The sequence below is a fragment of the Hydrotalea sandarakina genome, from assembly GCF_003254115.1.
Classification (GTDB): Bacteria; Bacteroidota; Bacteroidia; order Chitinophagales; family Chitinophagaceae; genus Hydrotalea; species Hydrotalea sandarakina.
Map to the genome: position 1 here is coordinate 57,672 of NZ_QKZV01000001.1, position 57,671 is coordinate 115,342.

General features: G+C 34.8%; 57 protein-coding genes and 1 tRNA gene (1 of these 58 only partly in view). 29 read left to right on the forward strand and 29 right to left on the reverse strand.

The features are described 5' to 3' along the window. Positions 1-3 precede the first annotated feature (3 nt). From hpt to LX80_RS00285, 4 genes are read right to left on the reverse strand one after another with little or no spacing between them, the layout of a single operon-like run. Positions 4-543, reverse strand: coding sequence for a hypoxanthine phosphoribosyltransferase (hpt, locus tag LX80_RS00270; protein ID WP_111293053.1), 540 nt, complete (start codon positions 541-543; stop codon positions 4-6). A 14-nt stretch (positions 544-557) separates the two neighbouring features. Then, the gene (locus LX80_RS00275) at positions 558-1,661 is read right to left on the reverse strand and encodes a glucosaminidase domain-containing protein (protein WP_111293054.1); all 1,104 of its coding nucleotides are present in this window, start codon (positions 1,659-1,661) and stop codon (positions 558-560) included. Between the two features lie 2 nt (positions 1,662-1,663). Next, positions 1,664-2,302, reverse strand: coding sequence for an O-methyltransferase (locus LX80_RS00280; protein ID WP_111293055.1), 639 nt, complete (start codon positions 2,300-2,302; stop codon positions 1,664-1,666). Beyond that, a complete protein-coding gene (locus LX80_RS00285) occupies positions 2,286-3,761 on the reverse strand; it encodes a sodium:solute symporter (protein WP_111293056.1) in 1,476 nt (491 codons plus the stop codon). The genes LX80_RS00280 and LX80_RS00285 overlap by 17 nt, the downstream gene beginning before the upstream one ends. 103 nt (positions 3,762-3,864) lie before the next feature. Here LX80_RS00285 and LX80_RS00290 point away from each other — a divergent pair, with 103 nt between their 5' ends. Then, positions 3,865-4,416: an LOG family protein gene (locus LX80_RS00290; RefSeq protein WP_111293057.1), complete on the forward strand. Its 552-nt coding sequence runs from the start codon at positions 3,865-3,867 to the stop codon at positions 4,414-4,416. On the opposite strand, the gene LX80_RS00295 is transcribed toward LX80_RS00290, so the two are convergent. Together LX80_RS00295 and LX80_RS00300 are read right to left on the reverse strand one after the other, a co-directional pair. Then, on the reverse strand, positions 4,385-5,050 hold the full coding sequence (locus LX80_RS00295) for a hypothetical protein (RefSeq protein ID WP_146250346.1): 666 nt from the start codon (positions 5,048-5,050) through the stop codon (positions 4,385-4,387). The genes LX80_RS00290 and LX80_RS00295 overlap by 32 nt on opposite strands. Before the next feature lie 61 nt (positions 5,051-5,111). Beyond that, complete coding sequence (locus tag LX80_RS00300) at positions 5,112-6,509, reverse strand: FAD-binding oxidoreductase (RefSeq protein WP_111293059.1); 1,398 nt, start codon at positions 6,507-6,509, stop codon at positions 5,112-5,114. 303 nt (positions 6,510-6,812) lie between these two features. Here LX80_RS00300 and pckA point away from each other — a divergent pair, with 303 nt between their 5' ends. Next, complete coding sequence (gene pckA / locus LX80_RS00305) at positions 6,813-8,441, forward strand: phosphoenolpyruvate carboxykinase (ATP) (protein ID WP_245897886.1); 1,629 nt, start codon at positions 6,813-6,815, stop codon at positions 8,439-8,441. Positions 8,442-8,537: 96 nt separating this feature from the next. Here pckA and LX80_RS00310 read toward each other — a convergent pair whose 3' ends face one another. The 4 genes from LX80_RS00310 to LX80_RS00325 form a co-directional block, all read right to left on the reverse strand. Then, complete coding sequence (locus LX80_RS00310) at positions 8,538-9,173, reverse strand: deoxynucleoside kinase (RefSeq protein WP_111293061.1); 636 nt, start codon at positions 9,171-9,173, stop codon at positions 8,538-8,540. 80 nt (positions 9,174-9,253) lie between these two features. Next, a complete protein-coding gene (gene trpS / locus LX80_RS00315; protein WP_111293062.1) occupies positions 9,254-10,249 on the reverse strand; it encodes a tryptophan--tRNA ligase in 996 nt (331 codons plus the stop codon). A 75-nt stretch (positions 10,250-10,324) separates the two neighbouring features. Further along, complete coding sequence (locus LX80_RS00320; protein WP_111293063.1) at positions 10,325-11,617, reverse strand: MgtC/SapB family protein; 1,293 nt, start codon at positions 11,615-11,617, stop codon at positions 10,325-10,327. Positions 11,618-11,761: 144 nt separating this feature from the next. Next, positions 11,762-13,375 carry an amidase gene (locus LX80_RS00325; RefSeq protein ID WP_111293506.1) on the reverse strand — a complete coding sequence of 538 codons (1,614 nt, stop codon included), beginning with the start codon at positions 13,373-13,375 and terminating at the stop codon, positions 11,762-11,764. Positions 13,376-13,501: 126 nt separating this feature from the next. Here LX80_RS00325 and recG point away from each other — a divergent pair, with 126 nt between their 5' ends. From recG to LX80_RS00340, 3 genes are all read left to right on the forward strand, one after another. Next, entirely contained in the window at positions 13,502-15,613 is a 2,112-nt protein-coding gene (gene recG / locus LX80_RS00330; RefSeq protein WP_111293064.1) for an ATP-dependent DNA helicase RecG, read from the forward strand. A 107-nt stretch (positions 15,614-15,720) separates the two neighbouring features. Next, positions 15,721-19,413, forward strand: a complete 3,693-nt coding sequence (locus tag LX80_RS00335) for a DUF7948 domain-containing protein (RefSeq protein ID WP_245897887.1) — start codon at positions 15,721-15,723, stop codon at positions 19,411-19,413. A gap of 4 nt (positions 19,414-19,417) precedes the next feature. Next, positions 19,418-20,461 carry a PorP/SprF family type IX secretion system membrane protein gene (locus tag LX80_RS00340; protein WP_262509748.1) on the forward strand — a complete coding sequence of 348 codons (1,044 nt, stop codon included), beginning with the start codon at positions 19,418-19,420 and terminating at the stop codon, positions 20,459-20,461. Here the strand turns inward: LX80_RS00340 and LX80_RS00345 are convergent, their stop codons facing one another. The 4 genes from LX80_RS00345 to LX80_RS00360 all read right to left on the reverse strand — a co-directional run bounded on the left by LX80_RS00345 (position 20,462) and on the right by LX80_RS00360 (position 25,764). Then, positions 20,462-20,959 (reverse strand): methylated-DNA--[protein]-cysteine S-methyltransferase, encoded by a 498-nt coding sequence (locus tag LX80_RS00345; protein ID WP_111293066.1) that lies wholly within the window; start codon positions 20,957-20,959, stop codon positions 20,462-20,464. It lies immediately after the preceding gene. A gap of 143 nt (positions 20,960-21,102) precedes the next feature. Beyond that, a complete protein-coding gene (locus tag LX80_RS00350; RefSeq protein ID WP_111293067.1) occupies positions 21,103-21,975 on the reverse strand; it encodes a transglutaminase family protein in 873 nt (290 codons plus the stop codon). A 246-nt stretch (positions 21,976-22,221) separates the two neighbouring features. Further along, complete coding sequence (topA, locus tag LX80_RS00355; protein ID WP_111293068.1) at positions 22,222-24,780, reverse strand: type I DNA topoisomerase; 2,559 nt, start codon at positions 24,778-24,780, stop codon at positions 22,222-22,224. A gap of 105 nt (positions 24,781-24,885) precedes the next feature. Continuing rightward, positions 24,886-25,764: an alpha/beta hydrolase gene (locus LX80_RS00360; protein WP_111293069.1), complete on the reverse strand. Its 879-nt coding sequence runs from the start codon at positions 25,762-25,764 to the stop codon at positions 24,886-24,888. A 14-nt stretch (positions 25,765-25,778) separates the two neighbouring features. On the opposite strand from LX80_RS00360, the gene LX80_RS00365 reads away from it, so the two are divergent. From LX80_RS00365 to LX80_RS00380, 4 genes are all read left to right on the forward strand, one after another. Further along, positions 25,779-26,573 (forward strand): Rossmann-like and DUF2520 domain-containing protein, encoded by a 795-nt coding sequence (locus tag LX80_RS00365; RefSeq protein WP_111293070.1) that lies wholly within the window; start codon positions 25,779-25,781, stop codon positions 26,571-26,573. A gap of 334 nt (positions 26,574-26,907) precedes the next feature. Then, the gene (locus tag LX80_RS00370; RefSeq protein WP_245897889.1) at positions 26,908-27,777 is read left to right on the forward strand and encodes a geranylgeranylglycerol-phosphate geranylgeranyltransferase; all 870 of its coding nucleotides are present in this window, start codon (positions 26,908-26,910) and stop codon (positions 27,775-27,777) included. Positions 27,778-27,811: 34 nt separating this feature from the next. After that, positions 27,812-28,399 carry a Maf family nucleotide pyrophosphatase gene (locus tag LX80_RS00375; protein ID WP_111293071.1) on the forward strand — a complete coding sequence of 196 codons (588 nt, stop codon included), beginning with the start codon at positions 27,812-27,814 and terminating at the stop codon, positions 28,397-28,399. Between the two features lie 38 nt (positions 28,400-28,437). Further along, on the forward strand, positions 28,438-29,736 hold the full coding sequence (locus tag LX80_RS00380) for a DUF2851 family protein (protein ID WP_245897891.1): 1,299 nt from the start codon (positions 28,438-28,440) through the stop codon (positions 29,734-29,736). A 3-nt stretch (positions 29,737-29,739) separates the two neighbouring features. Here LX80_RS00380 and LX80_RS00385 read toward each other — a convergent pair whose 3' ends face one another. After that, complete coding sequence (locus tag LX80_RS00385; RefSeq protein WP_111293072.1) at positions 29,740-30,150, reverse strand: OsmC family protein; 411 nt, start codon at positions 30,148-30,150, stop codon at positions 29,740-29,742. Between the two features lie 41 nt (positions 30,151-30,191). Between LX80_RS00385 and LX80_RS00390 the strand changes: the two genes are divergently transcribed. The 3 genes from LX80_RS00390 (at position 30,192) to LX80_RS00400 (ending at position 33,111) form a co-directional block, all read left to right on the forward strand. Further along, entirely contained in the window at positions 30,192-31,010 is an 819-nt protein-coding gene (locus tag LX80_RS00390; RefSeq protein ID WP_111293073.1) for a hypothetical protein, read from the forward strand. A 143-nt stretch (positions 31,011-31,153) separates the two neighbouring features. Next, a complete protein-coding gene (lipA, locus tag LX80_RS00395; RefSeq protein ID WP_111293074.1) occupies positions 31,154-32,080 on the forward strand; it encodes a lipoyl synthase in 927 nt (308 codons plus the stop codon). A 152-nt stretch (positions 32,081-32,232) separates the two neighbouring features. After that, positions 32,233-33,111: a DUF6089 family protein gene (locus LX80_RS00400; RefSeq protein ID WP_111293075.1), complete on the forward strand. Its 879-nt coding sequence runs from the start codon at positions 32,233-32,235 to the stop codon at positions 33,109-33,111. Between the two features lie 318 nt (positions 33,112-33,429). On the opposite strand, the gene LX80_RS00405 is transcribed toward LX80_RS00400, so the two are convergent. Next, positions 33,430-33,846, reverse strand: a complete 417-nt coding sequence (locus LX80_RS00405) for a nucleoside-diphosphate kinase (RefSeq protein ID WP_111293076.1) — start codon at positions 33,844-33,846, stop codon at positions 33,430-33,432. A 138-nt stretch (positions 33,847-33,984) separates the two neighbouring features. Here LX80_RS00405 and LX80_RS00410 point away from each other — a divergent pair, with 138 nt between their 5' ends. Both LX80_RS00410 and LX80_RS00415 read left to right on the forward strand, forming a co-directional pair. Then, positions 33,985-34,992 carry a DHH family phosphoesterase gene (locus tag LX80_RS00410; protein ID WP_111293077.1) on the forward strand — a complete coding sequence of 336 codons (1,008 nt, stop codon included), beginning with the start codon at positions 33,985-33,987 and terminating at the stop codon, positions 34,990-34,992. A gap of 46 nt (positions 34,993-35,038) precedes the next feature. After that, complete coding sequence (locus LX80_RS00415) at positions 35,039-35,965, forward strand: FKBP-type peptidyl-prolyl cis-trans isomerase (RefSeq protein WP_111293078.1); 927 nt, start codon at positions 35,039-35,041, stop codon at positions 35,963-35,965. Between the two features lie 96 nt (positions 35,966-36,061). Here the strand turns inward: LX80_RS00415 and folP are convergent, their stop codons facing one another. Then, positions 36,062-36,895: a dihydropteroate synthase gene (gene folP, locus LX80_RS00420; RefSeq protein ID WP_111293079.1), complete on the reverse strand. Its 834-nt coding sequence runs from the start codon at positions 36,893-36,895 to the stop codon at positions 36,062-36,064. A 134-nt stretch (positions 36,896-37,029) separates the two neighbouring features. On the opposite strand from folP, the gene LX80_RS00425 reads away from it, so the two are divergent. The 4 genes from LX80_RS00425 (at position 37,030) to LX80_RS00440 (ending at position 40,379) form a co-directional block, all read left to right on the forward strand. Further along, positions 37,030-37,566, forward strand: a complete 537-nt coding sequence (locus LX80_RS00425) for a DUF1599 domain-containing protein (protein WP_111293080.1) — start codon at positions 37,030-37,032, stop codon at positions 37,564-37,566. Between the two features lie 69 nt (positions 37,567-37,635). After that, on the forward strand, positions 37,636-38,736 hold the full coding sequence (locus LX80_RS00430) for a BT_3928 family protein (RefSeq protein WP_111293081.1): 1,101 nt from the start codon (positions 37,636-37,638) through the stop codon (positions 38,734-38,736). A 9-nt stretch (positions 38,737-38,745) separates the two neighbouring features. Next, positions 38,746-39,777 (forward strand): ABC transporter permease, encoded by a 1,032-nt coding sequence (locus LX80_RS00435; RefSeq protein ID WP_111293082.1) that lies wholly within the window; start codon positions 38,746-38,748, stop codon positions 39,775-39,777. A 179-nt stretch (positions 39,778-39,956) separates the two neighbouring features. Beyond that, positions 39,957-40,379 carry a CBS domain-containing protein gene (locus tag LX80_RS00440; protein WP_111293083.1) on the forward strand — a complete coding sequence of 141 codons (423 nt, stop codon included), beginning with the start codon at positions 39,957-39,959 and terminating at the stop codon, positions 40,377-40,379. A gap of 9 nt (positions 40,380-40,388) precedes the next feature. Here LX80_RS00440 and LX80_RS00445 read toward each other — a convergent pair whose 3' ends face one another. Both LX80_RS00445 and recF read right to left on the reverse strand, forming a co-directional pair. After that, positions 40,389-40,670, reverse strand: a complete 282-nt coding sequence (locus tag LX80_RS00445) for a DUF721 domain-containing protein (RefSeq protein WP_111293084.1) — start codon at positions 40,668-40,670, stop codon at positions 40,389-40,391. Positions 40,671-40,688: 18 nt separating this feature from the next. Continuing rightward, positions 40,689-41,771, reverse strand: coding sequence for a DNA replication/repair protein RecF (recF, locus tag LX80_RS00450; RefSeq protein ID WP_111293085.1), 1,083 nt, complete (start codon positions 41,769-41,771; stop codon positions 40,689-40,691). Between the two features lie 63 nt (positions 41,772-41,834). Between recF and pyrR the strand changes: the two genes are divergently transcribed. The 4 genes from pyrR to LX80_RS00470 are packed head-to-tail and all read left to right on the forward strand — an operon-like array spanning position 41,835 to position 44,270. Continuing rightward, entirely contained in the window at positions 41,835-42,362 is a 528-nt protein-coding gene (gene pyrR, locus LX80_RS00455; protein ID WP_111293086.1) for a bifunctional pyr operon transcriptional regulator/uracil phosphoribosyltransferase PyrR, read from the forward strand. A 28-nt stretch (positions 42,363-42,390) separates the two neighbouring features. Continuing rightward, positions 42,391-43,317, forward strand: a complete 927-nt coding sequence (locus tag LX80_RS00460; RefSeq protein WP_111293087.1) for an aspartate carbamoyltransferase catalytic subunit — start codon at positions 42,391-42,393, stop codon at positions 43,315-43,317. Between the two features lie 45 nt (positions 43,318-43,362). Next, positions 43,363-43,842, forward strand: a complete 480-nt coding sequence (coaD, locus tag LX80_RS00465) for a pantetheine-phosphate adenylyltransferase (RefSeq protein ID WP_111293088.1) — start codon at positions 43,363-43,365, stop codon at positions 43,840-43,842. Next, entirely contained in the window at positions 43,839-44,270 is a 432-nt protein-coding gene (locus LX80_RS00470) for a hotdog fold thioesterase (protein WP_111293089.1), read from the forward strand. Before coaD ends, LX80_RS00470 begins: the two co-directional genes overlap by 4 nt. Here the strand turns inward: LX80_RS00470 and LX80_RS00475 are convergent. Then, the gene (locus LX80_RS00475) at positions 44,267-44,686 is read right to left on the reverse strand and encodes an NUDIX hydrolase (protein WP_111293090.1); all 420 of its coding nucleotides are present in this window, start codon (positions 44,684-44,686) and stop codon (positions 44,267-44,269) included. The genes LX80_RS00470 and LX80_RS00475 overlap by 4 nt on opposite strands. 118 nt (positions 44,687-44,804) lie before the next feature. Here LX80_RS00475 and pyrE point away from each other — a divergent pair, with 118 nt between their 5' ends. Continuing rightward, positions 44,805-45,440, forward strand: a complete 636-nt coding sequence (gene pyrE, locus LX80_RS00480) for an orotate phosphoribosyltransferase (RefSeq protein WP_111293091.1) — start codon at positions 44,805-44,807, stop codon at positions 45,438-45,440. Between the two features lie 31 nt (positions 45,441-45,471). Continuing rightward, positions 45,472-45,885, forward strand: coding sequence for a copper chaperone (locus LX80_RS00485; protein ID WP_146250347.1), 414 nt, complete (start codon positions 45,472-45,474; stop codon positions 45,883-45,885). A gap of 35 nt (positions 45,886-45,920) precedes the next feature. On the opposite strand, the gene LX80_RS00490 is transcribed toward LX80_RS00485, so the two are convergent. Continuing rightward, the gene (locus LX80_RS00490; RefSeq protein ID WP_111293093.1) at positions 45,921-46,370 is read right to left on the reverse strand and encodes an LEA type 2 family protein; all 450 of its coding nucleotides are present in this window, start codon (positions 46,368-46,370) and stop codon (positions 45,921-45,923) included. A gap of 252 nt (positions 46,371-46,622) precedes the next feature. Between LX80_RS00490 and LX80_RS00495 the strand changes: the two genes are divergently transcribed. Both LX80_RS00495 and LX80_RS00500 read left to right on the forward strand, forming a co-directional pair. Continuing rightward, complete coding sequence (locus tag LX80_RS00495) at positions 46,623-47,252, forward strand: WbqC family protein (RefSeq protein WP_111293094.1); 630 nt, start codon at positions 46,623-46,625, stop codon at positions 47,250-47,252. A 115-nt stretch (positions 47,253-47,367) separates the two neighbouring features. After that, complete coding sequence (locus tag LX80_RS00500) at positions 47,368-48,444, forward strand: mechanosensitive ion channel family protein (RefSeq protein ID WP_111293095.1); 1,077 nt, start codon at positions 47,368-47,370, stop codon at positions 48,442-48,444. Positions 48,445-48,450: 6 nt separating this feature from the next. Here the strand turns inward: LX80_RS00500 and plsX are convergent, their stop codons facing one another. From plsX to LX80_RS00515, 3 genes are all read right to left on the reverse strand, one after another. Next, on the reverse strand, positions 48,451-49,422 hold the full coding sequence (gene plsX, locus LX80_RS00505) for a phosphate acyltransferase PlsX (protein WP_111293096.1): 972 nt from the start codon (positions 49,420-49,422) through the stop codon (positions 48,451-48,453). A gap of 228 nt (positions 49,423-49,650) precedes the next feature. Further along, positions 49,651-49,845 (reverse strand): 50S ribosomal protein L32, encoded by a 195-nt coding sequence (rpmF, locus tag LX80_RS00510; RefSeq protein ID WP_111293097.1) that lies wholly within the window; start codon positions 49,843-49,845, stop codon positions 49,651-49,653. 28 nt (positions 49,846-49,873) lie between these two features. After that, a complete protein-coding gene (locus LX80_RS00515; protein WP_111293098.1) occupies positions 49,874-50,416 on the reverse strand; it encodes a YceD family protein in 543 nt (180 codons plus the stop codon). 90 nt (positions 50,417-50,506) lie between these two features. On the opposite strand from LX80_RS00515, the gene LX80_RS00520 reads away from it, so the two are divergent. Then, the gene (locus LX80_RS00520) at positions 50,507-51,595 is read left to right on the forward strand and encodes a DUF3810 domain-containing protein (protein ID WP_111293099.1); all 1,089 of its coding nucleotides are present in this window, start codon (positions 50,507-50,509) and stop codon (positions 51,593-51,595) included. Continuing rightward, positions 51,582-52,055 (forward strand): TspO/MBR family protein, encoded by a 474-nt coding sequence (locus tag LX80_RS00525; RefSeq protein ID WP_111293100.1) that lies wholly within the window; start codon positions 51,582-51,584, stop codon positions 52,053-52,055. The genes LX80_RS00520 and LX80_RS00525 overlap by 14 nt, the downstream gene beginning before the upstream one ends. Here LX80_RS00525 and dcd read toward each other — a convergent pair. Further along, entirely contained in the window at positions 52,052-52,588 is a 537-nt protein-coding gene (gene dcd, locus LX80_RS00530) for a dCTP deaminase (RefSeq protein WP_111293101.1), read from the reverse strand. The two genes, LX80_RS00525 and dcd, sit on opposite strands and share 4 nt — an antisense overlap. A gap of 128 nt (positions 52,589-52,716) precedes the next feature. On the opposite strand from dcd, the gene LX80_RS00535 reads away from it, so the two are divergent. Further along, positions 52,717-53,346 carry a 4'-phosphopantetheinyl transferase family protein gene (locus LX80_RS00535; protein WP_111293510.1) on the forward strand — a complete coding sequence of 210 codons (630 nt, stop codon included), beginning with the start codon at positions 52,717-52,719 and terminating at the stop codon, positions 53,344-53,346. Here the strand turns inward: LX80_RS00535 and LX80_RS00540 are convergent. The 4 genes from LX80_RS00540 to argS form a co-directional block, all read right to left on the reverse strand. Continuing rightward, on the reverse strand, positions 53,338-54,435 hold the full coding sequence (locus LX80_RS00540) for a hypothetical protein (protein ID WP_111293102.1): 1,098 nt from the start codon (positions 54,433-54,435) through the stop codon (positions 53,338-53,340). The genes LX80_RS00535 and LX80_RS00540 overlap by 9 nt on opposite strands. A gap of 12 nt (positions 54,436-54,447) precedes the next feature. Further along, positions 54,448-55,704, reverse strand: coding sequence for a DUF2130 domain-containing protein (locus LX80_RS00545; protein WP_111293103.1), 1,257 nt, complete (start codon positions 55,702-55,704; stop codon positions 54,448-54,450). Between the two features lie 109 nt (positions 55,705-55,813). After that, a tRNA-Leu gene (locus tag LX80_RS00550) sits at positions 55,814-55,897 on the reverse strand. Positions 55,898-55,969: 72 nt separating this feature from the next. After that, positions 55,970-57,671 carry the 3' portion of an arginine--tRNA ligase gene (gene argS, locus LX80_RS00555; RefSeq protein WP_111293104.1) on the reverse strand. The gene runs 86 nt beyond the window's last position, so only the last 1,702 of its 1,788 coding nucleotides appear in the window; its start codon lies off the right edge, out of view — the gene reads right to left on this strand; its stop codon occupies positions 55,970-55,972.

The window sequence follows — 57,671 nt, forward strand, 5'->3', positions numbered from 1 at the left end:
TAATTATTCGGCTAATTGATAAATAGCTGATAGATTTCTTCCAAATCCATCATAATCTAAACCATAACCAACTACAAATTTATTCGGGATGGTAAAACAGCAGTAATCAATCGGCACTTCATATGTGGTTGCTTCAGGTTTGTGCAATAAAACAGCTATTGCTACCGAGGCAGGTTGTTGATTGTGTATTTGAGGCAAAAAGCTGTGCAACGTTTTACCGGTATCAATAATGTCTTCAATTACAATTACGTGTCTATTGGTTAGTGAAACATCTAAACCAATGGAAGTAATTACATTACCGGTTGATTTAGTGCCTTTGTATGAAGCCAATTTAATAAAACAAATTTCAGCATCAATGGGTAATGCCTTGAACACATCGGAAGCAAACATAAATGCCCCGTTTAAAATGCAAAGAAATAAGGGCTTTTTATTTTGGTAGTCAGCCGCTAGTTGGTTGGCTAATTCTTGAACTTTGGTTTGAATAGTAGATGCATCCAAAAAAGGAACAAAATGTTTATCAAGTACCTGAATTGTTTGGCTCATGTGCTGCAAATATTTTAACGCGATGTTGTTGTATAATTTTCCGCAGCAATAGTAGTGTATTTTGGGGTAGTTGGAGCCGGGAAGCGCAAATAAATTTTTTCGCCGGGTAATGGTTGCATTGTTTTTTCCAACTTGTTATATTGTAATATGTTTTCTAAACGAACCCCTTCTACTTGACAAATTGTATATAAATCTTCATTGTTTTTTACGGTATGAAAATCTTTGCTGCCTTTTTTCAACTTCTTTTCCAAAAATATAAGCTGGCTTTTTTGAAGAATATCCTCATTTTCCAAATCATTGTATTCTAATAAACGGCTAAGGTTAATTTGGTATTGGTTGGCTATGGAAAGCAGCGCAGTACCTTTTGTTGCGTAAATTACTTTTAAATGATTGATGGTAAAAATACCTTCCGGATAGGATGCTTTTTCTGAAACAGTTGTTTCAATTGCAGGTTGCTTTTGCCATTCATTTACTTTAACTATAGATTGATTATTGTCGCTTTCGAAGGCATTCTCAATGTTTTCGTTGTTGGGTAAGGGTTTGTTCAAAGTGTTGTTTTCTTTTTCAACTGCAGAAGCTTGAACAATATTTTGTTGTTGTTTTTCTTTATTCAAGGCAATTACTGTATAATCATTCAGGTGATACCTTTGAATTAGTTCAATTAGCCTTTGCGCATAATCTTTTTCTGTTGCATACCCGGCTTTTTTTAATCCATAAGCCCAGCCTTCATAATCAGTAGGGTCAAGTTGGAATAAACTTTGATAATAGGGTCTGTTTTTTAAGAAGTTAGAGTGATCTTGGAAAGATGCCGCAGCATTTGGGTAACTTCTAAAGCATTCATGTTTTAGGTCATCATCATGAAATACCCTATCGCCTGTCCAATCGTTTTTACATTTTATACCAAAATGGTTGTTTGATTTTTTGCACAAATCACTTTGTCCGCAGGAAGATTCTAAAATGCCTTGCGCCAAGGTAATAGATGCCGGAACACCGGTTCGAATCATTTCCTGTATAGCAATGTCTTTATACTCGTTAATGTAAGCAATTGTTTTGTCTGTTTGGGCCATAGCAGTTTGCAATCCCATGAAAAAAAAGAATAAGAAACCAAACAATTTCATTGTTATAATTTTTGAATCAACAATAATCCATCACGAACAGTTAGTAATACTTGTTGTGTTTTTGCATCATTGGCTACCCACTCATTAAATGCATGAATAGCTTTTGCATTTTTACCTTTTAACGGTTGTTCTACTACCTGTGCATGAAACAGCACATTATCAGCAATAATTACACCATTTTTTTTAACCTTGGGTAAAACCAACTCATAATATTGTGTATAGCTGGTTTTATCGGCATCTATAAATACTAAATCCCATTCGTAAGGTAAACTTGGAATAATGTCTAAAGCATTTCCGATGTGCAAATGTATCTGTTTTGCCCATTTGCTGTTGCTAAAATTTTGTTGAGCTGTTTTAGCATCTGCTTCCCTTAATTCTATAGTGTGTAGTTGTCCGTCATTTTTTAAGCCACTGGCCAAACAGAGTGCACTATAACCGGTAAAAGTTCCAATTTCTAAAACGTAGGTAGGTTGAATGATGTTACTTAAAAAACTTAAAAACTGACCCTGCACTTTGCTACTCATCATATGCGCATGGGGATGTAACCGGTTGGTAGCATCAAAAACGGGTTGAAGCCAGTCAGGTTGCGCTGAAGTGAATTTTTCAGCATATTGTTCAATAGCGTTATTGACTATTTCCATTTTTGATGATGTTGGTTTTATTAAAATTTGCAATTAACCATAAACCAAAGTAAGTTAAAATACCATTCAACAGCAATAGCTCAATGCCAATTTGAAAACCATTGGTAATTGCAGGAATCCATTTTTCTATAAAGAAACTTAGAATGGGCGCAACAATACAAACAAAAGTAATGGCATAGGTTTCCGGAACAGTCTTCTTACTAAAAATTCCAAATGAAAATAAACCTAATAATGGGCCATAAGTGTAACCGGCTAAATCGAGTATGATGTTAATGATGGATTTACTATTGATGATTTTAAAAACAAAAATGCAGATTAAAAAAATGATGGCTAAGGCAAGGTGTACCCGTTGCCTTATTCTTTTTTGTTGTTGTTCAGTTAGGTTTTTCCTTCTTATGCCCAAAATATCTATACAAAATGATGACGTTAGTGCAGTTAAGGCCCCATCAGCACTTGGGAATAGTGCAGAAATGAGTCCAATAATAAATATCATGCTAACAGCTTTAGGTAAATAATTAAGGGCAATGGAAGGGAATAAATCATCGCCGGAAAATTTTAATTGGCTTTGTGCTGCAAATAGGTATAATAAGCCCCCTAATAACAAGAATAAAAAGTTTACAATTACAATGATAAAACTGAAAGTAACCATGTTGGTTTGCGCACCTTTTAAGGTTTTTACACTAATGTTTTTTTGCATCATTTCCTGATCTAAGCCCGTCATAGCAATGGTAATAAAAGCACCACCAATCATTTGTTTTAAAAAGAAGCCCTTGCTGTTTACATCTGTATTAAAAAAATGGGTGTAGTTATTTTTATTTAATGCGGCAATCGTTCCACTGAAAGAAAGTTGTAAATGGTGCATAATATAAATAATGCAAACAACCAGCCCAATTAACATGAAACTGGTTTGTAAAGTATCGGTAAAAACAATTGTTTTTACACCACCTTCAAAAGTGTACAACAAAATCATTAAAAGTATTATTGTGCTGGTTAACCAAAAGGGAACCCCTAAAGCATCTAAAATAAAAATTTGTAATACGTTAATTACCAAATATAAACGGGCTGTAGCGCCAACTGTTCGGGAAATGATGAAAAATAAAGCACCTGTTTTATAGGCTATGAATCCAAAACGGTTTTGCAAGTAATTGTAAATAGATGTTAAGTTAAGTTTGTAATAAAGTGGCATTAAAACAAACGCAACTACGAAATAACCCAACAAATAGCCAATTACAACCTGCATGTAGTAAAAGCCGTTACTGCTAACTGTTCCGGGTACGCTAACAAAAGTTACACCGCTTAATGAGGTACCAATCATGCCAAATGCTACCAACATCCAATTACTGTTGCGATTGCCAATAAAAAACGAGTCATTGGTGCTATTTTTACCTGTGTACCAAGCTACAATTAACAGTATTGCAAAGTAGGCTAACACAAAGCTTAATAATATGAAAGGCGACATAAGCGGTTCAATTACGGTATTGAGTACGGTTTAAAATTAAATAACAGGTTTTTGCCAATAAAAGCAGAAAGCCCTTTAATATTGTGCTTAAATTTTTTTAAAGATGCAATATAAAAATATAGCGGTGTTTTGCGGAAGTAAAAATGGGAATAATTCCATTTTTGCGGAACATGCCCAACAATTAGGACATTTATTAGCAGAACATAATTTGGGATTGGTTTATGGGGGTGGAAATGTAGGATTAATGGGTATAATTGCCAACGCCGTGTTAGAAAAGGGTGGGAAAGTTACCGGTGTTATTCCTAAAATTTTGGTAGAGCAAGAACGTCAGCACATGCAACTAACGGAATTAAAGGTGGTAGAAGATATGCACACCCGCAAAAAAATGATGTATGAATTATGCGATGCGGCTATTGTTTTACCCGGCGGAAATGGTACTATGGATGAACTATTTGAAATGCTAACGTGGAACAATTTGCGTATTCACAATAAAAAAATAATCCTGCTGAATTCAGCAGGATATTATCATGCATTAATAGCTCATTTACAAAATATGCAACACTTTGGCTTTTTATATGAAAATTGGGATAGTAGTCTACAATACTTTTCTACTCCTGCCGAAATTATTGCTTTTTTGGATGCAAATAAAAGTTAAATCCTGCTCGTATAATGGGCAACGCTGTGCTGGTAACGCCATTATAACTGCGGTAGGGTGAATAAGGACTGGTTAAAACATCTACCATAATCAGTGTATAAAAAGTACTTTGCCCTATAATGCGTTGTGCATAACCAACACCGGTTAAAAAGCTGGCCGCATTGGTATTAAAACTGGTTGCTTGGTTATTGGTCATGTTTAAATAATTGTACTTAATCCAATTTTCCTCAAACTGCCCTTGTATAAATAGTTGTCTAATCGGGAAAATACGAACAAAAGGTCCGCCACCATAATTAAAGCTACGTTGGCGAATATCATTATTGTAATAAGGATCGGCTTTAATAGATTGATAATTGAGGTTTAATGAAACACCGGCATCTAACCATTGATTAAATGAATATCCAATTTCGGGTGTACCGCCAATATTAAAACTGTAAGTGCCAAAGCCCAAGGAAAGCCCACCGCCAATAAACATGTTTTGTTTTTGAAAGCCGGTTGCATCGGGGTTGTAAGTGCTGTTACTGTAAGGTGAATTGGAATAGGTGGGTGGAACTTGTTTTTGTTGTGCAAGAATGGTATTGCCATACAAAAGGGCTGTGGCAGCTACGGAAATTACTAAAAAAAATTTCTTCATGTGTTTAATTTTAATACAACGAAAACGGAATAATTTACATTGAAAATACAAACCTAAGCGGTTATTGCATATCAAAAATTTTTCCGGCATTTAAAATATTGTTAGGATCGAATGCTTTTTTAATAGAGCGCATAATTTGCAAATTCGCTTCCTGCATTACCAAAGGCATATATTTTTTTTGAATAAGTCCAATACCATGTTCGCCGCTAATGGTGCCGCCCAATTGTTTTACCAATTTAAACAATTCGCCCAAAGCTTGTTGCATATGCGGAGCATTATAACTAGTAGTTGTTCGTGGGTCTTTTATACGTATGTGTAAATTTCCATCGCCGGCATGCCCATAACAAACGGCTTCAAAACCATGTTGCCGAGCTAACTCTTTTACACCTTTAATTAGCTCGGGCAAATAAGCTCGTGGTACTACAGTATCTTCTTCAATGGTATAACCGGCTAATTTTACTGCTTCTGCAACTCTGCGGCGCAATTTCCAAAGTTCATTTTTTTGTGCTTCATCTTCAGCAAAATATAAATCACCCACTTCAAAATTCTCCAATAAACCAGCAATGGCTTCCATTTCTTGCATCAATAAATCTTTATTGTTACCGTCTAATTCAATAATTAAGTGTGCAGCAGTGTTTTCATGAATAGGAATGGCATGGCTGTCGAGCATGTTACTTACAATTTTAAGCGCATCAATTTCTACCAATTCTAATGCACTGGGTGTATAACCGGCTCTAAAAATGGCACTCACCGCTTCACTGGCTTTTTGCAAATTATTGAATGAAGCCAACATAAGTACATCATACTTAGGTAATGGAATCAGTTTTAAAGTAATTTTGGTAACAATACCTAAAGTGCCTTCACTGCCAACAATTAATTGCGTTAAATTATAACCTGTTGAATTTTTTAATACGCTGGCGCCTGTTTCAATAATGGTACCATTAGGAAGTACCACTTCTAAATTCAGTACATAATCTTTTACAACCCCGTATTTTACTGCTTTGGGACCACCACTGTTTTCGGCAATATTTCCTCCAATAAAACAACTGCCTTTGCTGCTGGGATCCGGCGGGTAAAAAAGTCCTTTTTCTTTAACTGCATTTTGAAGCACTTCGGTAATAACACCCGGCTCAGTTATTACTTGTAAATTTTTTTCATCAATGGCAATAATTTTATTCAATTTCTCCATGCTTATAACAACCCCACCTTTGTGGGGAATAGCACCGCCACTTAAACCTGTGCCTGCACCACGTGGTGTTACCGGAATTTGGTGTTGATGGCAAATGGCCATAATATTGGCTATTTGTTGAGCCGACCCGGGTTTTAATACCAATTCGGGGTTGTATTGAATGGTTTCTGTTTCATCATGTCCATAATGGAATATTTCATCCTTTTGCGTAAGGGTATTATTCTTTCCTACAATTTGTTCAAAGCTGGCAATTAATTCTTCGTTCAACATAAAATAATGGTCATAAGTTGATGGTTGCTAAATGTAAAATCAAATACTCAATTTTTAGGGTTAATTCCTAAAAACAATTTTAGTTTGGTTAAAATAGTACACAAAAATGCAAAAAATTACTAGTTAAATAATTTCAAAACGATTTAAAAAGATGTAGAATTTATTATCGATTTCGCAATTTTTGTGATAAACATTTGATGTGAAATAGTGACATGTAGTAAAATTTGAAAAATTTTAAAAGTGTATAGATTACACTATGCTTGTTTAACTAAGCATGGCGATTATATCTTTGTAAACTAACAAATGATAGTTCGTATGATTGCTACGCTCATTCAACCACAACAAGTAAGTGACCATTTGCGTTCACTTGGTTTTTCAAATAATTTAGATATACAATACCAGCTTTCACCGGAAATTTTAACGGAGCAAGCTTTACTTACTGGCGAAGGTGTTTTGAATGATACAGGTGCTTTATGTGTTAATACCGGCAAGTTTACCGGAAGAAGTCCACAAGATAAATTCATTGTAAAAGATGCCATAACCGAACACACTATTGAATGGAACAACTTTAATATACCTTTTGAAGCGGCAAAATTCAAAGCTTTAAAAGAAGAGTTAATTCAATACTGTAACTCAAAAGGTAAGCTTTGGGTTCGCGATGCTTATGCTTGTGCCAATAACGATTACCGCATTGGTGTAAGGGTAATTAATGAAAATTCGTGGAGTAATTTATTTGCTTATAACATGTTTATTAGGCCTACCGAACAGGAATTGGCCAGTTTTGAACCGGAATGGTTAATTATTCAGGCACCGAGTTTTTCAGCGAACCCTGAAAAACATGGTACACGTCAAGAAAATTTTGCCATTATTTCTTTTACCGATAAAACCATTATTATTGGTGGTACTGCCTACACAGGAGAAATGAAGAAAGGTATTTTTACCGTTCTGAATTTTTTAATGCCACAACAGCACAATGTATTAAGCATGCATTGCAGTGCAAATGTTGGCGCTAATAATGATGTGGCCTTATTTTTTGGCTTAAGTGGTACCGGTAAAACTACTTTGAGTGCCGATGCCAACAGAAAATTAATAGGTGATGATGAACATGGATGGAATGACACAGGTGTATTTAATTTTGAAGGTGGTTGTTATGCAAAATGTATTGATTTAGATGAGAAGAAAGAACCGGAAATATTTCATGCTATTAAACCCGGTGCTTTGGTAGAGAATGTAGTTTTTTATCCAAATACAAAAGCCATTAATTTTTCAGACAAATCAATTACTGAAAATACCAGAGTAAGCTATCCCTTGCATTTTATTAGTAACGCACTTATACCTTCAGTAGCCGGTATTCCACAAAATATCTTCTTTTTAACATGTGATGCATATGGTATTTTGCCCCCTATCAGCAAATTAACTACCGAGCAAGCCATGTATCAATTTATAAGTGGTTATACTGCGAAAGTGGCAGGTACGGAAGCCGGAGTTACCGAACCAAAAGCTACTTTTAGTACTTGTTTTGGTGCACCTTTCATGCCTTTACATCCGGGGAAATATGCTGCTTTGTTAGGCGAGAAAATAAAAAAACACCAAGTACAGGTGTGGATGGTTAATACAGGGTGGACCGGTGGTCCGTATGGAATTGGTAAACGTATTAGCCTAGCTTATACACGAGCCATGGTTTGTGCTGCATTAAATGGTAAATTAGCTGAAGTTGAATTTGAGAAACATAGTATATTCGGTATGCTAATTCCTAAAAATTGTCCGGGTGTACCGGTTAACATTTTACATCCGCGTTACACATGGAGTGATAGAACTGCTTATGATAAAGCCGCGTTAGAGTTAGCAAACTTGTTTAATAAAAATTTTGAGAAGTACAAACAAGGTGTTTCCGCTGATATTTTAATGGCCGCACCTAAAACCACTGCATGAGAAAATTAACATTATGCCTCTTCGATTGCTCTGACAAATGAAAAAATCCCGCTATTCCGCGGGATTTTGTTTTAGGTATTGTGTTGTAAATAGGAATTAAAATAACCCAAATAAAGTAGCGTCAATTTTGCTAATAATTTCGCCAAAGTGTTCACTGTTGTAAGCAAATTTGTTTTTATCGCAATCAACTACCAAAATGGGGCCTTCTTTATAGTTATCGGCAAACATTTGGTAATAATCATTTAATTTTTTTAAGTAATCAAGACGAATATTATCTTCATATTCCCGCCCACGTTTTTGAATTTGAGCTACCAATGTTGGAACAGATGCTTTTAAATAAATAAGTAAGTCCGGGGGTTGAATCATACTTTTTAAGGTTTGAAAAAAAGTATAATAGTTCTCAAAATCACGCTTAGGCATTAAACCCATATCATGCAGGTTGGGCGCAAAAATGGTAGCATCTTCATAAATGGTTCTGTCTTGTATAACTGTTTGTGTTCCCCTTTGAATTTCCAACAGTTGATTCAACCGTTTATTCAAAAAATAAATTTGAAGATTAAAGCTCCATCGTGGCATATCTTCATAAAAATCCATTAAGTATGGATTATGTTCTACGTCTTCAAATTGCGGAATCCATTTGTAATGTTTACTCAACATTTCAGTAAGGGTGGTTTTTCCTGCGCCAATATTACCTGCAATAGCAATATGTTTTGGTTTCTTTATCTTGGCCATTTATATTAAAATATTTTAATTTAAAAAATTCCTTACCTGAGTGAATTTAAACAATAATGATAAAGTAGAGCAATATAGGTTTAATAAATCATTCTTATTGCTTTTCTAACTTCTTGTAAAGTAGCACTTGCACTTGCTCTGGCTTTATCAGCACCCTGTTTAATTATTTTGTGTATCAGTTCTTTATTATTTTGTATATCCGCTGCTTTTTCTCTTATGGGCTTTATAAAAGCTACCATATCTTCAGCTAACTGTTTCTTAAAATCGCCATATCGAATGGTACATTGGTTGTACTGTTCATCAAATCTATAATAAACTTCTTCAGTACTTGCAATTTTCATTAACGTAAATAAATTTTCAATATAATCGGGTTTTATTGAGTTAGGGGTTGTTGGACCACTGTCGGTTTTGGCTTTCATAATTTTTTTTCGAATAGCATCGTCATCATCGGCTAAATACAGAGTAGCCATTTGATTTTCACTTTTACTCATTTTGCCATTTCCATCAAGACTCATAATTTTTATAAGGTTTTCACCGAAATTAAAGGCATGTGGTTCCGGGAAAATGTGGCCGTATCTAAAATTAAATCTTTCCGCAAAATTGCGTGCCATTTCAAGATGTTGTTCCTGATCTTTCCCCACCGGCACTTTTACTGCACGATGAATTAATATATCGGCAGCCATTAAAACCGGATAGGTTAATAGGCCGGCATTTATATTATCTGGTTGAGTTTTCGCTTTTTCTTTAAAGGTGGTTGTTTTTTCCAATTCACCTTTATAAGCTAACATGTTTAAGTACAAATATAATTCTGCAATTTCAGGCACATCACTTTGTACATACAAAGCAACCTTTTCAGGGTCAAGTCCTGAAGCTACATTCTCGGCTATTACTCTGTAAACACTTTCTTGCAATGCTTTGGTATCGGGGTGTGTAGTAAGGCTATGCCAATTCGCAACAAAAAAATAGCAATTATAATCTTCCTGCATCTTAACGTAATTACGCATAGCACCAAAATAATTACCCAAGTGCAAATAACCGGTAGGCCTAATTCCGCTTAATACTGTTTCTTTATTCATGTGGGCGAAGATAGTAGATGTAAACAATTACCGTACCACAAAAACTACTTTTTTGTATGGATTATGTATAAAAATTTATTGGTGTTGTGATAAAAAAAGCCACAACGATACAACTATGCCGCTAATAATTAAAATGCCGAAACTAATGGCAATTTTAAGTCTTATTGCTTTGCTGCTTAATGTAATTGCATATGCCATTTTTAAAATATTATTACTAATAATCGCATTTAATACAGATAGAACTATTACACCAGTTACTAATGCCATTTTGCTTTGAAATAAGTTTAAAATAAAGGGATCAATATCAGTAACACCAACCACCAATGCCAAAATATTCAAACCCGTATTTCCGAATGTTTTAAAGACGTATTGTGTTATAATAGTAAACAATACAAATAAACCTGCAAAAATTAGTGCAGTTTTGAATTCCAAAGGATTATTGTGACTTTTAATTATTGTAGTGCCTTTTGGTATAGCTTGCTTTTTAGTAGAAAGTATTAAAAAAAATATAATTAGTCCACATACAATAACAAAAAAAATAAAGAAGGGTAGAAGTGCCTGGGCAATTGCTGCGTTAAATATGTATGCTATTATTATAAGTCGTACATACATCATTAAAGTAGCTATTAACATACCCGGTAATACAAGCATATCAGAAGGGTTTTCTTTATTTTTTTCTGCTAAAATAACAGTAGTTGCGGTACTGCTATATAGGCCCCCTAAAATGGCTGTTACTATAATGCCAGCATTTGGGAACAGGAATTTTTTTATTAAATAGCTTGCATATGAAATGGTAGAAATTACTACAACCGCCAACCAAATTTGATAAGGTGAAATAGGAATTTCTGTTGAAATAGCTTTGTTGGGTAACAGCGGAAGAATTACACCCACTAAAAGCATAAATTTTGCTAATATAATAAATTCATCTTCATCTAATAATTTTGAAATGGCGAATAGACTTTGTTTTGCTTCTGTTATTACTAAAATTAGAATTACAATGCTAAATGGAAGCCACAATGGTTGTGTATAAATAAGTGGTGCCAACGCATAAGTTACCAAAGCAATTAATATAGTTGTAAGTCCATATTTTTTCTCTGAGGAAATTTTATGAAAATAATATATGGATAGCAAGAATGTAATACAGCAGGCGCCTATAATAAACACATATAGTTGCTGAGGGTTGATAATGTAAAAAATATAACCTGCAATGCCTAGTAAGGTAAAGGTTCTATCGGTACCGAATAAATTTTCAAATGGTTCGTTTATGTGATGTCTTCTTTGTTCTAACCCAATTAACAATGCAAGCACCACTACTAAAATAAAATTTTGCAAATGTGTGGGTATGTATTGTAATAATGTATGAAACATGAAAATGCGTATTGAAAATATTGGCTATTGAAAGTTAATAAAAATCCGGGTATAATTCACATTTCATCAAAGGCTATGTTATAAAATACCCCGCTAAGGCGGGGTAAAATACATGCAATAGTTTATTTATAAATAATTTTTTATTTAAATAATGTTCTTTGTAGGTAAAAATGATGGTATATACTTTGGAACGACTCTTTTTTTAGAAGCTTGTTCAAATGCATAAGCTATAGCTAATAATTGAGGTTCAGAGTAGGCGCTACCCATAAAAGAAAGACCTACCGGCAAATGTAAATAGGTGCCCATTGGTACAGTAATATGTGGATATCCTGCCATTGCTGCCGGGGGACAAAAATAAAATCCGGTATCGTAATCTCCATTAATTAAATCAATGCAACAAGCTGGCCCGATGCTGGTACCGGCAATTGCATCTAAGTTATGTTCATGCATTAAGTTATCGATAATTGCCCGAGCTGAGGTTGATTTGGCCAGCGCTTCTTTATAGGTGGATTCTTGCAAGCTGCCTCTTGCTTCACTTTGTTCTAGAAGCTCCTGTTTAAAGTAAGGCATAACGGTACTGGCATTGGCATTATTAAAAGCTATTAATTCTTTTAAAGAATGGACTTTTCCTTTGGCAGTTGCCAGGTATTTATTAATGCCATCTTTAAATTCATATTGTAAAACAATATTTTCCGCCCTACCTAGAGGATTGGTTTCTTTTAGCAGATTCACTTCTACAATAGTAGCACCTTGTTGTTTTAAAATTTCAATGGCATTTTTGTACAAGGCAACAACTGCCTCATGTCCATGTAAGAAAGATTGTTCTATGCCAATACGTTTTCCTTTTAGAGCATTGACATCTAAAAATTGGGTATAACTGTTAGGTACTTTTCCTTTACTATTTAAAGTAACCGGATCAGCCTCGTCAATACCCGTCATTGCACCCAATAAAATGGCAGCATCTTTTACAGTTCTGGCCATGGGGCCGGCTGTATCTTGTGTAGCAGAAATAGGTATGATACCACTTCTACTAAGTAAACCTACTGTTGGTTTAATACCAACAATACCATTAAATGAAGAAGGGGCAATTACAGAGCCATCTGTTTCGGTGCCTACAGCCACAGCACAAAGATTAGCGGAAACAGCTGCGCCTGACCCTGAACTTGAACCACAAGGGCCTCTATCTAGCATATTAGGATTTTTGGTTTGTCCGCCCCGGCTACTCCAACCGCTGGTAGAACGTGTTGACCGCCAATTAGCCCATTCACTTAAATTCGTTTTTCCCAAAATAACGGCCCCCGCCTTGCGTAATTGTGCAACTATATGGGCATCATTGGCCGCGTAATTACCTACTAAAGCCAATGAACCTGCTGTGGTCATCATTTTATCACCGGTATTAATGTTATCCTTTATCAGAATGGGTATGCCATGCATGGGGCCTCTTACTTTTCCGGCTTTGCGCTCTTTATCTAAATTTTCGGCAATGCTTATTGCATCGGGATTTAATTCAATTACCGCATTTATTGAGGGACCATTTTTATCAATATCTTTAATTCTTTGTAAGTATATCTTAACCAATTGTACTGAGGTTAATTTTCCATCCTGCATGGCTTTTTGTAATGCATCAATGGAAGTTTCTTCAATTGGGAAAGAATCATTTACCTTATTCTTATCCGAAAATGTAAGTGATTGTTTGGCAATGGGTGTTAAAGAAAGACCGGCCAATGAACCGTTTTTAATAAAATTTCTTCTATCCATAAAAAAGGTTTTGTGCATTTTGCATTAAAAATAGTGTAATTTCTCAATAACTATGCGTACAGTTTTGTATGCCCATTGTTACGCAGTAAATTTGTTTTTTGTGTTGAATTAATTGGATAAAAAAACGTGCAAACAACAAACATACTACAAACACCTATTGAATATTTAAAAGGCGTTGGCCCAATTAAGGCCGATTTGCTGAAAAAAGAATTAGGCATTTTTGTATATGAAGATTTGCTCAATCATTTTCCTTATCGCCATATTGATAAAACCGTTATTACACCCATTTCCTCTTTAAATTATCAAATGGAATATGTTCAGGTAACCGGTAAGATTATTGACGTTGATGTATTAGGTGATAAAAGAGCCAAACGAATGGTTGCTGAACTTGCAGATAATTCCGGCGCCACCATTGAATTAACTTGGTTTCAAGGTATTAGTTGGATACAAAAAAACATTCATGTAGGCAATTCATATTTAGTATTTGGACGATTAAATTTTTTTAATGGGAAACCTCAAATTGTACACCCGGAAATAGAAGTTGTCAATCAATTAAATGTATCTCCTAAAAATTATTTAGAGCCTGTTTACCCTACTACAGAAAAACTAAAAGCCCGTGGTTTAAGTGGCAGACAATTGGGACTATTAACCCAACAGTTGCTATCAATTATTAAGTCAGAAGATATTGTTGAAAATATTCCACTTTCTCTGTTACAACAATTAAAGTTGTTACCACGGTATGAAGCATATCGTGCCATTCATTTTCCTGAAACGTTGGCTCAATATGAAACAGCCCTGCGTCGTTTAAAATTTGAAGAGTTATTTATAGCCCAGGTTCGGTTGAACTTAATTAAATTAAGAAGACACAAGTCAAGCCGAGGTGTTGTGTTTTCAAAAGTTGGGGAATATTTTAATACTTTCTACAACGAATATTTACCCTTTCAATTAACCAATGCACAGAAAAGGGTGATTAAAGAAATTAGAAAAGATACTGCTCAAGGGCATCAAATGAACAGGCTTTTGCAGGGTGATGTTGGAAGCGGAAAAACAATTGTGGCTCTGTTGGCCATGTTATTGGCAGCCGATAACGGTTTTCAAAGTTGCATAATGGCACCCACCGAAATATTGGCACAACAACATTTTGAAAGCCTTAGCACATTATTAAAAAATATGCCGGTTGAAATTGCTTTGCTTACCGGTAGCACCAAAACTGCAGAACGTAAAAGAATTTTAAAAGGATTACAAGAAGATACCATTCATTTTATTGTTGGAACCCATGCCATTATTGAGGATGCAGTACAATTTAAAAATTTAGGTTTGGCTATTATAGATGAGCAGCATCGTTTCGGTGTTGAACAAAGAGCTCGGCTTTGGAAAAAAGCAACAGTGCCACCGCATATTTTGGTTATGACGGCTACACCCATTCCACGCACTTTGGCTATGACTGCCTATGGCGATTTAGATTATAGCATTATGGATGAGTTACCACCGGGACGTCAACCCGTTATTACCGTTCATAGAAATGAAATGCAAAGAGCCGGTGTAATGGATTTTGTAAAGAAGGAAATTGATAAAGGGCGCCAAGCTTATTTTATTTATCCGTTGATTGAGGAAAGTGAAAAATTAAGTTATGAAGATTTAATGCAAGGATATGAGCAAGTAAAAAGTTTTTTCCCTGAACCTAAATATCAAATAAGCATGGTACACGGCAAACAACCCCCTGAACAAAAAGAGCTAAACATGCAACGTTTTGTTAACCATGATACCCAAATTATGGTTAGTACTACAGTTATTGAAGTTGGAGTTAATGTACCGAATGCAACTATTATGGTTATAGAAAGCTCAGAGAAATTTGGTTTATCACAGCTGCACCAGTTAAGAGGAAGGGTTGGGCGAGGAAGTGAGCAAAGTTTTTGCATCCTTTTAACAGGTAGTAAAAGAAGCGCCGAGGCCAAAGAGCGTATCAAAATAATGTGTGAAACCAATAATGGTTTTGTGATTGCAGAAAAAGATTTGGAATTAAGAGGGCCCGGAGAAATTGAAGGAACCAGACAAAGTGGGGCTTTGAATTTTAAATTGGCCAGCATTGTTAATGATAAGCAGATGTTAGAAGTGGCGCGCAAAGCTGCAGAAACTTTAGTTGAAAGTGATATTGAATTGGTATTGCCGGAAAACCAAAATTTGAAATGGTTTTTGCAACAATCAAAATCAAAAACAGGCTGGGGCAAAATTTCATAAAATCTTTTGCTAAATCTCTCTGTTTATCTAACAAAACAGCAAATATTTTGTATTTTACTAAGTAAGTGCTTGCTTAATTTTTCGGGCGGTAAAAAATATTTTTTTGTATGATGAGATTTCGCTTTTTATTGCTTCTTGTTTTCATATTTTTTTTACTGCCAACGGTTCATTCGCAGTCAAACCTGCAGTTTGTAGAAAATAAAGGACAATGGAATAGCGATATTGCTTTTAGAGGTAATTTATCTATTGGATCCTTTGCTATTCAAAAAGATGGAGGCTTTAGAATGCTATTGTATAGCCCCACGGATTATGCCGCTTTATCTCCTCATCAACAATTTTCTAAACCACAAGTAAAATATGTTCAACAAATTAATGCCAATGGCCAAACTTCCACTGTTGTGGCACCGCCCTTGGCAGATGTTAATACCGCCAGCAAGGTATTGCATGGACATATTTATCAGGTTAAATTTTTAAACGCTAATCCCAATCCGCAAATCATTCCCGACAAGCCTTTAGCAACAGCTAACAATTATTTAATAGGTAATGACCCCAAAAAATGGGGACAAAACTGCAGAGTTTACCAAGCAGTAACTTGTAAAAATATTTATCCCAATATTGATGTTCGTTATTATACTACAAATGGTGCATTGAAGTATGATATTATCGTAAATCCCGGTGGCAATGTCAATAACATTGCTTTGTATTATGATGGTGTTGATGCATTAAAACAAAAAAATGGCGAATTAATTATTCAAACCTCTGTACAAAATTTAAAAGAAGCAAAACCTTACAGTTATGCTGTAAATCTTTCCGGTAAAACAATCATTCCATGCAATTACATAATCAAAGGAAACATTGTACGGTTTACTGCTGAAAAAACAGATCCTTCTTCCACATTAGTCATTGACCCTCAGTTTGTATTTTCAAGCTTTTCAGGTAGTACTGCAGAAAATTGGGGCTACACTGCTACTTTCGATAATTCCGGTAATTTTTATGCCGGTGGAATTGTTTTTGCCGGAAATAATCAATCATTTCCTGTAAGTAATGGCGCTTTTCAAACTACTTTTCAGGGTGGTGTACGTGAAGGAGAATTAACAGCATATGATGTTGCTTTAATGAAATTTGATGCTACGGGTAGAAATAGGGTTTATGCAACCTACTTGGGTGGAAATGGAAATGAGCAACCTCACAGCTTAATTACCGATAATGCAGGTAATTTAATTATTGCCGGCAGAACCAGTTCTTCTAATTTCCCGGTAACCAACAAAGTAGGGCCGGGTGGTGGTTTCGATATTTTTATTACCAAATTGAATGCTAACGGTACCGGCATTGTGGGTTCATTGGTAATTGGTGGAACCGGAGATGATGGTGTGAATATACGAGGGAAATACACCGGTGCACCGGGTTATCAATCTACCCGATTGAACTATGGTGATGATGCCCGTAGTGAAGTAATTATTGATGGTGCAGGAAATATTTATTTAGCAGGATGTACTCAATCTACCAATTTTCCTGTAACAGCCAATGCATTCCAAAAAAACAATGGCGGTGCAAATAGTACAGGCTTTTTTCAAGATGCTGTAGTTATTAAAGCTACATCCGATTTAAGTAATGTATTGTTTAGTTCTTATTTAGGTGGGAATGATAACGATGCCGCCTTTGTGTTATCTATTAATCCACTTACCAATAACATATATGTTGCAGGGGGAACAGCCAGCACAAATTTTCCCGGCACCGGAGGTAATGTGAAATTTCCAACCTATCAAGGCGGAATTTGTGATGGTTTTGTTTCAATTATTTCTAACGATGGCTCACAATTAATCAGCAGCAGTTATTTTGGAACCAGTGGCGCTGATATGCTATTTGGTGTACAATTTGACAAATTAGGTTTTCCCTATATTATGGGTACTACCAATGGAACATGGCAGGTAGTTAATTCGCCTTTTAACCAAACACAAGGACAAACCGATGGTAAGCAGTTTATATGCAAGTTAAAGCCCGATTTGTCTGATTTTATTTATTCAGCAACATTTGGCGCACCCGGTAGTGCCCAGCCTAATATTTCGCCAACCGCTTTTTTGGTCGATCGTTGTGAAAATGTTTACGTTTCCGGTTGGGGTGGCGGTATTGATATTGGTGATGGTTATTTAAATAGCGGTGTTCGAAATATGTCAACACCTAACTATTTACAAAACACTACTGATGGTGCTGATTTTTATTTCTTCGTATTGGAAAAGAATGCACAAAGTCAATTATTTGGCAGCTACTTTGGTCAGAATGGTGCATTAGGCGATCATGTAGATGGCGGTACCAGCCGATTCGATAAAAATGGCATTATTTATCAAACCATTTGTTCCTGCAAAGAAGGTCCTACACCGGCAAATCCACCACTAACCGGCAGCCCTCCTTATGTCTTTAGTCCTACTAACAATGGCCCCGATTGTAACATGATGGCCTTGAAAATTGCCTTTAATTTAGCAGGTATATCATCGGGCATTCAGGCGGCGGCCAATGGTATTCCACGCGATACAACAGGGTGCGTACCATTATTGGTTGATTTTGCCGACACTGTTGCACAGGGCAAAACCTACATTTGGGATTTTAATGATGGTTCTCCATTAGTTACAACCACACAACCTAAAACTGCACATACTTTTCAAAATGTTGGATTTTACAAAGTAATGCTGGTTTCAAGTGATCCCAATAGTTGTAATGTTACCGATACATCATATGTTACCATTAGGGTTAGAAATGATGCTGCGGCGTTGGGTTTAAATGCTGAAAAAGTGGGTGGTTGTCAGTCACTGACATTTCAATTTAATAATACTTCTACTGCACCTGCTAATAAACCATTCAATGGTCAATCATTTAAACTAAATTTTGGTGATGGAACTTCGGTTATTACAGGTAATCAGGTGCAAACACATACTTATCCGGCTGAAGGAATTTACAATGTTAGTTTGGTTTTACAAGATACAAGCTATTGTAATTATAATGATAGCGTTGTATTACAAATTCGCATTGCAGCAAATGTAAAAGCGGCTTTTGAAACACCGCCTATAGGTTGTGTTCCATATACAGCCATATTTAATAATACCAGCAACGGTGGAACACAGTTTAAATGGAATTTCGGTGATGGAACAACTTCAACTGATATTAATCCTACGCACCAATATAATGACACCGGTAGTTATACTGTAAAATTGGTTGCTTATGATCCCAATACTTGTAACCAATATGATTCTATTTCGCAAGTCATACAAATGAAAATTAAATCTATTGCTAATTTTAGTGTAGCACCACAACCTCCCATAACCAATACTCCTATTCAGTTTACCAACTTGTCACAACCGGCCAGTTCTTATAAATGGTTGTTTGGCGATGGGGACTCAACTATTACTTATAGCATATCCACCCCCGTTAGTCATATTTACGATTCCACTAAAACATATACTGCCTGTTTACAAACAACGAATGAATCAGGTTGTATTGATGAAAAATGTTTGCCTGTAAATGCATTAATATCACCATTGTTCGATGTGCCTAAAGCATTTTCACCCAATGGTGATGGAATTAATGATATAATCTATGTACAAGGGTACGGTATTACTAAAATGAAATGGAATATTTACAATCGTTGGGGTAAGTTGGTATATCAAGGTTTTACTAAATCAGGTGGATGGGATGGAACTTATAATGGTGTATTACAACCGCAAGATGTATATCATTATGTTTTGTTAATTGAAACTTCTGATGGGAAAAAATTTACAAAAACTGGCGACATTACGCTTTTAAGATAATATGATGAAGCATTGTGCTTATATAAAAAAAATAGTCATGTTGCAGATGTTTGTCTTGATAACATCTGGCGGGTATTTAATGGCGCAAGACCTTCATTTTTCCCAATATTTTAATGCTCCTTTATTAGTGAACCCTGCTAATACTGGCTTTAATCCTGAGTCAGACTATCGGTTAGGTATTAATTACAGAAATCAATGGGCCAATATTGGAAGCCCCTACAAAACCATGAGTATGTGGGGCGATGCTCAATTATTCAATAATCGATTTGAGAATGGATGGGTAGGGGTAGGCGGTATGTTGTTTACCGATGCCGCAGGTGATGGTTCCTTAACTGCAACAAAAGGTTATGCATCAATCGCTTATCACCAGGTGTTAGGTTATGATGGTTTATTAAGTGTAGGTTTTGGTGTTGGGGGTGTAAATAAAAGGGTAGATGCAAGTAAACTAACTTTTAATGATCAGTGGAACGGACAATTTTTTGATATCAATATCCCATCAAATGAGCCTTTTTATTATACTTCAGTTTATTATATGGATTTGAGTGCAGGTATTAATTATGCATACTTTGCTACCGATCACATTTATATTAATGCAGGTGCAAGCATACAGCACTTTAATCGGCCAAAAGAAAGTTTTTTTGCGCCTTCTGTAAGCAACAATACAGTTGAACCCCGCTATAACTTTTTTTTGAATTCTAATATTAAAATTCAAAACTTGTGGATACTTAATCCTAATATGTATTACAGTAAAATGGGTAATGCCACAGAAACAGTTATAGGTATGAATGCCAATCGTAATTTAAGTGGTGATGGGAATAGCCAACTTATTTTGGGCTTTTATTATCGGTTAGGTGATGCTGCAATTCCCATGATAGGATACCAGGTAAATAATATAAAATTAACTTTTAACTATGATGCCACTACTTCATCATTAGCTGGTTACAATGGCTCTCAAGGTGCATTTGAACTGTCTTTGGTTAAAACGGGAATTTATGGTGGCAATGATAATACCAAAAAACTGAAGTGCCCTAAAGTAGTACGCTTTTAATTAAAACAGTGTTTGAATGCCATGTGTTATTTTAAATTCATATTGCAATAACCATTTTTTGCGCCATAAGCCACCCGAGTAACCGGTTAAACTCTTGTCACTGCCAATAACACGATGGCAAGGAACAATAATGGCAATTTTATTTTTACCATTTGTAGTTGCAGCAGCACGAATGCATTTCGGATCACCCATTTTTTTGGCCAAGTCAAGATAGCTGATTGTTTTTCCATAGGGGATGCTTAATAATTCATTCCAAACCTTTTCCTGAAAAGGAGTTCCTTCCTGATGAATAGGTAAGTCAAAAGTTTTTCGTCTTCCCTGAAAATATTCAATTAACTCTTCTGTGCATTGGTGTAATAAATCACTAACACCGGGTATTCCATGTTCAATTTGTTGACTGTTATCAATAAAACTAATTTCTGTAATATATTGTTCAGTTCCTCCAATTTTAATTAAACCTATTGGACTTTCATAATATGTATAGTAATTTTCGTTCATTCCATTACTACTAATGTAGCTTAAGTAAAATTAAGGAATGAAAGCTAAGCATTGAAATTGTAATGAATAATTTGAAATGAAGTCGCTAATCAGTTTTTAATGACAACTTACATGAATAATTGGTTTAAATGAAATGGTATAGCCTAACTATCCAATAAATTGCATAAAGCCAATAACTCAGCTTGTTTGTATTGGTTTGATGGTAATGTAAAACATTTAGCTACTTCCTGAAGCAATACTTGTATAATTTGCTGATTACTCATTGGTTTGAAATAAGATGCAACAGGGGGTACAGAAATTTTTTTAAAATAATTTTCAATATCGGCATGCGAATAAGCTTGACCGGTTAAACTATCTACATAAAAATGAATTTTTTCTTGCGGATGGCCTTTATATGAATTCGCATCATAATCTGAATGAAAGAAAGCAATAACCATTTGCCGAGGAATATTAATGATTTTAGCATTAATTTCTAATTGTGTACACAATACTTGATAAATGATGCTGTTTGTAATGGTATTGCCTTTTTTTGATTCGATTACCTTGTGTAAAAAAAAGTCATCGGGGTGATTATAACTTATTTCAATGCCTTTTAAATTATAATAATTATAAATAATGCTTGATAATACGTTGGCTTGTTCCAATGGTGTTAAATAACTGTTTAGCTCAAGCCATACATTTCTTCTTATTTTTTCAATGTCCTGTAAAACAGGTGTAGTATGTAAATCGGGGTATTGAAATTTAGCTACTAATAAGGCACCTAACAATAAGTCGTGATAAGGGTTTTTATTCCATTCAATAAAATCGTTGGTTAAGTCATTGTAATGCAAGCGATGAATGAGCATTTCAATTTTTTCTTGTACTTCCGCATTGGGTGTGTTTTCCCATAAGTTTTCCAGATTAGGAATAATTCCCTTTCCAAAAGAAACAATTTTTTCAGCGATGGTTTGGTAAACCTCATCATCGGGATCATCAATTAACGAAAACAATGCATTTATTTCTTTTGTTTGTTGCATAGCCAAATAAGTAGAGTTAGTTGATGGGTTAATTATTCAATTTCACTACCAAACTAAGCGCTTTTTTTCTTTTTATAAAGTAGAAGTTATTTACAGTTGTGGAAATGTTTTTTATTCACTTACACAATGATTTTGTAATTGTTACGTTCAAACTTAGTTTTTTCAATTACTTAAAAGAAAACATATTGCCTAATTGCAGGTAAAAAAATGAGGAGTTTAAGCCTCCTCATTTATCCATGTCTTTTTCTATTTTTTGCTTTTTACTTTTGAAGTAGAAGCTTTTTTTGCTGCTGCTTTTACTTTTTTGGCAAATGCATTCGGTACTTGTTCTTCAATCATTGCTTTTACTTCTTCTAAAGAAATACTTGATAGTTCAGCAGCATCATACTTAGTGCCATCTGCTTTTTTACCCACTTTTAGCATCTTCTTTTGAAAGCGAATGAATGGTCCCCATCTTCCATTCTCAATGGCAATTTTTTCATCCGGCCATTGTTGAATGTAGCGATTGGCTTCTTTTTCTAATTTGCTATTAATTAACTCTTGAATATCGTTTTGCGAAAGTGCGTCGAAATTGTATTTCTTGGGTACATTAATAAAAATGTCGTTCCATTTTATAAACGGACCAAATCTTCCTTTCCCTTTAGTTACGGGCATGTTTTGATACATGCCTATCGGGGCATCTGCTTCGTTTTTTTGTTGAATAAATTTGATGGCTTCTTCAAGCTCAATTTCAGAAAGGTCAGTGCCTTTAGGTAGGGAAATAAATTGTTCACCCCATTTTATATAAGGACCAAAGCGTCCCACATTCACGGCAACTTCTGCGTTTTCATAGGTACCTAAAGTTCTGGGCAGCTTGAATAAGTTTAATGCTTCTTCTAAACTAATGGTTTCAATACTTTGGTTGGCATTAAGCTTAGCAAATCTCGGCTTTTCCTCATCGTCGGTACTTCCAATTTGTACCATAGCACCATAACGTCCCATTCTTGCCACTACTTTTTTGCCACTTTCCGGGTCAATACCTAATTCTCTTTCTCCTTTTGCGCGTTCTGCATTTTCAAGGGTATGTTCAATATTTTCATGAAACGGTTCATAAAAATTTCGAATCATTTTATTCCACTGAATTTTACCTTCTGCAATCTCATCAAAGTTTTCTTCAATTTTTGCGGTGAAACCATAGTCCATAATTTTTTGAAAATGTTGTTTCAAAAAATCGGTTACCAGAATTCCCAAATCGGTAGGGAATAATTTGCCTTTGTCTGCACCGGTAATTTCCGACAAAATATTTTTTTCTATATGGTTATGGCTATTTAATTTAAATTGTGTTAGTTGTCGTTGAGTACCTTCTTTGTCTTTTTTTTCAACGTAATTACGTTTTATAATTGTGGTAATAGTTGGTGCATAGGTTGAAGGTCTTCCAATGCCCAGTTCTTCCAATTTTTTTACTAATGAAGCTTCTGTATAACGTGCAGGTGGACGACTGTATTTTTCTGTTGCCGTCATTTCCCGGAAGGTTAATATTTGTCCTTCTGAAAGTGGTGGAAGATTTTTTTCACTGTCTTCATCTTCTTCATCATCTTTTCCTTCCAAATAAACTTTTAAAAATCCTTCAAATTTTAAAACTTCACCACTGGCAGTTAGTGTTTCGTGGTTGGTAGAAATATCTATTTGTGCAACTGTTTTTTCAAAAACAGCATCACTCATTTGTGAGGCAATGGTTCTTTTCCAAATTAACTCGTATAATTTTTTTGTATCGGGTTCGTCAATGGTATGCCGACTCATGTATGTTGGCCTTATTGCTTCATGGGCCTCTTGAGCACTTTCATTTTTGTTTTTAAACTTCCTCGGCTGGTGGTATTCCTTACCATAATATTCGGTAATCTCTTGTTTTATGTCGTTTAAAGCTGTGTCAGAAAGTTGAATGCTATCGGTACGCATGTAGGTGATATAACCACTTTCATATAGCTTTTGTGCCAGCAACATGGTTTTACTAACGCCATAACCTAATTTACGTGAAGCTTCCTGTTGCAATGTAGAGGTAGTAAATGGTGCGGCAGGAGTACGTTTAGCAGGTTTAATTTCAACCTGTTGAACCTTATAAGTAGCTCCTATACATTGTTGTAAAAATTTTTCTGCGGCTTCATGTGTACTAATTTTAGCCGGTGCTTCGGCTTTAAATGTAACGGATTTGCCATTTACGTCGGGTGCTGCGAATAAGGCTTCAACCTTAAAACTTTTTTCGGGTATAAATTGGTTTATTTCTCTTTCACGTTCAACAATTAATCTTACAGCTACACTTTGAACTCTGCCTGCACTTAAACTACGTTGCATGCCAATTTTGCGCCATAAAACCGGACTTAATTCAAAACCCACTAAGCGATCTAATACCCTTCTGGCTTGTTGTGCATTTACTAAGTTCATATCAATGCGGCGGGGATTTTCAACCGCTTTTTTTATTGCCGGTGCCGTTATTTCATGAAAAACAATTCTTTTGGTTTGGTTAGGATCTAAACCCAGTACTTCAGCTAAGTGCCAACTAATACTTTCACCTTCGCGGTCCTCATCTGATGCTAACCATACCTCAGCAGCTTTGGCAGCTAATTGTTTTAATTCTTTAACAACTTTTTGTTTTTCATCGGGCACAATATAATGGGGTTCAAAGTTTTTATTAACATCAATGCCCATATCATCCTTTTCCAGGTCTCTAATATGGCCGTAGCAACTTTTCACCTCAAAATCTTTACCTAAAATTTTAGCTATTGTTTTTGCTTTTGCCGGTGATTCTACAATTAATAAATTCTTTGCCATTCTTTAAATATATATTGTGAACAATACCGGTTAATGCCTAAATTGAACTATTTTTTTGCAATTTTCCGGTAAAAATACCCTGCAATATTAGTTGAAAGCTCCAAATCACAAAAAATGTTGTTCATTTACACTGAAGGCTATGATAGTATTTTTTACTGATTTGCTTTTATAAACGTTGCTGTGCCCAAGCCCTTTTGTGAAATAAAATTCAACATTGGGCAATTTTTTTTCCATAATAGGAATTACATCTTTAAATGGACAAATTTTATCTAATTCATCATGAATCCATAAAACAGGGGCATGTATGTGTTTAATTGCCCTGCTTAATGAAAAGTATTGAATGCTGTGGTGCGATAAACTTTTAATATGATTGATAAATGCAATTTTAGTATTGGTACTTAATTTTAAAAATTTTGTAAAGGCATAAATGGCCGTTGTTGTTTCTATGGCCGGTGCTATTAAAATAATTTTTGCATTTTCATGTAACTTTTCGGCTGCTAAAGCTAACGCCATACCGCCTAATGAATGACCCATAAAAACCTCAAATGGCCCAAATTTTTTTATAATGGCTACTATGGCATTTCTGTATTCTAAAACATTGGTAGTTTTGCCATCACTTAACCCATGTGCCGGTGCATCAAAAGCTATTACGGTAAAGCCTTGTTGTAAAAAGGGTTGTATGTAATGTGCGAATCGATAACTGCAACTGTCAAACCCGTGTGCAATAAGTACTTTTTTACCATTATTTACTTCCGGTTGGGGTGTCCATTGCCAGCCATACAACATTTTTCCTTCAAAAAGTAAATGCAGGGTAGTGGCAAAAGCAAATTCGGCAGGAGCCTCACGTTTAGGCTTTCCGGAATAGGGAGTTGTAAATAATTGGAACGCCTTTAATGCAGCTGCTTTTGGACTGAATATTGAAATAATTTTTAAGATAAAAATATAATAAATTACTTTTATATTGTTCTTTGTTCTATTACTCATACTAACTCAAATATATGAAAATTGTAATTTTGGGTGCCGGTAACATAGCCACTCTATTTGCCAAGCGATTGTTTGAAAAAAATCATACTATTTTACAAATTGTAGGTAAAACTGAAACCAACGCCGCTTTATTAGCTAAACAAGTTAACGCTACTTACACCACCAATATTGAATGGATAAACAATAATGCCGATATTTATTTATTTGCTACGCCTGATAATGTCATTGTTGAAGTTGCATCCAATCCAATTTTTAAAAACAAATTTTTAATACACACTTCCGGCAGTATTGATGCTATGGCATTGAAACCCTTCACCATGCATTTTGGTGTAATTTGGCCGGTGCAGAGTTTAAGTGTATCAGTAAAAAGCATTCCACCCTTTCCCATAGTAATTACTGCTTCCGATAATAAAGTAGCATCTGTTTTGGAAATGCTGGCTGCTGATATTACCACCGACCAAGTTATTACACTTGCGGATGAGCAAAAAAAGAAATTACATTTAGCAGCAGTTATGGCTTCTAATTTTACCAACTATTTATATCAAGTTGCTTATAACCTTTGCCAAGAACATCAATTGCCTTTTAGTTTATTAGTTCCACTTATACATTATACTGCTGCAAATGTTACTAATGATAATGCACCAATTAATAAACAAACAGGCCCGGCTTTTAGAAATGATACAAATACTTTACAAACACATGAAACCATCTTACAACAGAACCAAGATTATTTGCAGTTGTATAAATTGCTTTCGCAGCTAATAATTGCCGAAAAACAAAAAAATAAATCCCTCAGCGGTAAACCGTGAGGGATTTGTTTGGCAAGCAATTGAACGTAAACGTAAGCACAATATAAATTTTTTTATTTAAAACCAAATTTTTATTTATGCCAATTTGTTAATTTCAAAAAAGTGCACGTACAAAATGAAAACGATGCAACTTTTGTTGATTGTGCTATTAAAAAATTTACGATGTTCTTATTTAAATAAACAAATAACATGGTTTAAGTCATTGCAGCATTTATTTTTGTTGCTGCAAACCGTAAATTGCTTCATTTCTAAATAAGTGATATTGAAAATTATCAAGTCTTTTCTCACTTTAATTCGTTGGCCGAACTTGCTTTTTGTTCTTTTAACGCAGGTTATGTTTGAATATTTTATCGTTAAACCATTGTTTCATGAAGCGCATTTAAACAATGTATTGAATAATTTTTCCTTCTTTTTATTAACTATTAGTATCATTTTTATAGGTGCTGCAGGGTATGCCATTAATGATTATTTTGATTTGAATATTGACCTGATCAATAAGCCCAATAAATTGGTAGTTGATAAAACAATTAGCAGACGCTGGGTTATACTTTGGCATTTAATATTTAGTTTTTTAGGAGTAGCTATTGGCTTTTATATTGACTTTACAACAAAAACCATGTTTATTGGACTGTTCAATGCCGTTTGTGTTTTTTTGTTGTTTATTTATTCTGCATCGCTTAAAAAAAAGTTTTTAATAGGTAATATACTCGTTTCATTAATAACCGCCTGGACAATATTAATTTTATGGTGGGCTGAGCAGTATTATTTTCTTACTTATCAAAACTATGCAGGTTTAAATGTGCATAAATTATTTCGCTTTAGTTTTTTGTATGCAGGTTTTGCATTTATAATTTCCCTTATTCGTGAAGTAATTAAGGATATGGAAGATGTGGAAGGCGATAGGCGCTACGGTTGTAAAACCATGCCCATTGTTTGGGGATTAAATAGTACGAAAATTTTTACGCTTGTGTGGATTGTAGTACTTGCCGCAGTTTTATTACTGCTGCAAGTTTATGTGCTTTTTATTGGATGGTGGATTACCGCTCTGTACGGATTTTTCTTTATTACTTTGCCTTTATTACAAGTATTTCGGAAACTTTTAGTAGCCCGAACAAGTAACGATTTTCATGCACTTAGTACATTGGTAAAAATTATTATGTTTACGGGAATTGTTTCAATGATATTTTTTTGGAAGCCCATATAAACTAATAATCTATTACAAAAAATAAAACTGATTTATGCAAGCAGATGAAATAATTTTAGCTTCTCACTCACCTCGCAGAAAAGAGTTATTAGAGAAAGTAGGTATACCTTTTGTTGTGGTAACCAAACCCATTGATGAAAGCTTTCCAAGTACATTAACTAAACCCGAAGTTGCTATACATATTGCACGTAATAAAGCATTGGCTATTAAAGAAAAAATTACTGCAGAATTTCACGGCGAATTGATGAATAAAACAATTTTGGCTGCAGATACTATTGTAGTAATTGAAGATAAAGTGTTAGGTAAACCTGCTAACAGATCCGAAGCCATGCAAATGATTCTAAGTCTTTCAGGCAAGATGCATGAAGTTATAACCGGTGTTGTTTTATTGTATAAAGATGGCACCGAGCAGACTTTTGCTGAAATTACTAAAGTGTATTTTAATACCATAAGCTCTGACGAGGCAAGTTACTATGTTGATAAATGCGAACCATATGATAAAGCAGGGAGTTATGCCATTCAAGAATGGATTGGATTTATTGGCGTAAAAGCTATTGAAGGTGATTATTATAATGTTATGGGTTTGCCTATCAATAAAATATATCAATTGTTGTGTAAGTAAAATAATTTGTATATATTGAAGTTTTATCGGTATAACCTATGCTTGAACTTCAATATCTGAATGAACGATTGTTGCATTTTATATGGCAATTTCAATACTATAATAAGTCTTTATTAAAAACTGACACAGGCGAATTACTAAAAATAGTAAAGCCCGGTACGTATAATACCCATCAAGGTCCTGATTTTGCAGAAGCTGTTATACAAATTGACGGTTTAACGTTGGTAGGCAATATTGAAGTACATAAAAATGCTTCTGATTGGCAGGAGCATGAGCACCAAAGTGATCCTCATTTTAAAAATGTAATTCTGCACGTAGTATGGAACAACAATCAGCCCGTATACGACATCAACGGTAAGCTATTGCCCACACTTAGCTTAAGCAATAGAATACCTAAAGTATTGCTTGAGCGGTATGCGTTATTGCTTCAAAATATGCAGAAAATTCCTTGTGCTTCTTTCTTACCCACAATTGGGCATGTTAATTGGGTTAACTGGAAAGAACGTTTGGCGATAGAAATTTTATTGAATCGCACCAACAAAATCATTCAAAAATTACAGGCAACGCAAGGGCATTGGGAAGCCGTTTTTTGGCATGTTTTGGCATATAATTTCGGCCTTACACAAAATGCGCAATTATTTCAACAAATGGCTGAAAACACACCCATACAAATTTTAGCTAAACACAAAAACAATATACATCAACTTGAGGCCATGCTGTTAGGCCAGGCTAATTTTTTTCATCATCAAACTTTTGATGATAAATATGTTCAAATGTTGCAAAAAGAATATTTCTTTTTACAAAAAAAATATGCTTTAAAACCGGCTGCTATTTTACCTGTTTTTTTAAGAATGCGACCTGCCAACTTTCCTACACTTCGGTTAGCTCAATTAGCTATGCTCATTCATCAATCTTTTCATTTATTCGATGCAATAAAAGAAGCAGAAACTATTCAACAAGTAATGCAATTATTTCAGGTTACGGCTAATGATTACTGGCACTATCATTATAGTTTAACCGATGAACCATCGGAAAGGCTTCCCAAAAAATTAGGTAAGCAAATGTTACAAACTTTAATGATTAATACTGTTTGCCCTATGTTATTTGCTTATGGACATTATCACAACAATCAACGGTTTAAAAACAAAGCGTTACATTGGTTAAGCCTTTTGCCGGCAGAAAAAAATGTAATTACGCAACAATGGGAAAAATATCAAGTTGCCAATCAAAATGCCCTCGACTCGCAAGCACTTATTCAATTAACCCGTTGTTATTGTAACGAAAAAAAATGTTTATCGTGTGCAATTGGGCATCAAATATTAAAACAAAATATTTAATGTTTACAACCAGGTAATTTGTAAATCAGTTTCTAAATCCGGATGCAAACTTTTAGCAACAGGGCAGGTACGTGCTGTGTTTTCTAAAATTTGTTTTTGCTTATCATCTAAATGTTGTAGGGTGGAAGGAAAGGTTAAATGAACAATTATTTTGCCTATTCTTCTGGGGTCACTTTTCATAATTTTTGTTATTTCAGCTTTCGTTCCTGTTAAATCAATATCCATGGTATTCGCTTTTATGCCCATGGTAGTAATCATACAACTACCCAACGCTGTTGCGACCAAATCCGTGGGAGAAAAACGTTCGCCTTTTCCATGATTATCGGTAGGAGCATCATTTTCAATAACAGTGCCACTTTGCAAATGTGTTAATTCTGTTCTTAAATTTCCTTTATACAGCACAATTGAAGTCATAAGGTTAAATTTTTATCTAAATTAGCATTAAAATTATTCTTGTGAAGCAATTTATTGTATTAACCTTAGCCTTGGTACCGTTTTCTTTATTTGCACAAACAACAAATGCACCTACCAGTCGGCAACAAAAAGCAGCCGAACGTAGAGAGAGAATAAATAACCTGATAAAACAAGAAGAGGAAGGCGCATTAATTTATCAGAAGCAAGGCGCTTTTGGAGTTAAATTAAATACGGATGGTTATGGTATTTTTTATGAACATGGTAAATATAAAACCATTACTAAAACCAATATTTGGTGGATGGAATTGGGAGAACATAAGGATAAGCATGAAGAAAAAACTTCAGTACCCTTAGTTGGCGGCGGATTTGTTTTTTTAGGCAACCCATACATTTATGGAAAAGAAAATAATTTTTACAATTTTAAAATTGGCTTAGGTCAACAACGTTTAATTGGTGGTAAAGGGAATAAAAATGGGGTAGCTGTTTCGGCCATTTACGGAGGTGGATTTAGTTTGGGGATGTTAAAGCCTTACTATTTACAAGTGCAAGACCCTAATAATGCCAATCAGGTAAATGATATTAAGTATTCTGATAATCCTACCGCCTTTTTAGATTATACCTTAATACAAGGTTCATCTGGTTTTACAAAAGGGTTAAATGAAATAAAATATGTACCCGGGGCACAAGTTCGTGGCGCATTAAGATTTGATTATGGTCGTTATAACGAATTGCTTTCTGCATTAGAACTTGGTGTAAATGTTGAATATTATACCCAAAATATGCCCATTATGGTGAACAGCCCCGACCGTAAATTATTTTTCAACGCATATGTGGCCATTGTGTTTGGAAGAAGAAAGTAACCTAATTTTGCTGCAAGTTTTTGTTGTTTGTAGTGGACGGAATTGAGCTATTTTCTATCTGCTATTATTTAGATTTCCTTTTTGTATTGTGAAAACACGGAGGCATACAACAAAGCCATTCAATCATTTTTAAAAAAATTATTGTGGAAACTTCAACAGTTACAAATTCTTCAAATAATTCAACCAGAATAAAAAAACCTGATTGGTTGCGGGTGAAATTGCCCATTGGTGAAAGTTATAAACATGTTAGAGGATTAGTTGACACCCATAAACTGCACACTATTTGTGAAAGCGGTAATTGCCCTAATATGGGCGAATGTTGGGGCGAAGGAACTGCTACATTCATGATTTTAGGTAATATTTGTACGCGCAGTTGTGGTTTTTGTGCTGTTGCTACAGGAAGACCTTTGCCGGTTGATTGGGATGAACCCCAACGTGTGGCCGAGGCTATTTATTTAATGAAAGTTAAGCATGCGGTTATAACCAGTGTAGACCGTGATGAGCTTAAAGATGGTGGCTCAATTATTTGGTACAATACCATTAAAGCGGTAAAAGCACTTAATCCCAATACAACATTAGAAACCTTAATTCCGGATTTTAGAGGTATTACTGAGCAAATTCAACGCATTATTGATGCCGCACCTGAGGTAGTTAGCCATAACATGGAAACTGTTGAAAATCTTACAAAAAAAGTAAGGGTTCAGGCGAAATACAAAAGGAGTTTGGAAGTTTTGGCTACGCTTAAAAAGGGGGGCATGCGTACAAAAACCGGTTTAATGTTAGGTATAGGCGAAACCAAAGAAGAAGTAATTGCTACTATGCAACATTTAAGAGAAGTTGATTGCGATGTATTAACCTTGGGACAGTACTTACAACCAACTCCCAAACACTTACCGGTACAGCGATTTGTACATCCTTCTGAATTTGCCGAACTAAAAGAAATAGGTTACGAATTAGGATTTGATTATGTAGAAAGTGGGCCCTTGGTTCGTTCCTCTTATCACAGCGAAAAACATGTATTAAAAGGGTATGGCAGAAAGCAATGGCAATTGGAAAAAGCAGTTCAATAAATTGTGTAGCATATAAATTGAATTTTCTCAATAACTTTCCGTATTATTTGGAACAGTTATTGTTTATAATTGCATAATTTCAATATATTTGAAGCGAATTCAAAAAAAGTATAAGCCAATATACTGCAACTGTAAACTACTAACTCATTTTAATGCATTATAAAGTAGCCATTCGCACCTCATTGTTAATAGCCATTCTGGCTTTTCAATTGTCTGCCATTGCGCAACCTTTTCGGGCATTTGGCGGGCTGGGTGTTAGTGCTTATTTGGGCGATTTAATTCAAGGTTCCCCTGCATTTAAACAAGTTTCACCCGACGTTATGGGTGGCCTCAGTTACGATTTTGCCGAAAAGTTTCGGTATCGGTTAGGTTTATCTTTATTAGGAGTAAGGGGTAATGATGCACTGTCGCCTAGAGTTGATTTAAGGGAACGTAACTTAAACTTTAAAAGCTTTGTTTGGGAAGTTTCCAACATGGTTGAATATGACATTTTAGATAGGCGCGTTTATAACATTGTTCCCTATGTATTTGGCGGATTTGGTATTTTCCATTTCAACCCTACCACTTACGATCGTAATGGGAACAAAGTTTATTTGCATGATATTGGTACTGAAGGACAATATTTGAATCAGCCCGGGTATCCCAAACCTTATCATCGTTTACAAATCAATATTCCTTTTGGTGCCGGTGTTCGATATGAAGTATCAGAAGATTTAGCGGTAGGCTTTGAATTTAATTATCGAGTTTTATTTACTGATTACTTAGATGATGTAAGCACCCCAAAATATGCTACTAATGCTTTATTGGCTGCAGGTCAGTTAGAGGCTGCATCATTATCTTTTAGAGGCGATGAGTTGGATCCAACTGCAAAACCACCATTGTATCGCCCACGAGGTAATCCGCATAATAAAGATTCTTATTACTCATTTCAAGTAACCTTCTCTGTTCGTTTAAACAATTTTTATTTGTTTGGCAAAGATTATATCAGCCCGGCTGGTGGTCCTTTTATTCCCCGCATGAAAAATTATTAGAAGAAAATTTAGGATTAGGGTTAAGGCATAAGCTTTAAGCTAACTATTGTAAGGTAATTTATAGGCTATTAGCAGTAATCATTACTTTCAAAAATGGTTAGAATACATTTACTACTTTTTTATAATTCTATTTTTTTGATTGAAAATCAGCATCCCATTTTCTAAAAGTAGAGCATTGTTTTTCCAATTGTTTTAAGCCAATTGATGATAATAATAAAAAGAAAAAGGGCTTCTGTGTGATAGAAGCCCTTTTTTCAACCCTAAACCCTTAAAAAACCACTTTAAGAGTAGAAAAAATCGTGCCAGTTTTTGTTAAGACTAAAATCTTTCCAACTTCGAGAAAAAGAAATCACTTTCAACCAAAGCATTTTCATCGCTATCGCTGCCATGAACTGCATTTTCTCCAACGGAGGATGCATATTTTTTACGAATGGTACCTTCATCAGCTTTAGCAGGATCCGTAGCACCAATTAATTTTCTAAAATCATTTACGGCATTATTTTTTTCTAAAATGGCGGCAACAATAGGGCCACTGCTCATAAACTCAATTAATTCACCAAAAAAAGGCCTTTCTTTATGTATGGCATAAAACTCAGCAGCCTGATCAATGGTTAATTTAGTCCATTTCATGGCTTTAATCGTAAAACCTGCTTTGATAATGTCATTTAAAATAGCACCGGTGTAACCTTTTCCGGTTGCATCGGGTTTAATCATTGTAAATGTTCTGTTACTCATAAAACTTAAAATTCAAATTTGATTGGCAAAATTAATGATTTAGGCTTCTTAGGTTTCATCAATACGCTTAAATAATTGCTTATATTTTAAAAAAGCAATGAAAGGCTTCAGGAATTACTCTATTTTTGCCACCCAGTTATGGAGATAATTAATGCTTTATATCCGCTTCTACGGTCACCAAAGAAAATTGTTATTACAACTCATCAAAAACCAGATGGTGATGCAATGGGTTCATCGTTAGGTTTGTATCATTTTTTGGTGAAAATGAATCATGATGTTACCGTGGTTTCACCTACCAATTGGGCAGATTTTTTGAGTTGGTTACCGGGCGTTGAAGCTGTTATTGATTTTGAAGCGAAACAAAATACTGCAATAGAAAAACTAAATCAGGCTGATATTATTTTTTGTTTAGATTTTAATATTTTCTACAGAACAAAAAATGTTGAAAAATATTTAGCTGCTTCAAATGCTGTTAAAGTACTTATTGATCATCATGAGCAACCACAAGTAAGCGCTTTTCAATATGGCATAAGCGACATTAACAAAAGCTCAACCTGCGAAATGGTATATGATTTTATTATTCAATCTGAAAATCCTGAATTATTAGATTTGAATATTGCCACTTGTTTATATACGGGGACTATGACCGATACCGGTTCATTTCGTTTCCCTGCAACATCAGCTTCTGTGCATAGAATGGTAGCACATTTTAAAGATATGGGTTTGCAACATACACCCATTCATGAACAAGTTTATGACAGCTTTTTAGAAAACAGATTACGTTTTATTGGGCATGCATTATTAAATCGCATGGATGTGTTGTATGAATATAACACAGCTGTTATGGCTATTTCAAGAGATGATATTATAAAATACGATATTAAAACCGGCGATACTGAAGGTTTAGTGAATTATTTGCTAACCATAAAAGGTATTAAGTTCGGCGCAATTGTAATAGACAGAAATGAAGAAAGAAAATGGAGTTTTAGAAGTAAAGGCGACTTTGATGTAAATGAATTTGCACGAAATCATTTTGAGGGTGGTGGTCATAAAAACGCAGCAGGTGGAAGAAGTAGTCAACATTTAGAAAAAACTTTGGCTCATTTTTATGAGGTATTGCCAAAATATAAAAATGAATTAGAATAAAGCATTTTTTTCAACAAATCAGTAAACAATAACAATCAATAAACCAATGAAAATTACATTCAGAATTTTAGTATTTGCATTGCTGTTGGCCGGTTGCCACCAGTACGAAAAAACCAAAACCGGATTGGTGTATAAAATAATTCACGGTAACAGTAAAGTACTTTTAAAACAAGGCGATATTGTTAAATTCAATATTGAATACAAAATGAAGGTGCATGGCAAAGACTCCATATTGCAATCAACTTTCGGCCATATACCTGCTTATGTAAAAATTGATACCGCACAATTTGGTAAACATAGCTTTACTGAAGTATTAATGCAGTGTGCACCCGGCGATAAAATTGATTTCGTAATGAGCATAGATACCTTGAAAAATTTAGGTATGATTCCTGAATACAATGATTTGTTCAAAAAGGGGGGTACCATTGATGGCAGGGTAGATATATTAAAAGTATTTCCTAATGATGCTGCTGTTAATGCCGATTACGAAAATGAAATGAATGAGGAGAAAAACAGAGAAATAAAGGACTTACAAGCTTATGCAGCCAAGAATAATATTAAAACGGTACAATCACCTAATGGTGTTTTAGTTGAGGTACAAAAAGAAGGTGAAGGCCCAAAAGCTGATTCCGGCATGCAAGTTTCTGTTTACTATAAAGGCTATACTGAAAATGGTAAAGAATTTGACGGTAATATGGACAGTGCAGCTAAAAAACCTGCTTTTACTTTTGTAGTAGGCAAACGCAATGTTATTCCCGGTTGGGATGATGGCTTACGTTATTTTGCAAAAGGCGGAAAAGGCCGTTTGTTAATTCCTGCCATGTTAGGTTATGGGCCTCAAGGAAGCCCTCCAGTAATACCGCCTTATACAAACTTGGTGTTTGATATTGAAGTGAGTGATGTAACCACACCAGCTCCTCCTAAAAACCCAACTCCATTAATGCCTCCAGGTGCCGTAAAACCGGCGAAGTAAAATGATAAAACATATTTTAAAAGGCTATCCGTTAATTGGGTAGCCTTTTTTATTTATTATGTTGACGTGAATAAGTCGGAACTTCAATAGTAAAAATTAAGCTGCGCTATAGGCCTCAAAAAGGGTAATACATTCTTTAGCTGCGGCAACATCATGTACTCTTAAAATATTTGCACCATTTAATAAACCTAACATGTGCATAGCTGAAGTTGCATTCAATGCATGGTTTGCATTAGGCAGTTGTAAGGTTTTATATAAGAAGGATTTTCTGGAAATACCCAATAAAATAGGCATTTGTAAAATTTTAAATGCGCTTAATTGTTTAATTAAGGAAAAGTTTTGCTGAATGGTTTTACTAAAGCCAATTCCGGGATCAATTATCACATCAACAATCCCGGCTTTTTGGGCTTCTGTAGTTGTTTTTATAAAATAATCAGTAAGCTCAGTAATTAAATGATTGTATTGGGTAAATTGCTGCATGGTTTGTGGCGTGCCTTGCATGTGCATACAAATGTAAGGTACCTGTAATGCTGCAACTGTTTTAAACATATTGCTATCTAACTGCCCACCGCTAACATCATTTACCATATCGGCACCTGCCTCAATTGCAGCTTTGGCAACTGAAGCGTAGAATGTGTCGATTGAAATAAATACATTGGGTAACGTGTTTCGAATTTGTGTAATAATTGGAATAACTCTTTCTAATTCTGTTTCAGCTGTTTGTAATGTACTGGATGGATTCGTGCTTTGTCCACCAATATCAATAATGGTTGCACCATCTGCTACCATTTTTTTTGCTTCTTCAACAGCTGAATCTACAAATGGATGTCTGCTATGTGCATAAAACGAATCGGGTGTAGCATTCAAAATGCCCATAATAATGGGCTTATCTATGATTAATAATCTTCCTTTGCAATTAAGGGTGTACATTCTTTTCTTTCATTTATATTGCGACAAATTTAGTATTAAACCATACTGTTTGTTGTAATTGAAAATTATTGATATTTTCATGCTCATTATAACATCGGACAAATAAAAACACCTTTTCAACTTAAATAAATGTTATGGATATAACCAGTCAGCAATACGATGCCGTAATTGAACAGTGTAAAAAAATTTTTATACAAAAAGCTGCCGATTATGGAACTGCATGGCGGGTTCTGCGTATTATTTCTGTAGTAGACCAACTTTTTATAAAAGCTTTACGTATTCGTACTATTCAAGATAAAAAAGTGCAATTGGTTGCCGATGATATAGCTTCTGAATTTAAAGGTATTGTCAATTATGCAGTAATTGGTCTTATTCAGTTAGAAATTAATCAGCCTAAAGTAGAGGAGTTACCACTGAATCAAGTTTCAGAATGGTATGAAAAAGAAGTGAGTATTGCTAAACAAGTTATGCAAAATAAAAATCATGATTACGGTGAAGCTTGGCGTGAAATGAGCCAGGAAAGTTTTGCAGATTTAATTTTAATGAAGCTAATGCGTATAAAGCAGATTTTAGCCAATGATGGAAAAACCTTAGTAAGTGAAGGTATTGACGCAAACTTTATTGACATTATAAATTATGCCGTGTTTGCTTTAATTCTTATGCCTAAATAACAAAACAATATTGTATTTGTATCAATAAATATTGCCTAACAAATAAAATCTCACCCCAAAAATGAATCTATGAAATATATTGTTGGTATAGTTAGGTGGTTGGTAGGATTGCTGTTTATTTTTTCTGGATTAGTAAAAGCCAATGACCCTTTGGGTTTAAGCTATAAGATGCAAGAGTTTTTTGAAGCTTGGCATTGGTCATTCTTCGATAATTTTTCTCTTTACATGGCCTTTGGTATGAATATTTTAGAAATATTGGCCGGGCTCGCTATTATTATTGGTTGGCAATCAAAGTTTTTCAGTCGCTTATTATTAATACTGATTATATTTTTCACGTTTTTAACCAGTTATGTATTGTTTAGTGGTAAAATTAAAACTTGCGGTTGCTTTGGCGACTGTATTCCACTCACACCAATTCAAACATTTACTAAAGATGTCATTTTATTGGTGTTAATTATCTTCTTAACCCTTACTTATAAGTATATTAAACCCATTTTTGCATCAACTTCATCATTATTTATTTTAATTATTGTAGTTGGGTTGATTTGTATTATGCAATGGTATGTTTTGCGGCATTTACCATTTGTAGATTGTTTGCCATACAAAGTGGGTAATAATTTAATTGAGGAAATGAAAACACCCCCTAATGCAGTTCCTGATACTTATAGTTATACTTTTGAATATGAAAAAAATGGAAAAAAGTTTCATTTTTCCGAAGATAATTTGCCGGATGATTTAGACAGTACCTATGAATTCATTGGTCGAAAAGCCACATTAGTTAAGAAAGGGAATGGGTTAACTGCCGCAATAACAGATTTCACCTTACAAACACCTACCGGAACAGATACAACACAAGCTATTCTGCAAACACCCGGAAAGTACATTTTATTTTTTGCAAAAGATTTTGATAACATTGATAGATGGAAATCGATGTTTGAAGCCATATATGATGAAGCGAAAAGCAAACAAATTCCCTTGTTTTTAGTAACTGCTCAAATGCATGCTGCAGAAAAATTTTTTCCAACGGTGCCCCTTTTACAATGTGATGCTACTGTTATGAAAACGGCAGCAAGGGTTAATCCTACTTACATTATTATGCAAGGGCCGGTAGTTTTACAAAAAATTAGTTTTGCCGATGCTTTCAAAGTAATGGCGTTTCTAAAAAAATAGTTTTTTGAAATGTTAAAAAAAATACTATATGGACTTGTTGTTTTGCTTGGAGTAATTACGGTAGTATTTATTTTGTTTCAAGGTTTGGGTGATCCTGCACAATTAATCACCGGCCAAAATGCTGATAAAACTACCATTCAAAATATTCGCAAAGAGTTGTCGTTAGATGAACCCAAATGGAAACAATTTTTATTTTATGTAAATGATGTATCACCTGTATCAATTTACACGGCTAATGCAATACAGCAGAAACAAATAAAGGGCCTATTTGTGGGGAATCATCTTAAAGTTGGTGTTAAGTGGCCTTATTTAGGTCGTTCATATCAAACTAAAAAGCAAGTTACAGCCATATTAATGCAAGCTTTACCTAACACTGTTGTGTTAACAATTGCAGCTATGTTATTGGCAGCTGTAATAGGCATTGGATTAGGTATTTTAGCAGCAGTGTACAAAGGTACATGGTTTGATACTTCAACTTTGTTTACAAGTATTTTAGGCATATCTGTTCCTTCATTTTTTACCGGTATTGTTATTGCATATGTATTTGGCTTTGTTTTATCAAAATACACCGGATTGCATATGCTTGGAAGTTTATATGAAGTAACACCTTTTAATGGTAAAACTTTGGCGCTTAAAAATTTAATATTACCGGCGCTTACATTAGGTATTCGCCCATTGGCCATATTTGCACAGTTAACCCGAAGCAGTATGTTAAATGAGTTGCAGCAAGATTATATACGAACTGCCTATGCAAAAGGACTTAGTCGTACCAAAGTATTATTTTCACATGCCTTAAAAAATGCATTTAATCCCATTCTTACTGCTATTACCGGATGGTTTGCTGAATTATTGGCCGGAGCTTTTTTTGTTGAATTTATTTTTGGATGGAATGGTATTGGCAAAGTTACTGTTGATGCATTAGAACAACTTGATTTCCCGGTGGTTATGGGTAGTGTTTTGTTAACATCTTGTTTTTTTATAGTCGTTAATATTTTATCAGATTCATTGTATGCTTACCTTGATCCAAGGTTGCAACATTAAATCCGTTATTAACTGATTTTTATCATTTTTTGCTAACACTGTTTTGCTACTTTTACATTGCAATTCTGCAATCACCTTCCATCAGGCAAGTTCAATAAATCCTATATGTATGTATTTAATTAAAAATACAACATTGTTATAATTTATTGCATTGTCTGAAAGAAATAAAATGTACAATTATGAAAAATGTAAAAGAGTTATTGGCCACCCAATCTGCTAAGTTTAATTTTATTAGCAGTAAAGCTACCGTATTAGAAGCTTTGGTATTAATGAAAGTAGCCAATGTTAGTTACATAATTGTTAGGGATGATGATCAATACAAAGGAATTGTATGCGAGAAAGATTGTTTGCATAAAATTACATTGAATGGGCTAAAACCGGAAAAAACATTGGTGAAAGATATTTTAATTAAAGACTTTCCTATTGTTTCGCCGGATGATAGTACTGAGCACTGCCTTGAGCTAATGAATAGCTTTCAGGTATTGTATCTGCCTGTATTCAATGGCCATCAATTTTTAGGTGTTATTAGCGTTTATGATATTTTAAAAGAAACTGCAGAAGAACAGCACATTAAGCATAAACATGATTATACTTATGCTTAATAGGTAGTTTTAACGAATAACTACTTCTTGTATTAAAGGTTCTTGTAGTTTTTCATTAAGGCGTTCAATAATTTGTGCCTTTTGGAATTGAAGCTCATTTTTTAATGGGCCTACAGGAGTATATATAAATAATGTATTATTAATAATCTCTATTTTTTCTGTATATTTTGCAATGGTTTTACCCATTACTTCTTCCCAAATTTGCGTAATTTGTACAGCTCGTATACCATTACGCAAATTACTTTTATTCATAAACTGATGCAATGCATCGCCAATACTATATTCTCCCATGGTGTAAAGATACTAATGTTATAGGTTGATAATTTGGAAACTTATCCGCATTTTAGATAAGTACTCATTTAGTCGATTGTAATGGGTATCTGTAATAAATACTTGGCATTGTTCGGATACACAAACCTTATAAAACAGTTTTTCCATTCTTTGTTCATCTAACTTCTCAAAAATGTCATCTAACAATAAAATAGGGGCAACTGCTTTTTCTTTTTTTAAAATTGAAAATTCTGCAAGTTTTAAAGCAAGCAGTAACGTTTTTCTTTGGCCCTGTGAAGCCCTTGTTTTAAAAGCAGTATCGTGCATGTAAAAAGTTAAGTCATCTTTATGTACCCCCATTTGGGTGCGTTGTAAAATTAAATCTTTATCAACCGATGATTTAAGCAATGATTCAAAATCATTATCGTGCAAATGACTTTCGTATTGCAGCTTTAAGCCATCATTGTTATTAGCAATTTCTGTGTAGTACTGAATGACCATTGGGGTAAATTCCTGCATAAATAACTGCCTTTGCTTGTAAATTATTTCCCCAAAATGTACCAATTGCAGATTTATAGCATCTAACAAATCTTTATCATACACTTTGTGTTCAGCTATTTGCTTTAACCAACTATTACGTTGTTGCAGCAGTTTATTGTATTGTATTAAAGCTTCTAAATAGCTTTGGTTGTATTGCGAAATTATAGTATCAATAAATCGGCGGCGTTCTTCACTTAATCCTGTAATGATAGAAATATCATCAGGGGCAATCATCACACAAGGAATTCGACCAATATGTTCAGAAAATTTTTTATATGGTTCGGTATTCAACAAAAATTCTTTCTTATTATTCTCACGCAAAATGCCAACTACTTCCATTAATCCGGTATTGTTTAAAAAACTTCCTTCAATACGCATTCCCTGTTTACCTTGCTGCACATTGTTAGCATCTTGCCTATTAAAATAGCCTTTGGTAAAACATAAAAAATAAATGGCATCTAATAAATTCGTTTTCCCAACACCATTTGGTCCGCAAATGCCAATAACCGGCTCAGTAAACTGCCAATGGTTATGAGTGTAGTTTTTAAATTGGAATAATGATATTTTGTTTAAATAAAGCATGGTAGATTTGCAAAGTAAGCACGATAAACGGAAACACGTATTTTTATAAAAATTTAAGTACGATTGAAAACAATACTTAATCAGCAACAGTTACAAATTATGGTGCAGCGGTTGGCTTACCAAATTCGCGAAGACCATCCCGACATGCATAATACCGTATTAATTGGTTTGCAGCCACGCGGTGTATTTTTTAGTGACAAAATTGTGGGTGTTTTGCAACAACTTATTCCCAATCATACTTTTCATTATGGCAAATTAGATATTACTTTTTATAGAGATGACATAAGAAAAGCGTTACACATTGCCAATAAAACCGACATGTTATTTTCTATTGAAAACAAAAATGTTATTTTAATTGATGATGTGTTGTACACCGGCCGCACTATACGGGCTGCCTTAGATGCATTAATTGATTTTGGAAGGCCGGCAAAAGTAGCCTTATGTGTTTTAATTGATAGAAGATTCAGTCGCGAATTTCCAATACAACCCGATTATGTGGGCCGCGCTATTGATACCATTGTTTCCCAAAAAGTAAAAGTGCATTGGCAGGAGGCTGACGGAAATGAATATGTAGAATTATTAGACAGTTAATTATTGAAAACATTATCTTCGCTTTTTAATGGCACTATCTACCAAACATCTCCTTGGTATTAAGGATCTTCAAAAAGAAGATATAGAACTTATTTTACAAACAGCCGTTCAGTTCAAAGAAGTTTTACAACGGCCTGTTAAAAAAGTTCCTTCATTACGCGATGTAACTGTGGTTAATTTATTTTATGAAAATTCTACCCGAACGCGTATTTCTTTTGAGTTAGCAGAGAAAAGACTCAGTGCCGATACCATTAATTTTACTGCGAGCGGTTCTTCGGCAGCGAAAGGTGAAACACTTTTAGATACCGTGAATAATATTCTAAGTATGAAAGTGGATATGGTGGTAATGCGCCACAGTGCCAGCGGTGCCCCTCATTTTTTGTCAAAACATATTCCTGCTGCTATTATTAATGCCGGTGATGGAATTAATGAACATCCAACTCAGGCTTTGTTAGATGCCTTTTCCATGCAGGAAAAATTCGGCAGCCTAAAAGGTTTAAAAGTGGCTATTATTGGCGATATTATGCACAGCAGGGTAGCTTTAAGCAATATTTATTTGCTGCATAAAATGGGAGCAGAGGTAATGGTGGCCGGTCCGCCTACTTTAATTCCACCTTATATTCAGCAAGCCTTTGGCGTAAAAGTTACTTACCAGGTAAAAGAAGCTTTACAATGGTGCGATGTGGCAAATGTGCTTCGTATTCAGTTAGAACGCCAAAATCAACCTTTATTCTCCTCACTTCGTGAGTATAACTTAAGTTTTGGTATTCGCAGGGAAGTGTTGGAAAATTTAGGAAAGGAGATTGTAATTATGCATCCCGGCCCAATTAACAGAGGTGTGGAATTAGATAGTGATGTGGCTGATGGCCCTTTTTCTATTATTTTACATCAGGTGGAAAATGGAGTAGCTGTTCGTATGGCAGCATTATATTTATTATCGCCTCATAATCACTAATGCTGAACAAACATTTACTGTTTGCTTGGTTTAAAACAAATAACGATGAATAGAATTTGTTTGTTCCCCGGTACATTCGATCCTGTAACATTAGGACATGTAGATATAATTAACCGAGCCCTTCCTTTATTTGATAAAATTTATGTAGGTATTGGTATTAATGCGGCTAAAAATCCCATGTTTTCAGCAGCACAACGCATGGATTGGTTCAAAGCCATATTTCGTAATGAACCTAAAGTTGAAAGTGTTTGCTATGAAGGATTAACGATTGATTTTTGCGAAAAAATCGGTGCTCGCTTTATTTTAAGGGGTATACGATTTGTTAGCGATTTTGAATACGAAAAATCAATAGCCGACGCCAATAGGACCATGAACAGAAATATTGAAACCATTTTTTTAACCGGCGAACCTAAATATACTTCAGTGGCATCTACCATTGTTCGCGATATTCTAAAAAATGGCGGAAACGCCGATGCATTTTTGCCGAAAGAAGTAGTTGCTACCCTTCAACAAAGAAAAATATGAGCGCAATTTGGCGGAAGCAGCATATTGAATTGAATGAATTAAATGAGCTGAATAAAAATACCTTGGGTGAAGCTTTAGGTATTCAGTTTACAGAAATTGGGAACAATTACTTGGTGGCAACCATGCCTGTAACCCATGTAACGAAACAACCTTACGGATATTTACATGGGGGTGCATCAGCTGCATTAGCTGAAACCATTGGCAGTGTTGCTTCAGCATTAATTATAAATCCGGAAAAACAACTTTGCATGGGCTTAGAAATTAATGCCAATCATGTTAAGGCTGTACAACAAGGCATAGTAACGGCCAGGTGTGAGCCATTGCACATTGGTGCTACTACGCATGTGTGGGATATACGGATTGCTAATGAAAAGCACCAATTAATTTGTATAAGCCGATTAACTGTTGCTATTATCAAAAAGCATTAGGCGTTTGTATAACCGGCCTTTTTTAATACCTCAATAATAGATGGGTAGGTATGTTGAAGGTATTGATGTAAATCACTTGGTTTTACCCAAATTACTTCACTAATATCTTCAATAGCTTGCGGTATTAGTTTTTCTGCTTTATTCGCTTTCATTAAAAACCAATGGGTATGTTTTTCAATTTCATTACCTGAGTAGGTATCTACATATTCATGCACGGTAACGGCAATTTCGTTACCTAATGTTAACTGGTGCAAACCTGTTTCCTCTTCAACTTCACGCATTACACAGGTTTGTATGGTTTCATCTTCTTCCTTTTTACCCTTAGGCAAATCCCATATACCCCTGCGAAAAATCATTAATATTTCTCCATCTTCATTCGTAATTAATCCACCGCCGGCAATAACAATCTTTTTCATTTTGGTAATATTAATAGAATGTGAATAATAATATTGCAAGTTACAGCATTCAACCCTGCCTTGCAGCTTAATTTAGCGTGAAATTTTGAAATATTAAAGAAGAAGCAAACTGTTTTTTATGCAAGCCAATGCTCAAGCCGTTGCCGAAAAGCTATTACAAATTAAAGCAATTCAACTTAATCCTTCGCAACCATTTACCTGGGCTAGCGGATGGAAAAGCCCTATTTATTGTGATAATAGGAAAGTGTTGTCATTTCCCTATGAACGCGATTTTATAAAAAGTGAACTATGCAATGTGTTGTTTACCGAATATGAAAATGCCGATGCAATTGCCGGTGTAGCAACGGCAGGAATTGCTTGGGGTGCAATGGCAGCCGATCAGCTAAAGCTTCCTTTCCTATATGTGCGTCCTAAACCTAAAGAACATGGTTTAGGTAATCAAATTGAAGGAAATGTATTTCCCGGCAAGAAAGTGGTAGTGGTTGAAGATTTAATATCAACCGGGAAAAGCAGTTTAGCAGTAGTAAAAGTATTACAGCAAGCCGGTATGGAAGTAATTGGTTTGGTTGCACTTTTTACGTATGGCTTTGATGTTGCAGAGCAATTGTTTAAAGACGCCGGAATTCCGTTTAAGGCGTTAACCAATTATAGTGTTTTAATAAATTTAGCTGTCCAAAAACAAATTGTAGATGCTTCAACTGAGGAATTATTATTAAATTGGCGTAAGGCTCCCGATAAATGGGGACAACAATAAGTACTAGAATTTTGCACTTAAATGTCGTTTTATGATGAAAAAATGGATAATAATACTTGTGTTGGCATTTGCTGCACAATATGCTCAAAGCCAAGTAATGTCGGCCAGACCGCAGTGGGTAACCATTAAATCAGATAATTTAAGGTGTTGGGAGTGTAAAGAACGGTTGGAAAAATACTTGATTATTGAAAATAATGCCAATATGCAGAAGGGGATGGTACAATGGAAAATTAACTTGTTGGCAGGCGAAATTCGCGTTCAATATGTACCTGACCGTGTTTCAGTTGATGAAATTAAAACTGCCCTTAATAATGCCGGTTTTGATGCAGATGATGAAAAAGCAGAACCCGATGCTTATAAAAAATTGCCCCCCATTTGTAAAAGAGCTGAAGATGGTGGCGGTCCACAAAAGGGTAAACCTTGCCATATTCCACCCATGCAATAAGCCTTCAATAAGCTAAATATTTTGTATCCATTCGGTTATAAAGGCAAATGTTGTTGTCCTTTATAATCGAAGGGTACATGTATAAAGATTCCCGATTTGCCCACTTTACAATAACCCTTTACTTGTAACTCAACCGACTTTTGAAATAGGCTGTTCAACGCATTTTTGTACAATACCGACTTGGAAATTCGTAAAGCAGTCGGTATTGTAAAGTCTGACTTTTTGTCAATTTTCATTAAAGTATCCAAATGATATTCGCCCACCCAATCTCCATTTAATAAAATCGTTCCCACCACTTTTTTCAAATTCACCGCAAATCCGTTTGGATTAGAAAATGCCAAATCAACCTTAACATTCACGGAATCCTTCGACAAAGGTTGTATTTCTATTTGGTCAATACTTTTAAAAACAAATGCTTGTGGTTTTTTACAAGCTACCAATATTCCTATCAAGGCGAATAGGGGGAAAGCTTTTTTAAACACCATTCTTTTTTTCTGAAAAGTAATTAAAAATTCCGGCTTGCAAAAAGCTGGCAGAAATTACCGTAAATTTGATGCTAAACAATTTAGGTTTTTCATGAAATATTTTCACTTCATTTAAAGCGAAAATATTTAGCTTAAATTAATTTTCATAATTTATTGGTTATAAATAATTTATGGAATTTTATTAAAAATTATAAGCTGAAAAATTGCAGCAGTTTCGAACGAATTTTTAACTTTTGAAAGAAATATTTTAAAATGGATAATTTAAAAACATTAATTATTGATAATCAATATTTTATAAGTGTTGAATTACTTAAAACTTTAGTTGAATTTTCAAATGTTAAAATTGAGCAATGCGATACCTGGCAAAAAATGAGTTTTCGCAATCGTTGCATGGTGGTTGGGGCCAATGGTGTTATGGGATTAACCGTACCCATTCAAAAAGGACGTGATCAAAAAGCTTTTTTTCGAGACATAAAAATTGATTATTCCAGTGGATGGCAACTTACCCATTGGCGAACCCTGGTTACCAATTATAACCGTTCGCCTTTCTTTGAGTATTATGCTCCTTCTTTAAAAGAAATAATTTTTACCCCTTATTCCTCCCTGTTTGAATTGAACTTGGCTACCCTGCAATGGGTTTTAAAATGTTTGAAGCTTACTGTCAATTTGTCGTTTACTGAAACATTTTTACCTCAATACCCTAATTTTGTACAAGATGACCGGAACAGGTATAACCCTAAAAACTTTCAGCAAATACAAAATCCTGTTCGTTATACCCAAGTTTTTGAAACCAAAATTGGCTTTCAAAAAAATTTAAGTTGTATTGATTTATTGTGTTGTGAGGGTCCTAATGCATTACATATTTTGCTGCAAAAACTATAAAGGGTTGGTAGCATTTTTAAGCTTGGAATAACACAACGCTTTCAATTTTTATTGAGGCAATTGTAAAAGCATTGCTTCATGGGTTTGGTATTTTTTTAATTCTAAATGGCTTTTTATGCAACCTTTTTTACAGAAAATGATTGGTGAAAACAAGGTTTTAGACTATGTAATTGTATTGGGATGGATGTTATTGGTATGGGTAATGCTTAAATTGTTTAAAAAATACCTTATTCGTTATTTGCAGCATTTAACCGGCAAAACCAACAACCAGTTTGATGACCAATTAGTGATAGCAGCCGAAAAATTCGTGATTCCATACCTGTATTTGTTTATCAATTATTCCATTATCACTACCCTTAATTTCTCTCAAAAGATACAGCATGTTTTATCTGCTGCGCTTTCTGTAATTACCATTTACTATGCTGTTCGCTTAATTAATTATTTAATGCACAGCTTGGTATTGTTGTATATGCACCTTAAAAATGAACCTCCCATTCGCATTAAACAATTAAATGGCTTACTCGTGTTGGTGAAAGTATTGATTTGGGGGGCAGGTTTTATCATGTTACTCGACAATCTTGGTTATAATGTCACTACTATTATTGCCGGATTAGGGGTGGGAGGTATAGCTATTGCACTGGCTGCTCAAAATATTTTGAGTGATTTATTCAGCTATTTAGTGATATTTTTTGATAAACCTTTTGAAGTAGGCGATTTTATAGTTGTAGGAACCACGAGTGGTGTTATTGAAAGGATTGGTATTAAAACTTCCCATTTGCGAAGTTTGGATGGCCAACAGTTGGTAATGCCTAATGCGGAATTGGTAAAATCTACCATTCATAATTTTAAACGAATGGAACGTAGGCGTGTAGTGAATAGTATTGGAGTTACCTATCAAACATCAAAGCAACATTTAGAAGCTATTCCCGGCCTGTTAAAGGATATTATTACTGCTGCAGGTGCCACTTTTGATAGAGCGCACCTTAAATCGTTCGGTGATTTTGCTATTTTGTTTGAATATGTTTTTTATATAGAAAGTCCCGATTATGTTTTGTACATGAATACTGTTCAAGCCATTAATCTTTCCCTTTTTGAAGCGTTTGAACAAAGAGGTATTGAGTTCGCATACCCATCGCAAACCATTTATTTGGCGGGAAATGCAAATGCTAAGTTGAATTTACCGGTAAATTAAATAGGGCTATTCTGTACTTACTGCTTTTTGGTTCTGAAAACTTTGTTCAATTTTTTTGCAAAGTTCAGTTTCAATCATTTTTTCGGCAACATCAATCATGTTGGCAAAGGCTTTTGCATTGCTAATGCCATGGCCAATAATAACAGGTTTAGCTACCCCTAATACGGGCGTTCCACCATAATTTTCATAATGAAAACGTTGTATATAACTGTCATTGTGAAAATTTCGTTGATGAGCTATATCATAAAAGCTTTCGGCTAATTTTAAAACTACATTACCGGTAAAGCCATCGCAAACAATTACATCGGCTTTATCATTAAATAAATCGCGGCCTTCTACATTGCCATTAAAATGAATTTGTGTATTGCTTTTTAATAACGGGAAAGTAGATTGAGCCAAAATATTCCCTTTTCCTTCTTCTTCACCCACATTTAAAAGCCCCACTTTGGGATTGGATATGTGCAAAATATGTTGTGCATATAAACTGCCTAAAACGGCAAATTGTTCTAAATGCTCAGGTTTACAATCAGCGTTTAAACCTACATCTAACAATAATCCGGTATTGCCATTTAATTTGGGTAATATAGTTGCAATGGTAGGCCGAATTACGCCTTCAATGGCTTTAATGCTAAATAAAGCTCCAACCAACATGGCACCGGTGTTGCCTGCACTGATAAAAGCATCAATTTTTTGAGTAGCTAATAAATGAAAGCCAATAGAAATGGAACTTTTGGGTTTTTCTTTTAAAGCTTTGGTAGGATGTTCATTATAACCAATTACATCTTCGGCATGTACAATAGGAATATGGGTTAATTGGTATTCTTTCAACAAGCTTTCAATGGCTGATTGGTTGCCTATAGCTGTAATTGTAACTTGTTTACTATTGGGGAAATGGTTAGATGTTAAATATTCATGAATACCTTTTATGGCTTCTAAGGGTGCAAAATCGCCGCCCATTACATCTATTCCTATGTTCATGTTTTTTTTGTTTAATAGCTCAACAATGCTGTTTTAATTGAATGTGTTTTACCATTTTCCATTGTAAAAATAGGGGGGAAAACAAGTAAAATACATGCTACCCAAAACTTATTTACTAATTATACTTGCAGGCAAATCAATACCACTTGGTAAAGGTATTGATAAAAACAAAAAAAGCTGCTATTCGTTAGAAAACAAATAGCAGTGTGAAAAATATAAAAACGAAAATTAGGCCTTTAAAGGTGCTTTTTCAGCTACTAATTTTCCTTTGTAATACAATTTACCTTCACTTACATGTGCACGATGGCGTACATGTGTTTCACCTGTTGTACTGTCTTTACTTAATGTAACAGTTTCAGCCAAGTAATGGGTTCTTCTTTTAGCACTGCGTTGCTGTGAATGTCTGCGTTTCGGATTAGGCATAACCTTAAATTTATACTTTCAAAAAAATTTATTCTAAACCTTTTAATTTATCCAATCCTTTCCACAAGGGGTTAGGATTTTGATTGGTTTGTTCTTCCATTTTCTTCAACTGTTCTAAAACAGCTTTGTTGCAAAGTGGCCCACCATATTCATCGGGGTTACACATATTTTGCATGGGTAAACATAAGTTAATGAATTCATATATCCAATCGGCTATCTGAATATGGCTTTCATTTTTTCCTATGTAAAACACATCCGGATCATCTTCTTGTTCATTCATTGTGTCGGGTTCCTCTACTATTTTAATTACCATGTTAAACTCGTCCCAGAGTATTTTGGTAAGAGGATTGCCACATCTGTCACACTGAATTTCAACTGTTCCGTCAATATCAAACTTTAGTTGCATAAAGCCATTTTTTTTATCAAGGCTTAGTTTAATATCGGCATTACACTTTGAAAATTCCTGATGTCCGTAAGCTGCAAAGAACTTATCTTCCACCTTAAATTCAAACACATGAACCCCGGGCTTTAACCCTACAAAAGCTATCTCAAATTCTCTGTTATGGCTCATGGTTTTATTTTAGGGTGGGCAAAGGTACAGTTTTGAATTGAAAGAGCAAAGGAATTTATTCCTGCACTTTTATTCAACAAGGTTTACAATATGAAATTAAACATAAAATTTAACCAAAAAAGACAAATTTGGGTTTGGCTTACCTTATTGTTGTTAGTTGGGTTAATTCAATTAATTACTTTATTTCCGCCATTCATTGAGCGGTTTTACAGTTGTGCCTTTTATAAGTTTTATGCACAAAAATTAAGGGCTTTGTTGGGTTGGATTCCCTTTAGTGCAGGTGATATATTGTATTTTATTGTGGGGGTTTGGGGTTTGGTATGGATAATTAAACTACTGAAATACATTTTTACCCGGAATTGGAAGCTATTAACTAAACGCATCATCCTTTTTGTCAAAATTGTGCTAGTTATATATATATGGTTTATGTTAGGGTGGGGCTTGAACTATCACAGGCAGGGTATTGCTGAACAGTTAAACTTGCAGGTTCAGCCTTATAGTACAGAAGAATTATGCACATTGCGCGATAGTTTGGCTGTTCAATTAAATTATTGGCGCAAACAAGTTTCTTCTGATACAACATTACCAACACCTGCTTTGAAGTATTTGTACCATGAAGCTGCTGCCGATTATCTGCAAAGTGCTCAACAGTACTCTTTTCTTAAATATGCTTTTCCCAGCATAAAAAGCAGTTTATTTTCACCTTGGGCAAAATACTTTGGTTGGGGTGGTTATTATAATCCATTTACCGGGGAAGCACAGGTGCGGAATAATCTTCCCCGCATTTTAATACCCTTTACGGTTTTGCATGAAATTGCACACCAAATTGGTTATGCCGGGGAAGAAGAGGCCAATTTTGTGGGTTTTATTGTGGGAAAGACATCTACCCATCCATACGTGGTTTATTCTTGTTACAGTGAGTTGTATAAATATGTTTTTAGTGAACTGTTACAGCGAAACACTTTTCCTGATAAAAGTCCGGCATTAGATACTTTGGTGAAATATGATTTTAAACAAATCAATTTATTTTTTAGACGTGAGGACAATAATATTGCCCCTCAAATCATGAATTTGTACGATATTTATTTAAGAGTAAATCAACAAACCAATGGCATTGATAGTTATAATCAGGTAGTTGGCCTATTAATTGCTTATCAAAAAAAGTATGGAAAAATTTAATGGATTAAAATTATTGGTATCGGTTATTGTTATTTTAGCCTTGGGTTCTGCCGGTGGTTTAGTAACCGCTCCACAAATTAAAACCTGGTATGTTTTATTGCAAAAGCCGGTATTTAATCCTCCTAATTATTTGTTTGCACCGGTATGGACTTTTCTATATCTATCCATGGGCGTATCATTCTATTTATTGTGGAATAGCAAAAAATCTAACTATAAACAATATGCTATATCCGCCTTTGTTATTCAATTTATATTAAATATTGCCTGGTCGTTTATATTTTTTTATTTACACCAAGTAGGGTGGGCTTTAGCCGAAATTTTAATGATGTGGTTATTTATTTTGCTCACTATTGTGTATGCATTTAAAGTAAAGAAATGGGCGGCTTGGTTACTCATACCTTATTTGGCATGGGTAAGTTTTGCTACCATTTTAAATGCTGCCATATATATTTTAAATTAAAACTGGTTTTTCCACATCATACTTTCAATAGGCTTGTTGGGTTGATGGCTATATTTCGCATTGGCTTTTTGATTGTATTTAATCGCAATATCACCTTCTACCGGAAAATAAATAAGTTGGCCAATAGGCATACCCTTATAAATTTTTACAGGCTGCTTTACCGATATTTCCAACGTCCAATTACCACAAAAACCAACATCACCTTTACCTGCTGTGGCATGAATGTCAATACCCAAACGTCCGGTTGATGATTTGCCCTCTAAAAATGGCACATGTGCATGTGTTTCTGTATATTCAGCGGTAACCCCCAAATAAAAAATATGTGGGTATAAAACAAAACCCTCATCGGGTATTTCAAAATACTCTATGGTGTTGTGTTGCTTTGCATCTAAAATATGATTTTTGTAAGTAGCTAAAGTGCTTCCCAAATGCACATCGTAGCTGTTACTTCCTAAGCAATTGCGCGAAAAGGGCGAAATTTTTATAGTGCCTTTCTCCATTTCTTCTAAAATGCGTATGTCAGATAAAATCATGGCCTAATAAATAGTTAAGTAGGTTAGTTAAACATATTTCATTGCTTACACATGGCATAATGTTACCTTTGTACCATGCGCACTGCAATATAATTCGGAATTGTGCAAAATGTAGCATTCTAAAATATATGCCACTGTTTTATCAACAAAATATTAACCAAAACACTCGTTTAGCCATTTGGCATATTACAGAACCCTTATTATTTTTTTTAACTAAAGTACCCATTCAAAAAACCATAACTCATCCGCATAAGCAGTTGCAACATGCTGCCGGTCGTTATTTGTTGCCTTATTTGTTTGAAGATTTCCCATACGATGAAATTTTAATTGCCAGTACCCGTAAACCTTATTTGCCCGATGAGCAATACCATTTTTCCATTTCGCATTGTGGCGATTACGTTGCCGCAATTGTTAGTAAAAATGAACGGGTTGGCATTGATATTGAGAAACCGCAGCAAAAAATTGTGAATATCAGTACCAAGTTTTTGCATAAAGAAGAATATCAGTTTTTGCGTTATGGTGGCGATTTAATGGCTACTACCACATTATTATGGAATGCCAAAGAAGCTATGTTTAAGTGGTGGGGATTAGGAAAAATTGATTTTAAAACCATGCTTCGAATTGAACAAATGGATGCTGCTTCGCAAACTTTAAAAGGATGTTTTAGAAAAAATGGTATTCAGCAACCTTTGGAATTGCATTATGAATTATTGCCCGACTTGTGTTTAGTATGGGTAAATACCCCTACGTTAGTGTAATTTACCGGGCGTTGCCTGCTTAGGAATTAAGGATAAACTTTTTCGCAAGTTTTGTTTTAGTTGCGTCTTTACTATTTGGCCCATTGTATTGGCTTTTAAGAATACCGATTGATGAAAGTGATTACTCAATTCTTGTTTTAATTGTAAAACCTTCTCCGGTTTCGAAATTTCATCGTTACACATAATATCTAACAATTCTTTTATTCGATATTTGGCAGATGATAATCTGAATGCCATTAATGTTTTTTCTTCTGCTTGATACTGTGCTATGGATTCTTGATTCAAATATTTGCTTACCAATGCTACAAAAGGATTGTTCTCTTTAAAAAATTGAGGCAGATATAAGTTTTTTCTTCCTTCATATGATTGCTGATCAAAGTCAATAGCACGAATACGATATTGGTAGCCTTCAATATCGGGCGTAATGTTTACCACAAAGTTATAGCTGCGCATATCGCCTAATAAGTGCGTAAAACAACGCTCATTGAATTTTACAAACTCTTTTGCAAGCCTTACTGCATTTAAATCGGGTGCGTGTAAATATTGGTCAATGAATTTATCGCCGGGTATGCCGGGAATATGTTCTTCAATTAAGGTGTTTTTAGAAGTGAAATAAGTAATTCGGTTGGGTGATAATAAGTGTTCTAATTCTAAACCATATACTCGGCTGGCATCTGCTTGTTTAATATAGTATTGATCTTGATTGTCGTTAAATTTATTGATAATTTTAATTCTAAACGGTTGGCTATTGCCGAAATAACAAAAGTCGATGCCGGCTACATCTAAATGATTAATGAAACTAAAATCGCCTTTGGTTTTTAATATGGCATAATTTTTTACTAAGTTTTCTTTTAAAAATTCCAAATCGCGCATATCATAAATAGCACTTTCCCAAAATGTATCATGGTTATTGGCATCTTTAATTGGAACGGTATAAATAAACCTTGTTAAATCGCTATATAACGTGGGCAATTGTAATTCACGCCCAAAGCGTATTAAGTAATGCCTTAATTCAGCATTAATGGGATAAATAGGCTTTTTACGGCTTGGTTTATAAACATTAAACGATGTAGTAGAATCGGTTAACATAAAGGGTAGGGATTAATCAGGTAAAAACAGGTTTGATTCATCATGCATTAAATTCAAATTTACGGTATCACTACCTGCAATGCCTTCAACGGAACCTTTGATATGTGCGGCATTTAGCAATACTTTTTCCAGTTGTTTTTCCCTTGCTTTCCACAGTTTTTCCATGGCAATTCTTTCCTGTTGAATAGATAGTTTTAATTGCATGAATCCTTCGCTAATGGCATTCCATTGTTCTTTAAATTCTGCACCGGTAAGGTAATCATACAACATGGTCATTTTTTCACCCTTATTTTCCTGGCTTTTTTTGGCTTCTGAAATTTTAATAAGTGCATTGCGTAAAAGTGCTGCTACACTTCTAACTTCTGAAAATGAACAAATGTAAACGCCATCTTTTTCGCCAAAGTGTTCCATTTCTTTGGGCATTGCCTGAGTAACCAACACAGCTACATCAGCACCAAGATGACGCATATCAACTTTTATTTTTTCAATCCATTCTTTGTTAAAGTCTTTTGTGCGTTTACTTTCATAAATAATAGTACCACAGGTTTGTGCAAGTGCATTGCGAACAGTTTGTATGCAATCTGCACCTTTTATTCCTTTTCCAACTTCGCTAACAATATCAAAAGGGAAGGTGCTGCGTAATAATTCTTCCAACAATAATTCCTGTACTTCGCCTTGTAGTTGCATGGAGCCTTGTTCGGCCTTACGTTTCATTTCATCTACCAGTTTTTTTTGATCTTCAATTTGTTTCTCAAGTTCCTTCATTCGCAATTGGTATTGTTCCTCCTTCAACGTCATTTTTTCTTGTTCCACTTGCATTACTTCTTGCTTTAGCTTTTCTCTTTCTGTTAATAACTTGCGTTGTAAGGTTAATTCCAATTCAGCTTCTTTTTGTTGTAACAATTGTTCTTTTTGTAAAAACTGCAATTCTTTTTCTTGAGCAATTTTTAATTTCTCTCTAAAATCAGCTTCATTCTTTTGCAGTATTTGCAATTTGGCTTCAAAGTCGGCAGTAATGCGCTGCTGAATTTGTTTTTCCAGTTCGGTTTGCAGCTTTTGTTTTTCAAGCAGTAACTTGTTATTAAATTCTGCTTCTTTATTTTCCAGTTGTTTTAGCAGTTGCCCTTCTTTTAATTTATATTCTTCATCCTTGCCTTTTTGCCATTCAACCATTTTTTTTCTTAATTCATTTTGAATTTCTTCTCTAATGCTATCGCCCGGCTCAAATTGATGATTACACTTAGGACATGTTATAATAAATGAGGACATACAACTAATATTTTTATTTTAAACAAATGTACTATAAATGAATGGGGTAGCGCAATGGTAGCATTATTGCATAAAAAAACCATTGTTCATAAAACAATGGTTTGCTGAGTGCGGAAGAGGAGATTCGAACTCCCACGCCCGTTAAGGCGCTACCACCTCAAAGTAGTGCGTCTACCAATTTCGCCACCTCCGCAGGCATTCTTTCAACAAAAATAAATAAATACCCTTTTGTAACAAGTTCTATTTTTTATTTATTTAATTGTTTTTACATTCGTTCGGGTACCTGAATTCCTAATAAATTCATGGAAGTTTTAATTACATAAGCCGTTAAAGTAGCCAGCTGAATTCTAAATTGTTGTTGAACGCTATTAGATTCGTGCAAAATAGAATGATCAACATAAAACGAATTAAAAGTTTTGGCCAGGTTAAATACATAAATAGCCAATATAGATGGATTTAACGTATTGGCTGCATCTGATATAAAACCGGGAAATTGTTCCAATGCTTTTACCAGTTCAGTTTCTAATTCACTAAGTTGCAAGGCTGCAGTATTTTTAATTTCAACGGCAGGTTGTTCCTTTATTTTGCGCAAAATACTTTTAATACGGGCATAGGTATATTGAATAAAGGGACCGGTAAATCCATGAAAGTCAATGCTTTCTTCCGGGTTAAAAATCATTTTCTTTTTAGGATCAACCCTTAGTAAAAAGAATTTTAAAGCTCCTAAGCCAAGGGTATGATACAATTGTTCTAATTCGGCAGCAGTGAAATCATTTACTTTTCCTAATTCCTCGGTTTTTTCACGTGCTATTGCAATCATTTCTTTTACAATATCATCGGCATCTACTACAGTACCTTCTCGGCTTTTCATTTTACCATGTGGAAGTTCCACCATGCCATAGCTTAAGTGATAAATTTGTTTGGCAGAGGGTAATCCTAATTTTTCGCAGATTAGTTTTAGTACTTTGAAGTGATAGTTTTGTTCATCGCCTACCACATATATGGTTTTGGATGGATGAAATTCTTGTTCGCGTTGTTCGGCTAAACCAATATCTTGGGTTATGTAAACAGAGGTTCCATCTTTTCGTTGTACAATTTTTTCGTCTAATCCATCGGCGGTTAAATCAATCCATACACTGCCATCTTCTTTTTTGTAAAATACCTTTTTGGCTAAACCTTCTTCCACCAACTTTTTCCCCAACAAATAGGTTTCACTTTCATAATAAACCTTATGAAAATCGCTGCCTATTTTTTTATAGGTTTCCTCAAAGCCTTGATAAACCCATTCATTCATTTGTTTCCATAATGCCAATACTTCCGGTTTACCGGCTTCCCAGTCAACCAGCATTTGCTGCGCTTCCTGCATTATTGGGGCCTGTTTTTCAGCATCTTCTTTTGAGTAACCTTTTTCAATAAGTTGTTCAACTTCAGCTTTGTACAGGTCATTAAACAATACATAATAATCGCCTACAAAATGGTCGCCCTTTGTATGGGTGCTTTCAGGGGTAGCACCTTTTCCCAGTTTAAGCCATGCTACCATGCTTTTGCAAATATGTATGCCCCGATCGTTTACAATGCAGGTTTTTATTACATCGTATCCATTTGCCTCTAAAATGGCAGCAATACCCCAACCTAAAAAATTGTTACGCAAATGCCCCAAATGCAAGGGTTTATTGGTGTTAGGGGATGAGTATTCTACTAAAATTTTTTCTTGTTTTTTGGGTGATAAGCCAAAATGTTCATTTTGCCAGTTATTGTTTAAAAACTGTTGCCAATAGCCTGCTTGAATACTTAAGTTTAAAAATCCATTAATAATATTGCATCCTTCAAAAACTTCTGCATGGTTTTGAATAAAATATTGCCCTATTTTTTCACCAATTTGGTTGGGCGATTGCTGTAAACTTTTGCTGTAACTAAATAAAACAATGGTGTAGTCACCTTCAAATTCTGGCTTAGTTTCATTCACC

Coding starts and splice junctions, on each gene's coding strand:
- hpt (WP_111293053.1), bottom strand. CDS start 543: ATGAGCCAAACAATTCAGGTACTTGATAAACATTTTGTTCCTTTTTTG.
- LX80_RS00275 (WP_111293054.1), bottom strand. CDS start 1,661: ATGAAATTGTTTGGTTTCTTATTCTTTTTTTTCATGGGATTGCAAACT.
- LX80_RS00280 (WP_111293055.1), bottom strand. CDS start 2,302: ATGGAAATAGTCAATAACGCTATTGAACAATATGCTGAAAAATTCACT.
- LX80_RS00285 (WP_111293056.1), bottom strand. CDS start 3,761: ATGTCGCCTTTCATATTATTAAGCTTTGTGTTAGCCTACTTTGCAATA.
- LX80_RS00290 (WP_111293057.1), top strand. CDS start 3,865: ATGCAATATAAAAATATAGCGGTGTTTTGCGGAAGTAAAAATGGGAAT.
- LX80_RS00295 (WP_146250346.1), bottom strand. CDS start 5,050: ATGAAGAAATTTTTTTTAGTAATTTCCGTAGCTGCCACAGCCCTTTTG.
- LX80_RS00300 (WP_111293059.1), bottom strand. CDS start 6,509: ATGTTGAACGAAGAATTAATTGCCAGCTTTGAACAAATTGTAGGAAAG.
- pckA (WP_245897886.1), top strand. CDS start 6,813: ATGATAGTTCGTATGATTGCTACGCTCATTCAACCACAACAAGTAAGT.
- LX80_RS00310 (WP_111293061.1), bottom strand. CDS start 9,173: ATGGCCAAGATAAAGAAACCAAAACATATTGCTATTGCAGGTAATATT.
- trpS (WP_111293062.1), bottom strand. CDS start 10,249: ATGAATAAAGAAACAGTATTAAGCGGAATTAGGCCTACCGGTTATTTG.
- LX80_RS00320 (WP_111293063.1), bottom strand. CDS start 11,617: ATGTTTCATACATTATTACAATACATACCCACACATTTGCAAAATTTT.
- LX80_RS00325 (WP_111293506.1), bottom strand. CDS start 13,375: ATGGATAGAAGAAATTTTATTAAAAACGGTTCATTGGCCGGTCTTTCT.
- LX80_RS00335 (WP_245897887.1), top strand. CDS start 15,721: ATGATGAGATTTCGCTTTTTATTGCTTCTTGTTTTCATATTTTTTTTA.
- LX80_RS00340 (WP_262509748.1), top strand. CDS start 19,418: ATGAAGCATTGTGCTTATATAAAAAAAATAGTCATGTTGCAGATGTTT.
- LX80_RS00345 (WP_111293066.1), bottom strand. CDS start 20,959: ATGAACGAAAATTACTATACATATTATGAAAGTCCAATAGGTTTAATT.
- LX80_RS00350 (WP_111293067.1), bottom strand. CDS start 21,975: ATGCAACAAACAAAAGAAATAAATGCATTGTTTTCGTTAATTGATGAT.
- topA (WP_111293068.1), bottom strand. CDS start 24,780: ATGGCAAAGAATTTATTAATTGTAGAATCACCGGCAAAAGCAAAAACA.
- LX80_RS00360 (WP_111293069.1), bottom strand. CDS start 25,764: ATGAGTAATAGAACAAAGAACAATATAAAAGTAATTTATTATATTTTT.
- LX80_RS00365 (WP_111293070.1), top strand. CDS start 25,779: ATGAAAATTGTAATTTTGGGTGCCGGTAACATAGCCACTCTATTTGCC.
- LX80_RS00370 (WP_245897889.1), top strand. CDS start 26,908: ATGTTTGAATATTTTATCGTTAAACCATTGTTTCATGAAGCGCATTTA.
- LX80_RS00375 (WP_111293071.1), top strand. CDS start 27,812: ATGCAAGCAGATGAAATAATTTTAGCTTCTCACTCACCTCGCAGAAAA.
- LX80_RS00380 (WP_245897891.1), top strand. CDS start 28,438: ATGCTTGAACTTCAATATCTGAATGAACGATTGTTGCATTTTATATGG.
- LX80_RS00385 (WP_111293072.1), bottom strand. CDS start 30,150: ATGACTTCAATTGTGCTGTATAAAGGAAATTTAAGAACAGAATTAACA.
- LX80_RS00400 (WP_111293075.1), top strand. CDS start 32,233: ATGCATTATAAAGTAGCCATTCGCACCTCATTGTTAATAGCCATTCTG.
- LX80_RS00405 (WP_111293076.1), bottom strand. CDS start 33,846: ATGAGTAACAGAACATTTACAATGATTAAACCCGATGCAACCGGAAAA.
- LX80_RS00410 (WP_111293077.1), top strand. CDS start 33,985: ATGGAGATAATTAATGCTTTATATCCGCTTCTACGGTCACCAAAGAAA.
- LX80_RS00415 (WP_111293078.1), top strand. CDS start 35,039: ATGAAAATTACATTCAGAATTTTAGTATTTGCATTGCTGTTGGCCGGT.
- folP (WP_111293079.1), bottom strand. CDS start 36,895: ATGTACACCCTTAATTGCAAAGGAAGATTATTAATCATAGATAAGCCC.
- LX80_RS00425 (WP_111293080.1), top strand. CDS start 37,030: ATGGATATAACCAGTCAGCAATACGATGCCGTAATTGAACAGTGTAAA.
- LX80_RS00430 (WP_111293081.1), top strand. CDS start 37,636: ATGAAATATATTGTTGGTATAGTTAGGTGGTTGGTAGGATTGCTGTTT.
- LX80_RS00435 (WP_111293082.1), top strand. CDS start 38,746: ATGTTAAAAAAAATACTATATGGACTTGTTGTTTTGCTTGGAGTAATT.
- LX80_RS00440 (WP_111293083.1), top strand. CDS start 39,957: ATGAAAAATGTAAAAGAGTTATTGGCCACCCAATCTGCTAAGTTTAAT.
- LX80_RS00445 (WP_111293084.1), bottom strand. CDS start 40,670: ATGGGAGAATATAGTATTGGCGATGCATTGCATCAGTTTATGAATAAA.
- recF (WP_111293085.1), bottom strand. CDS start 41,771: ATGCTTTATTTAAACAAAATATCATTATTCCAATTTAAAAACTACACT.
- LX80_RS00460 (WP_111293087.1), top strand. CDS start 42,391: ATGGCACTATCTACCAAACATCTCCTTGGTATTAAGGATCTTCAAAAA.
- coaD (WP_111293088.1), top strand. CDS start 43,363: ATGAATAGAATTTGTTTGTTCCCCGGTACATTCGATCCTGTAACATTA.
- LX80_RS00470 (WP_111293089.1), top strand. CDS start 43,839: ATGAGCGCAATTTGGCGGAAGCAGCATATTGAATTGAATGAATTAAAT.
- LX80_RS00475 (WP_111293090.1), bottom strand. CDS start 44,686: ATGAAAAAGATTGTTATTGCCGGCGGTGGATTAATTACGAATGAAGAT.
- pyrE (WP_111293091.1), top strand. CDS start 44,805: ATGCAAGCCAATGCTCAAGCCGTTGCCGAAAAGCTATTACAAATTAAA.
- LX80_RS00485 (WP_146250347.1), top strand. CDS start 45,472: ATGATGAAAAAATGGATAATAATACTTGTGTTGGCATTTGCTGCACAA.
- LX80_RS00490 (WP_111293093.1), bottom strand. CDS start 46,370: ATGGTGTTTAAAAAAGCTTTCCCCCTATTCGCCTTGATAGGAATATTG.
- LX80_RS00495 (WP_111293094.1), top strand. CDS start 46,623: ATGGATAATTTAAAAACATTAATTATTGATAATCAATATTTTATAAGT.
- LX80_RS00500 (WP_111293095.1), top strand. CDS start 47,368: ATGCAACCTTTTTTACAGAAAATGATTGGTGAAAACAAGGTTTTAGAC.
- plsX (WP_111293096.1), bottom strand. CDS start 49,422: ATGAACATAGGAATAGATGTAATGGGCGGCGATTTTGCACCCTTAGAA.
- rpmF (WP_111293097.1), bottom strand. CDS start 49,845: ATGCCTAATCCGAAACGCAGACATTCACAGCAACGCAGTGCTAAAAGA.
- LX80_RS00515 (WP_111293098.1), bottom strand. CDS start 50,416: ATGAGCCATAACAGAGAATTTGAGATAGCTTTTGTAGGGTTAAAGCCC.
- LX80_RS00520 (WP_111293099.1), top strand. CDS start 50,507: ATGAAATTAAACATAAAATTTAACCAAAAAAGACAAATTTGGGTTTGG.
- LX80_RS00525 (WP_111293100.1), top strand. CDS start 51,582: ATGGAAAAATTTAATGGATTAAAATTATTGGTATCGGTTATTGTTATT.
- dcd (WP_111293101.1), bottom strand. CDS start 52,588: ATGATTTTATCTGACATACGCATTTTAGAAGAAATGGAGAAAGGCACT.
- LX80_RS00535 (WP_111293510.1), top strand. CDS start 52,717: ATGCCACTGTTTTATCAACAAAATATTAACCAAAACACTCGTTTAGCC.
- LX80_RS00540 (WP_111293102.1), bottom strand. CDS start 54,435: ATGTTAACCGATTCTACTACATCGTTTAATGTTTATAAACCAAGCCGT.
- LX80_RS00545 (WP_111293103.1), bottom strand. CDS start 55,704: ATGTCCTCATTTATTATAACATGTCCTAAGTGTAATCATCAATTTGAG.